This window comes from Methanothermobacter sp. (genome assembly GCF_049720995.1).
Taxonomy (GTDB): Archaea; Methanobacteriota; Methanobacteria; order Methanobacteriales; family Methanothermobacteraceae; genus Methanothermobacter.
Window position 1 is genome coordinate 1 of the sequence record NZ_JBNASF010000016.1, and the last position, 43,139, is coordinate 43,139.

A 43,139-nucleotide genomic window follows, 5' to 3' on the forward strand; every position below is an offset into this window, starting at 1 on the left:
TATAAATTTTATGACCATGAATCAGAATCTCAAGCAGATATCCTAAAGGGAAGAATTATAAATTTTATGACCATGAATCAGAATCTCAAGCAGATATCCCCCAAGAACCTTTGAAAAGAGTGATATGATGGAAGTCACATTTCTGGGTACATCATCAGCTGTGCCCTCAAAGAACAGGAACCACACATCAATAGCACTTAGAATCCCTGGTGAGGTATTCCTGTTTGACTGTGGTGAGGGAACTCAGAGACAGATGGCCCTTGCAGGCATCAGCCCCATGAAGGTTACAAGGATGTTCATAACACATCTACACGGGGACCACATCCTTGGGATACCCGGAATGATACAGTCAATGGGCTTCAGGGGTCGCCAGGAGCCCCTTGAGATATATGGGCCCCCAGGGATCCATGAACTTCACAGCTCCATCATGAAACTGGGTTACTTCACGCTCAACTTTGATATTCATGTGCATGAGGTGAGGGGCGGCACCGTCATTGAGAAGGAGGACTACCGTATTACCTCAGCAGCTGCCTCCCATTCGGTATTCAACCTCGCCTACTGTTTTGAGGAGAAGAAGAGGCCAAGATTCCTGAGGGAGAAGGCCATTGAACTCGGACTCAAACCAGGACCTGCCTTTGGAAAGCTGCACAGGGGCATACCAGTGAGGGTTGGTGATAGGCTCATAAAACCAGAGGAGGTCCTTGGAAGCCCGCGGCGTGGTGTGAAGATATGTTACTCAGGGGACACCCGTCCCTGTGAGTCTGTTATAGATCTTGCACGTGACGCGGACATCTTGATACATGAGTCAACCTTCGAGGCTGGAAGTGAGGATAAAGCGGCTGAAAGTGGGCATTCCACTGCAAGGGAAGCTGCTGAGGTTGCTGCATCCGCCTGCGTCAGGAGACTGATACTCACACATCTTAGCACCAGGTACAAGCGGACCGAGGTTATTCTAAACGCTGCACGGGAGGTTTTCCCTGAAACAGATGTGGCTGAGGACCTCATGACCGTGGAGGTGAAGGCTGATGATTCCGTTTCCAGCGCCTGAAACCATCCTAATCATAATAGTCACAGTGATGGCCGCCGTTCTCCTTGTTAAGTGGGCATCCTATTTCCTCAAGAGGTCCACCAGAAAATGGGACCTGGACCTTACACTCATACAGGTCCTCAGTGACATAATAAAATACAGCATATACATCATAGCCCTTAGCATAGTTCTGAGGGAACTTGGAATAGACGTAACTGCCATAACCGTGAGTCTGGGTATAGCAGGTGTCTCGGTGGGTTTTGCATCGAGGGACATCATATCCAACTTCATCTCAGGGATGTTCATACTGGCTGATAAGAGTTTCAGGGTGGGTGACACCATCGAGGTTGCAGGACAGAAGGGTAAGGTTAAAAGGGTGGGTTTCAGGACAACAACAATAAAAACCCCTGACGCCAAAATAGTAACTGTGCCCAACTCAACATTCTCCAAAACAGCCTACGTCAACTACAGTGCAGGAAAAAGGAGGCGGGTTGAACTCAGGGTCAACCTTAACTACGACGTTGATATTGAAAAATTTGAATCTGAGGTTAAGGAAGTTCTCATGGGGGTGCCGGGTATACTGAAGGACCCTGAGCCCGGGCTCATTATCCTTGAATTCACAGATACCGGTGTAAAGGCAAAGGTGACGGCGTGGATCCCTGATCCGCGTAAGGTGACAGAATACCGTTCCGTAATTGCGCCTCACGTTAAAAAGATTCTTGAAAGTTATTCTAAACCGGGTCAAATGCAGGGTTTTGAATGAGAAGAAACAGCCTCTACGCAGCCATCATATGCCTTTTTTTCGTATCAGTTAGCTCAGGCATTATTATAAAGGCCTTTGAGGATTACCAGGCCCTTGAAAGGTCAAGGGTTCACCTTGAAAACTACAGGAATGCTCCCAGAGAACTTTTTGACCCTGTCACTTCGGATCAGAACACAGTTGCGGGCTCAAGCGGATCAGTAATTGGCAGGCTCATAATACCTGCGATAGGTGTGAGATGCTGGATAAGGGAGGACACCGTGAATGCCTATGAATCGGTCTACCACTACCCTGAAAGTATCATGCCGGGGTCTTCAGGTGATTGTGGGATCCTGGGGCATAGAACCACCTACTCAGGACCATTCAGAAGGATAGGTGCCCTCAGGAGGGGGGATACGGTTATAATAGAGGACCATCTCTCCTCAATGCGCTACGTATATGTGGTGACATCCAATGGCGATGATATAAGATGGGACTATAAGGTCAATCCTGTGCGCTTCGCCCAGGGAGGGGAGGCCAGGCTCATGCTCATAACGTGTTATCCTCCAGGCAAAAAGCAGGCTGCCTGGATAACACACTGCAGACTTGTGAGTAAAGAGAAGATCTGATGGGGGTTTTAGAATACTTGAAGAGATAGTTGGTGAAATCCTGGAAGGTGAAGGTGTTGAGGGGGTAATCGTAACTGACAGCTCAGGCAGCATCCTCTACACCAGGGGGGCCTTCGGCAGAAACCTTGGATCCATGGCCAGTGTAATGGCAGATGCCTCAGGCAAACTCCTCAGAAGGGCCGGGCAGGGAGAATATCAGTCTGCTGTTATGGAGTTTCCTGGCGGCAAGATGGTCCTGCTCAACGATGACCTCCATCTCCTTGTGCTCGCTGATAAAAGGTCAAACCTTGGCAAGGTGATCCTCCTTGCAAGACGGGTTATGAAGAGACTTTCAGAGCCTGAAATACTCCGTGAACTGGAATATCTCAAGTATGAATCATCAGCTGCCGGGATTAAATCAGCCATGAATTCTGAGGCTATTTTAGCTCCTGAATCTGATTCCGGCGTTACTGAGACTCCTGAAGGTAAGGGGATCAATGTTGCCGTTGCAGAACAGAAAGGTGAATATGAAGAGCAGGTACAGGAAACTGTACATGAGACCAGCGCCGATGTGGTGAATGAACAGGCAGAAATACTCAGAAAACCCGACATTGAAAAACCAGAGTCAGTGGAAGAAGAAAAACCCGTGATGGAAGACAAGGTTAAGGGGTCCCTGGAGTCACCGGCCATCCCTGAGGTGAGGCCACCACTATCCCTTCCGGAACTCAGATCCATTGATGTCCCATCTGACCCCGAAGTCCGGAAGGAAGCAGCACTCCTTATCTATGAGCATATCCTCCTTGCAATGTCAATCGGGGCCAGTAAAATTATGGGTGTGGCCCCTGCAGGGGGTATGCTCCGCAAATCCCTTCCACGGGAGGAATGCCCCATCACCCTTGAGGGGGTTGGTGTCCTCAGCAATGCATCAGTTGACTTCAAAAAATTGAGGGAAAACATCTCAGCTGCAGGATACAGCCTTGAGGAGATAAAAAGGGAAATGAAAATAATAATCACGTCAATAACAGAGAATTACGGGCGTGTTATGGGATATGGTGCATTCAGGGGCATGATACGGCCGGAGTTCACAGCCATCTACAGCGCCTACAGGGATGCCATGGATGAACTTGGAATAACAGAGACCATCCACCCGGAGTTAAGGCAGATATGGGATTAATGGACCCCAAAGTTCCAGAATAAAGGATGATTTCGCTCAGAGTGCCCGCTTTATGGAAATATTTATAAAACATTAACTCCTATAGATAGATTGCATTAATTCTTGATTCTATCAATATAATTTCAGTAGGGACGCTTATGTTAAATCAGCTGCAAAGGGATATTCTGAAGTTGAAGAAGGAGAAAAATGCTATCATACTTGCCCATAACTACCAGAAGAAGGAGATACAGGAAATTGCAGACTTTAAAGGGGACTCACTTGAACTCTGCGTGAAGGCAAGCGAGATACATGATAAGGACATCGTTGTTTTCTGCGGAGTGGACTTCATGGCTGAAACAGCCTATATCCTCAACCCTGATAAGAAAATCCTGATACCCGACAGGGGTGCCGAGTGTCCCATGGCACACATGCTAAGTGCAGAGGATGTCAGGAAGGCCAGGGAAAGGTACCCTGACGCTGCAGTTGTTTTATACGTTAACACCCTTGCAGAGGCAAAGGCTGAGGCGGATATCCTCTGCACATCTGCAAATGCCGTTAAGGTTGTTGAAAGTCTGGATGAGGACCTGATTCTCTTCGGACCAGACAGGAACCTTGCATGGTACGTTCAGCAGAACACCGACAAGAGGATAATCCCCATCCCAGAGAACGGCTACTGCTACGTCCATAAGATGTTCACTGTCGCCGATGTGATGGCAAAGAGGGAGGAGTACCCTGACGCTGAGCTCCTCATACACCCTGAATGTGACCCTGAAGTTCAGGAACTGGCGGATCATATCCTGAGCACGGGGGGAATGCTGCGGAGGGTCCTTGAATCAGACAGCGAAAGTTTCATAATCGGGACAGAGGTTGACATGACAACACGTATCAACCTTGAATCAGATAAGGAAACAATTCCCCTCCTAGCAGAGGCCATATGTGAAAACATGAAACTGCACACACTTGAGAAGGTTAAAAATTCACTGATAAATGAGGAATTTGTTGTTACAGTTCCCGATGAAATCGCCAGGAGGGCCAGGAGGGCTGTTGAAAGGATGATCATGGTATCAGCATAGGAATCATACCCTTACAAGATGATACCTGCGCGACCCAAGACCAATCTCCTCGGCATATACAAGCTGGTATGTTGAATCAACCTCACTCCAGACCCCCCGGAACTTATCCTGTCCCTTTTCAAAGTTATTCTCAAGCATAGAATTCCTGAAACCCGCCTGTTCGTTCACAAGATCATAACTTGCAGCATCTATTGCAACAGGATCCTTCGAGGCCAGTATACCTATATCCGGTACGACCGGATAATCACTCCATGCAACACAGTCACAGTCAGGTGTTATGTTCATAAGGAAATTGAAGTATACAACCTTGTCCTCCTTGCCTTTAATAGCACCCAGTGAGTATTCCATCATTCTCTCAATGAATAGCAGCACATCCTCCTCCCAGTTGAGATCATAAACACCATTTGGGCAGCTGTCCATGCAGTTCATACAGGCTATGCACTCCCCATAGTCTATCTTCACACCATCCCCTGCGAGTTCGATGGCCCCGACAGGACACACCCCCACACAGACACCGCAGAGGTCACAATCATGCCTTATTACAGGTTTTGCGCATTCATGCTGCTCCAGTTTTCCCTGTATTGTTGAACACCCCATTGCAAGGTTTTTAAGAGCCCCTCCAAAACCACTTATCCCATGACCCTTAAAATGGGACACCACAACCATACCGGAAGATTCATGGATATCGCCAGCTATCTTCACAACATCGAAATGTTTCTGACTCACCTCCACGAGCCTCTCATTTCCACCATGGAGGCCATCAGCGATTATAAGAGGAGCACCCACAACAGCATAGTCAAAACCATTCAGTACTGCGGTGACAAGGTGATCCACTGAATCATGCCTGGAACCATAATAAAGGGTATTTGTGTCGGTCAAGAATACCTTGCCGGCCCTATCTTTAACCTTATCAACAATATACCTCAGGAGCACGGGGCTCACAAAAGAATCATTTCCCCTTTCTCCAAAATGGACCTTCACTGCAACCACATCATCATCTGAGAAATCATTCTCACATACCCTATCGAAGAGTTTCCTTATTTTACTTCCCTTATTCTCATCAGCGGACCTCGCCCTCAGGTCAGCAAAGTAAACCTCAGATGCCATTAACAATCCCCTCCTCTAAAAGACTATTGTCCTCAGACCGGAAATATATGTCCCGTGGGTGCCTCTCCCCGAGGAACATGTGGGGACGCAAATATACACAAAACATTAAATGGATGTATTATCATATTATTTATACACCAGAAGGTGGGGAATTTGAAAAAATCTAAACCCAAATTTTACAAAGGTCTTTTTTTGGTTGCTATCTGTTTTTTCTGTGCAGGTAATGCATCGGCAACCCAGTGGGAGGTTGGTCCCGGTCAGATCTACACCACCATCCAGTCAGCAATTGATAACCCCAGCACCCTCAGTGGTGACGTGATCAATGTGCACAATGGAACCTATAATGAGGATGTTATCGTGAACAAGAGGCTCACCATCCAGGCCAGCGACGGTGATGAAGTTGAGCTAAAGCCGGCCGGCACAGGATTCACCCTGCTGAATGACAGCAACGGTGATGGTGGCGGCAGCACCATAAGTGGTTTCATAATAAACAGCCCTTCCAATGGTACCGGATTCAATGTAAGTTCCCATGGCTGTACCATTAAAAACAACAGGATCAACGGGGGTAAAACAGGTATTTTTGTTTCGGGATGCAACACCACAATCATGGATAACATTATTTCCGGTCAGAGCGAAAATGGTATACTGGGTAACCTCTCAGGTGGTTTCTTCAACGTTTCCAGGAATCACATGTTGAACATTAATGGTGAAGGAATAATCTGCGGGGTTACTGTTTCCACAAACGGGACACTAAACAGTTTTAACCTCAGCGAAAACACATTGTCCAATATAAGCACTTCGACTGGGGCGGTATTCGGATTTCAGCTGGGAAAGAGCAAGGGTGCCGGTGGAAATCCCGAACTGGCCAGTGTGGTCAATTTAATGGTTACCGGGAACATCATTGATGGTGTAAGTGCTTTCAGTGCCATTATGGGAATGGAAATAATCAGTGAAAGTACCCGTGCCATAATATCAGGTAACAGGATCTCCCATCTGAATGGTTCGGCCAGCAGTTCAGTCTATGCACTTGAAACAGCCATAGTTGGAAATGGGACCGTTGAGATCTCTAAAAATGTAATATCACATATAACGGCAGGGCAACAGGCAGTTGGGATGGTGATCGTTGCCATGGGAGACCTCAACATGGAGGGTAACCTGGTTTCCAGTATCAGCGAGGCCAATGCATCGGTGGCCATGTTAGGTCTGGGTCTTTTGAATAATGCAAGCCTGAGAGATAATATTGCCTCAGATATAACATCCCCCTCTATAGCTGCGGGTATTGTGGGCGTTGCCATTTCACATCTTGAAATGATCAAAAACATGGTGAGTGGGATAAACGGGGCCAGTGATGTTTCCATGGTGGCTGCTGGCTTTAACACCACCCGGTTTAACCGGCAACAACCTGGAAGGTGATGGTGAAGGTATAGGTATTGTTATATGCTCACCCAGCGGCACCATCAACTACAATCGTATCGCCAGCTACAGGTATTACATCCAGAACTTCCTATTTTCCAACTTCGGACCCAGCATCGATGAAATGCTTAAACCCATTGATGACGCCATTAAAAAGCATCCAGAACTGGAACCCATCCTAAAACCCATACGTGATGATCTGGACAGGCTCTTCCATAAGCTTGAAAACAGTAACACCAGCGCCTGCTACAACTGGTATGGCACCAATAGCCCTGAAGCCGCCAGATTCTTCCCTGGTAATGGAACCCTCAACTATTATCCATGGCTGATCATGAACATAATCGCCACCCCATCAATCATAACTCCAGGTGAAACTTCAACCATCACCGCCACTGTCTACCATGATGCTGCAGGTGGTGATCACAGTGCAGATGCCACCCTCTTCTTCAGAGGCCCGAGAGTTACATTCACAACCAGCCTTGGAAACCTTGGTAGCAAATCAATAACAGTCCCATGGGTCAATGGTCTGGCCATTGCAGTTTTAAGGGCTGATGAAGGCCCTGGCACTGCTGTGGTATCTGCCTCAGATTATCAGACCGTCCAGACAACTGTAAATATCAGGAAAGCTCCAGGTCCCTCCAGGAGGACATATGGTGCCAGTTTGGTGGGAATGGAAACAACAGGGGCTCCGCTGGCAGGAATAATAGTTTCCATTCTTCTGCTCCTTGGAGGGTTAACGTCCGCCAGAAAATAGCAGATAACCCCCAATTATTCTTTTTTTCAAGAATGAGTTAACAGCAAATCACAACTCTGGAAGAACCTCGTTTTGTAGATCTTTATGGTAACATCCACTTTTAACAGCAAATCCCCATCTGAAAAGGCTGACCCTCTGATCCGGGTAGGTTTCAGGCAAAAAGCTGATATCCATATTCACTGATGGGAGGACAAATCCCGTTTTATTCTGGTAATGGATGATCCCTAATGCATTAAACCCCCAATAAAGCCCCAATCTTCTAAATTTAAAACCAGCTGATGGAGCGCATATGACAACTGATAAATAAAGAGAAAAGCATAAATATTAAAGGTGATTTTATGGACAGAAAAGAAATAGTGGAGCTCCTTAACATTAATTTCAGGCATGAACTCGAAGCCACCATGATGTACACCTACAATTCCTTTATCATAGAGGACTGTGATATAAGTCGGCTGACCGAGGCCATTGCAGCAGATGAGATGAGGCACATGTGGTGGCTGGCTGACCTCATAACAAAGAGGGGTGGGAAGCCATCCATGGAGCTTGGGGAAGTTGAGTATGCCGGTGAAGATATAAGGGATGGCCTTGAGAAGCAGATCCAGAAGGAAACAGAGGGTATTGAAGAATATGAGAGGCAGATTGAGATAATTGATGATGATGAGGTTACCGGGGTTTTAAGACATATAATTGATGAGGAAAAGAGACACCGTAAGGAGTTCAGGGAGCGGCTGGAGCGCCTCCTGTAAACCCATTGCATAAAATATGGCATGCTTACGGCCGGCAGTTAATTCTTGCAGGCAGATCTTAAAACCTTATCCGAAGCATTAACCAGCGCTACCCACTATACAAAAGAGCGTTTAACATGATTCTACCTTTTTATCCAGGCCAGAATTTTATTTCGTATTTCCTGGAAGGTTTCCTCTGATATATTCTTTGGGGGCCTTGGCCTCATGTAACCGAAGAAAGGGTCATCGAAGACCTCTCCATTCACTATTACCTCATTTCTGTAGCGGGGTATGAAATGCCAGTGGAGGTGTGGTGGAGGGGTATTTTCACGGTAGAAAGAGTTAAGAAGAACGCCCCAGTTGAACATAGTGGCCCCGAATGCATTTCTCACTGCATTTTCAAGTTCAGATATTATAAGTAACATTTCATTCCATTCATCCCTTTTTAGATTTCCAAGAAACTCCTCCTTCCTTTTTAGGGCCACGACACACGTTCCAGGGTTGCTCTGGTTTGGTGCGAGAAACACAACCCACCTCTTTCTCTCATACAGGTGCGCACCGAACCTGTAGTCATCAAATTTCACCCCCAGCTCCTCCAGCAGTTATAAAAGAGATAAGTTCCAGGGCTATGGACTCAGCCACATCCTCAACCGGTTCATCCTCCCATGGTTCGAGGATCCTGAATGAGACCTCAACTGTTACATTCCTGCCATCTGCACGAAATGAGTAGTCCCTAAATCTCTTTTCAAGTTCATGTAGAATCTCTGATAGTCCATGTCCCGGAATACTTAGCTCCAGAACCACCTTCCATTTATCGCCGTATTTTTCGGTTTTTTTAACTTCCACAGAAGGCTCCGAATGCATTCCCCCCTCTCCATCTGAACCAGCGGCTCAGGGTTATCTGGCTGACCTCAGTCCTCAAGGACACTTGAGAGGAATAACGTCATCTCAATCTCCTCCCTTGCAATGAAGTCGTCCATACGCACCTTTGCCTCCTCTGAGCCAAATGGGAAATATTCCGGTGCATAGAAAACCGTTATCAGAAGGTCTCCGTTATCCTCCTCTGTGTCCTCCTCAAGTCTCTCCATGAGTTTCTTTCTCACATCTTCGTCAATGTCTGATACCCTGTAGAATACATAGTTCATGCATTTATCCTCACTGAAGCCAAAATCCTCAACCTTCACCTGCAAATAAACACCTTCCTTTTATTCGCTCCCACCTTCAATGAATGAAGCTATGAGTCCACCATATTTACCTATCTCATCCACTCCCAGATGTCCGCATTCAGAATCAAACAGAATTATCTCAGAGTTAGGTATAAGTTCAGCCATAGGGATCGTGTCAAGCTCCGGTGGGAAGTACTGGTCCTGGTTCACCCCGAATATGAGGGTCCTGGCCCTTATCCTGCTGAGCTTACCCTCCAGGTCATGGTTCATGGCGGCCCTGTTCCTCCACAGAACATCGTGGGGGTCCATTAGTTTCCCCTCTGACCCCATGTCCATCATCGCCGACTCCAGCTCAGGGTTTTCAAGACCACTGTAGTACTCCCTTGAGAGTCCATAGAGGTACATGAGCATTGAAGAGAGTGATAGGGCCCTCTCAGGTTTTCTACCTGCGACAAAGTCAGGGTCTGACTCAATGAGGTGGTTCATGTAACTGAAGAGTGCATAGTTAACTCCCCTTGTTCTCCAGGATGTTACAAGGGGAATGAGAAACTCCATCTCATCGGGGTAGGTCACAGCCCACTGGAGAGCCTGAAATCCGCCCATTGACGTCCCAATGACTCCCCTGACATTTTTTATGCCAAATCTCTCCCTGAGAAACTGTCTCTGGAAGTTCACCATGTCAAGTATCGTGTAGGCAGGAAATTCATCCCCCAGTGATGTTGTGGATGGTGAAGCCGAACCCGGGGAACCCAGGGAGCTCATTGATATCACGAAGAACCCTTCAAGGGCGCCTCCCGGTACTGTGAGGGCTTCTATCCTTTTAACTGAAGAAAAGTCCCCACTCCAGCCATGTATATAGACGACAGCATTATCTATCTCATCTTCATCATTCCGGGAGGGTTCCCCGATTGTCCTGTATTCAACCCTGGCTTTCCTGAGTTTTTCTCCTGATTCAAATCTGAATTCACCAAGATTGAAGTATGATGGTTTGCCTTCCTCCATTTTACTGCTCCTTAATCAACCGATGAAACTATGTGATCTCTTCACCATCCCTGTAGAGTTTTATGCACATGACAGGGCAGTTGGATGCCGCCTTTTGGCTGCATGATGGGTCATCAAATTCCTTAACCTGAATGTCGGATACTTCAACACCCACCAGGGACGAAATACCGTCATCCGCGAATTCAAAAAGTTCCGGGCAGCTTTCAATACAGTTTCCGCATGATATGCACATGGTCCTATCGAGTTCAAGCCTGTACATGTTGTCACCCTGAGAATCAGAACTGTTTTATTGTATGGTGGAATTGATAAAAATAGTTAGTGATTGAATGGAGGGCTTCAGATTGATCAGAAAGGGTGACGCAAGGGAAATGCAGGATAAACTCATAATCATCTACAAGGGCCTTCAGCAGAGGAGGTCCTTTAAAAAATTCTTTGGCCATGACCTTAAAAGAAATGAGTTCCTTGACAGCCTGGCCAGTGAAAGTGGAATAGATGATCTCCTGAGGGAGGCCATAATTGAACTTGAGGAGGTCACATGTGAGGATCATGATTACAGGGAAGATGAGTACAGGGACCTCTTTGATTACCTTGTAAACCGTGAACCCGTTGAATCCATATGCAGGAGGTATGGTATCCGGGGCCCCGATGCGATAAAACTTGATGATGTTACAGAGGTCCTCTCAAGGTTTGACTGAAATCACATGCCGGAGTTTTTCCGAGAGCACAGGCATAACCTAAAAACCCGGCGCGGGGGACCTACCCAACATGTACCTACACTGGAGAGAACCCCAAGCATAACCTAAAAAAACTGCCTGAAAGAATCCCTGAATCCCCTCACCACATCCACCGCTGATCTGATGAGGGGACTCCTTATGTTCTCATAATCCCTCAGATTTTCGAGCCGCTTTATCCTGAAGTATATGGGGGGGTGGGGGTCCCAGGCCGTCCACCCGGATATCCTCTGGGATCCGGACTTCTCAAGTGCGAGTTTCTGGTAACCTATTTTTCTGAGGGCCCTCGCAAGTACCTCCGGTTTTCCTATAATCATTGCAGAGAGCAGGTCCGCCCTTGCCTCAAAGAACTTGGCCACAAAGAATATTATGCCCATTGCAATGATTATGTAGAGGATGGGAGAGACCAGCACAACAGGCAGTAATACCGTGAGTCTCATTACGAACTCGGCGGACACTATGCTGAAGAGTATGATGGGGTCCCGTCCAACAAGGTGTCCCATTTCATGCCCTATAACCGCAAGAATCTCATCGTCGGTTAGCTGGACCAGCAGCCCTGTTGTTACAAGCACCAGCCCTCTTCGGGGACTTGGACCCGTTGCAGCAGCGTTTGCTATCATGGTGTTTGAGAGAACAATCCTTGGTACAGGTATCCCGAATGCCCCTGCAGCGTCCTCAATTATGGAGTAAAGGTTAACTGTCCTTGACCTCTCATAGAGGGGATTGCACCTGAAGCCGTACCTCTCAAGGACCCCCCTTGCATCCTCACATGTGGGTGGCCTCTTCTCTGCAAGGGAAAGCCTGTAAATTTCACTTTTGATTTTAAGGATCGCTTCATCACCCATTTTATCTATGAAGAATTTGAATTCATCTTCAGGAAGCTGAAACTGGATTATATGGACGCTGGGGTTTTCGGGGGTTATAACCCATTCACCCATCCTGGCGTATATGCGGTCTGAGAGGAGTATTATACCAAGCTGCATGAGGAGGATCGCTATAACTGCATAGAATCCAAGGATAATGAATAGGATTATGTTGACACCGAAGAAGAGCACGTAGACAAGGAGCATGCTGCTTCCGAATATGCCCTTTGATGCCATTCCCCTCCCCGTCGGGGGCCTTTCAGGGATTATATCCTCTCCCTCCACCCAGGCGAAGTAAACGGTGTGCTGCCTCATAAGATCCTCAAATGCCTGGATGGATGTGAATATATCCTCATATATTGTCTCTGCCCATTTCCTGAGTTCCGCCGGGTGTTCAAGGATCAGTTTAAGGTTTTCACCGGCGATTATCTCACCGTATATTGTCCCTTTATCCCTCCAGGCCCTGAAAACAAGCCTCAGACCATCTCTTCTTATTTCAGTGAAGTCACCGGGTATGATATAATAGCGCCGGATGAATTCAAGGAGCTCACCATAATATGCAGGTGCAAGCTCGGTTCCTATAACAAATTCCTTTATCATGGACAACCAACTTTCACTTTGCTTGTGGCACTGCCTCGCAGAGTATATATAACTTCAGCATTGATATTAAATCTTACATTCAGATGAACAGACAGTTATGCCCCCCTGAAAGGTTAGAACTGTGAAAAACTGGCCGCTGATAAACATGAAGTGCAGGGTATCTGAAAATCCATCCAGAAGTGAGGCTTACCAGCTGATAGATGAGGGTATAAAGAAAAGGGCGCTCATAGTGATACTTGCCTGCTGCAGTGCATCCTATGAGGGCCGTGCCAGAAGCAGTCTTGGTGCCGGTGAGAGGCTCATCGTCATAAAACCAGATGGAACATTCATGGTCCACCAGGACAGAAAGGTGGACCCTGTTAACTGGCAGCCCCCCAGATCAAGGTGCAGGGTCTACATGAAGCATGGAAGCCTCTTTCTTGAAAGTATCAGGAGGTCCCCTGAGGAGCGCCTTGAGGTTGAGCTCCATGAGACACACCTCATCTCCTTTTACCTTCCAAGGGATATGCACGAGCTCACTGTATCGGGCCATGAAAGCGACATGGGGGACATGATAATAATGCACCCCCACCTCATCGAGCCTGGCTTCAGACCCGTTGCAAGGGAATATGCCACCAGCTCCGGTTTCATTGATATTCTTGGTAAGGATGAGAATGGTTCACTCATGATAATTGAACTTAAAAGCAGAAAGGCTGGTGTGAGCGCTGTTAAGCAGCTCAGGAGATATGTGAATGAATTCAGGGATGACCAGGTGGGTGTGAGGGGTATCCTGGTGGCCCCCTCAATAACCCATGATGCCCTGGAGATGCTGGAGGATGAGGGGCTGGAGTTCAGGGAGATAGAGCCTCCCAGGGAACTTAAATCAAACAGGGGGGTTACACTGGATAACTTCCTCTGAAAATCTCTGCATCCATTAAATCCTGACTCATGGGCTGCTTAAAGCTCCAGTTCATTGTTAAGTGTTTAAATATTCATTGCTTAAAATACTGATCTGATCCAATAACAGGGAGGGCTGCTTTTAAAATGAAAAGGGATTTGTCTCCTTCTCAGGCTCCACAATATTAAATACTTTGAATCCCATATTAATACCATGACTCCTGCGGGGTTGAAATGATCGAAGTGGAAGGAATGATGAGCGAAGAGAGTCCAATACTTATAACATTCGATGGTAAATTCCTTGAACTCTTTTTCAGGTCTGGAATGAAATTCAAGCACGAAAAATATCCCATAAAATGGATCAAAAAACTTGAAATAAAGGATGAAGGGAAATCCCGGACTTTAAATTACACCATGAATTTTCTGGCTCCTGTTGGTTTTTTCCCCTTTGAAAGCGGTGGTGAAAATCTCCAGGAACTTGTGGATGCAGTTAACAGGGCGACCGGCGCATTTTAAAAACTGGACAGTTAATACGTAAACAGCGGGTCACCGGCTGAAAACCGGCTTATGAAAGTTACCTTAAAGAAGCGGGAAGACGGAAGGTTTAAGGATTCCATAATTCTCTTAAAACAGTTATATCCCTCAAAGGCCTTCTATAACCTCTGCCAGCTGCCTCAAGGTCCTTACCTCCATCACCGCTGCACCGGCATCCCTGTAAATTGAAACACAGCTGTCAACAACGTCCCACTTCTTCTGAGGTTCAGGATTCAGTATGAGGACCTTCCTTGCTTTTTCAGACATTTCAGCCACCAGTTCAGCGCTTTCAGGGACACCATCCCTCCTTGGTCCTGCCCAGTCCCTGCAGTCTGAGAGGATAACTATACAGGACTTTCCCGTGAAATTAACATTTTCAAGGAAGTCACTGAAGGCTGTGTACATGTTTGATGTCCCATGGAGCATGAGGTTTCGTATCCTGGACTCCCTGAGGTTCCTGAAGGCATCATAGAGGTCATCCTCATCAAGGAGGTGGGTCGTTTCAATGACCCTGCTGTCAAAGTCAAAGAAACGGGACCTGTAGAACGTCCTCTGGGCTGCGTAGACTATGCAAAAGAACCAGTTACTTATCCAGTCACATGAGCCGCTAACATCACTTAGGAATATGTGCTGACTCTTTCTCTCCCTGGGCTCTGACCTCATGAGCTCAATTATTGTGCCCCCATGTTTCATGTTCTTTCTTATGCTTCGCCTTATATCGGGGCGCATCTTCTTTGAATGGCGGAGTCTCCTGGATCTTCTATTGGCAATTTTCATTCCCAGTCTCCGGCAGAGCTCAAATATCTCAGGGTCAAATGAGTTAAGGGTGGACATATCCCTGTCAAGGACCTGGCTTTCATCGGTTCCAGAGTCAAACATTTCCAGGATTTCAGGTTGAATTTCAGCTAAATCCTCAATATTGATGCCCTCGGTGACTTCGCCGGAAATATGTTCCTCTGAAGACCTTATCGTCTCACCCTTCTCTGGCCCTGATGAATCATCGCCCTTTTCATTCAGAACCCCGAAAACTTCATTATAGGCTTCCATGAAAGCTTCAGAGTGTCTCATGTCCTTAACATAAACCGAAAATAGGGCCTCCATGAGCTCAGGTCTGTTTTTGAATATTCTATAGGCTGAAAATGCGTCTTTAGTGCTCCTTATACTGACGGGAATTCCTTTATCCCTTAAAATGTTTGAAAGAAGAATTATTTTCTCCATAAAACACGTGCTCCAGTTTCACTGGCGGTTAACTCTCATCAAGGGATTCCAAGAGTCCCCTGACCTTTCCCTCGTCTGCCCTGTTTTTTATAACCACACCCATGGTTTTTTCAGCTGTTTCCCTGTCAATGTGTTCCTTTCCAAGGGCCATGAGGGTTCGAAGCCAGTCCACTGTTGCCCTTATTGAGGGTTTCTTTATAACACCCAGTTCCCTTATCCGGTTTATGAACATGACTGTCTCCTGAACCAGAGCCGCAGGTGCGGAGGGGACGTGCGCCCTTACAATCTCCATTTCACGTTCAGGGTCAGGGTAATCGATATGGATGTAGAGGCACCTGTCCCTTGTCTCATCCAGGAGGTTTCGCTGGGAGTTGGATGTGAGGAAGACCATTATATCATTTCTGAGGTCAAAGGTCCCGAGGTCATTGACTGTTATCTGTTTTTCTCCAAGTGCCTGAAGCAGGAAACTCTCAACCTCCTCATCGGCCTTATCTATTTCATCTATGAGGAGGATTGACGGTTTCTCATTGATGAATGCTGATAGAAGGGGCCTCTTTATGAAGTAATCCTCGCTGAAGACGTCCTCTGCTGATCCGCTGATCCTGGATCTTTCAAGGCTCAGAAGCTGCTTCTGGTAGTTCCATTCCCCGACTATCTGTTCGAATGTTATACCCTCATAGCACTGTATCCTGAAGAATTCCCTTCCAAGGGCCTCGGCTGTCTTTCTGGCCAGCATTGTCTTTCCTGTGCCCGGAGGACCCTCCACAAGGATGGGTTTCCCAAGTTCCAGTGCCAGGAAGAGTGTTATGAGGATCTCCCTGCCCGGTACGTAGCCCACCCCTCTCAGTGATGAGTCAATCTCAGCAAGTTTTTCTGATGGTTTCATTGTACCACGGATAACCTATGGTTCTTTGCACCCATAAAAATTTTGGTGGAGAGTCAGTGGAGCTCTGAGGGCTTTAAATGAATTCTACAGGCATCTGATCCCCTTATTATATCCACCTGACATTCCACGTCGATCTTTTCCTCGCTGAGTATCCTGTGGATGTCGTCAACTGTTTCCACAGGCTCATCGTCCATGGCCACTATCACATCGCCCCTCATCATTCCAGCATCCCTTGCAGGGCCATCCTGCAGTGATGCGATCATCACACCCCTCTCTGACTTTAAGCCGAGTTTTTCCCTCAGCTCATCCCTGATGAGTATGTTCTGACATGAAACCCCCAGGTGGGCCCTCCTTATTTTACCGTCCTTTATGAGTTTATCAGCAACCTCGCGGACTGTGTTTGATGGTATGGCGAAACAGAGCCCCTGTGCAGGCCTTATGAGTGCCGTGTTTATTCCAAGTATCCTTCCGCGGAAGTCCACCAGTGGTCCGCCAGAGTTGCCAGGGTTGAGTGCCGCGTCTGTCTGTATTACCCCATCAACGAGTCTGCCTGTCATTGTCCTGAGGGATCTTCCTGTGGCACTCACCACCCCTGCAGTGACAGTGAACTGGAAGCCAAAGGGGTTACCTATTGCAAGGGCGAGCTGACCAACCCTCACCCTGCTGGAGTCTGCAAATTCAGGTACCTGGAGCTCTGTTTCCGGATAAATTTTTATGACTGCAATGTCAGTGTGGGGATCATCACCCACAACCTCTGCTGTGTGGTGCTCCCCTGTGTGGAGGTTCACGTCTATCATCTCTGCCCCGTGGATGACGTGGCTGTTGGTTATTATATGTCCCCCCTCTGTATAGATGACCCCTGAGCCTCCACCTGCTGCTCCACTTCCTAATTTTGACCGTGTTGTCACCCGGACAACCGAGGGGCTCACCGCCTCGGAGGCATCCATGACGGCCCTGGAATATACATCCATTATTTCTGACTCTTCTAACTCCTTTTCCTCAAATTGGTGACTTATATCTTTATTTTTGGCTTTAAACATTTTTAAATTTCCTCAAATTTTTTAAAACCATATTCAAACACTTTTAAGTGTTTTTCAGGACCCTGAGAAATTTAGTTAACTTAAGTTATTAAAATAGTAGTATATAAAGTTTTTGCATCTGCAGATGATTTTATAAGTGACCGGTGAGAGAATTATATGGTTACTCAATGGTGATACCCATGGATCTTCTATCGATGATTTTCATTGGAATTGGCCTGGGGATGGACACATTCAGCATATCCGTGAGCCGGGGACTTGTGAGCCATGAATCAGGAATCAATCACGCCCTCATAACAGCCTTCTCCTTCGGGGCATTTCAGGCGTTCATGCCCATCCTTGGATGGATATCAGGTGTTGAAATTCAGAGCATCGTATCAACCTTTGCACCGTGGGTTGCATTTACACTCCTCCTTCTGATCGGGCTGAAAATGATATACGAGAGCACCATGCTTGAGGAGGAGGAATTCAAATTCAGTTACCGAGAACTCCTTCTGCTATCGGTTGCAACCAGCATAGATGCCTTTGCTGTGGGTGTCAGCTTTGCGCTCCTTAACATATCCATATGGCTGCCCATAATAATCATAGGGGTCATCACATTCTTCCTCTCCCTTGGAGGGAGCTACCTTGGAGAGAAAATAGGCCACATATTTGAAAACCGTATAGAGGCTGTGGGTGGTGTAATCCTCATTCTCATTGGTTTAAGGATCCTCATGGAGAATAAGGTCCTCTGAGAACCATGCTAACTGCTAGATGGGGGTGCCAGGTCTGAGGGTTGGAATCTGTCAGATGAAGGTGAATGAGAGAAAGGAAGACAACATCAAAAAGGCCTCTGGAATGATAAGGGAAGCATGCAGCGAGGGTGCTGAACTTGTGGTCCTCCCCGAGATGTTCACATGCCCCTACGATTCTGAACTCTTCCCTGAATATGCGGAGGACGAGAAGGGGGAGACCATAACCGCGATGAAAGCCCTTGCAGAAGAACTCGGGGTCCATGTGGTTGCAGGTTCAATTCCCGAGCGAACCCCTGAGGGCATATACAACACCTCATTCATCATTGATGATGGCGGTGACATAACCGCGAGGCACAGGAAGGTTCACCTCTTTGATATAGACCTGGAGGGCGAGATAACCTTCAGGGAATCCGACACTCTGATTGCGGGTAGCTCTGTAACCCTGGCTGAAACTGGTTCTGCTGTGATCGGGGTTGGTATATGCTATGACATGCGCTTCCCTGAACTCTCAAGGATGATGGCCCTTGGGGGGGCGGAGATTCTCATATTTCCCGGGGCATTCAACATGACAACCGGTCCGGCCCACTGGAGGCTCCTTGTGCGGTCTAGGGCCCTTGACAACCAGTGCTACTGTGTTGCAGTATCCCCTGCAAGAAACCCCGGGGCATCCTATGTTGCATACGGCCACTCACTTGTAGCCGACCCATGGGGTTCGGTTATGGTTGATGCAGGCAGTTCAGAATGTGTTCTAACAGTCGATCTGGATATGGGATTGGTGGAAAAGGTGAGAAGGGAACTTCCACTTCTAAAAAACCGGAGACCCGATGTTTACGGCTGGATGGAGGGGGCTTATCATGAATAGACCCTCCGGGAAATCCATAATCATACTTCTCGTGGGTATCATCCTTGCATTTTCATCATATTTTGTAACCAGAGTGAACATCGGTGGCTATTCTGCTGTATCGGTTGTTTTCATCATATCCATGGCCCTTCCATCATTTATTTCAATAATAAGGGATCTCAGGGGTCGTGGTGTTATCCTGATACTTGTTCTGGGCGCCTATGCAATTCTGATCGAAACTGCGGCCATAGTAACGGGGTTTCCCTACTCTGAGTTCCACTACACTGGACTCATTGGACTGAAGATCCTTGGACACACCCCATTCACCGTCCCATTTGCATGGCTGCCCCTATTCCTTGGATCGGCGTATCTTGCAAAGGAATCTACTGGTGGGAAACTGAAATTTCTGGGTCTCTCAACCATCCTTGTGGTTCTGACGGATGTTGTGATTGACCCTGCAGCCGTGGCCCTGAACTTCTGGGTGTGGAGTGATCCAGGAATATTCTATGCCGTGCCCCTGCAGAACTTCGCTGGATGGGTGCTCTCAGGTTTCATCGCATCCCTTATTCTGCTTGTGGTTCTGGGTGATTCTGTGAAGGAAATGAAGGCAGGGACCATATCCAGCCTCTACCTGATAATGTGCTTCTGGACAGCGGCCTGCCTATTCCTTGGACTTGAGATCCCATTCATAACAGGTTTAACCCTTCTGGCACTCATACTCATTAAAACAGGGTCAAAACTGTGGTAGGATTCTGAATAGTTAACCAAATCCAGAAAAAACCACAGCAGAGCTTTCAGGATTAAATCCAGTGAAAGATCTTGTGGTTTATGAGCGCAAGGAAGAGGAGGCCTCCAAGGGCTGTGTTGACGTAAGGTAAGTACCAGTAAACCCTCTCTATTCTTATTCTTTCGAAAAGAAGTACAGAAAGAGGAAATGCAGGATAAGCGAATACCAGGAAGCTGAGTGGATTTAGATCTGTAAGATAGACCGTGATGAAAGATAATACAAGCCAGAAGCTCGCTGAAAGTGCAAGTGCCGCCTTTTCACCCATGAAGACAGGTGTTGTGTTGATTCCGGCCCTCCTATCATACTCTGTGTCAGGTACGGCAGAGAATATGTGCATGGCAGCGATGTGACAGTAGCCTGCAAAGAGGATTATGGGTTCAGGGAGGCTTCCTGATGCAAGGCTGTAGGCAAATACACCAGGCATTATGTAGAGGTAATTGGATGAAAAATCCAGGAAGGGTCTCTCCTTGAATCTAAGTGGGGGTGCACTGTAGAAATAGGATAGGAATAAAAATCCAAGGAAAAGAAGGGCCTCCTGTGGTTTCTGTGAAAACATGAGAATGATGCTGATACCTGTAACTGCAAGCAGTGAATTTCTGAGTTTCCTCCTCTCACTCTGCATCAGCATGTGCTCTCTTGAACCCTTTTTGGGGTTTAGTCTGTCTGTATCCTCATCCCAGTAGTCATTGACACCGTAGATGAACACATTCGCCGGGAAAAAGAAGTAGAGGAGGTAGATGTAATAGGCTGGTGAGAGAAAATCTGTAAAACCATCCGCTGCAAGGGTGTATCCGATTACATACGTCCCCCCGGTGTATATCCAGAACCTGAATCTGGATATGCCAACCAGGAAGCCGGTATAATCTCTGAGTAAATTAAAAAGGGATCTGGAGGTCATCTGAGACATTTGAAGGTCCCCTAAAAACTCCCCCGATTAACGGGTTTCCCGGGCCTGATGAGCCTCAGCATGTTCAGGAGGGCTCCTGAGACCACCCTTCCCCTCGAGGGCTTCACCTTCCTTCTGTAAACTATGAGGGGGTCCCTTTCGATTATCCTGGACGTCCAGAGATACATGTCCGCGGCGGTCTTTATGGGTACCAGGTAGCGGTAGGGGATGTACCTGTAACCCTCCTCGGCCCTGCTCTGCCAGTCCCTGTAAATATCAATCTGGGCCCTGAGGAAGGCCCTGAAATTATCCTCCCTTCCCTTGATCTCACCTAAATCCAGTGACTCCAGATCAAATCTTTCAAGTTCAGTCAGCGGGAAGTAGAGCCTCCCGAGTTCAATGTCCTCTGCTATGTCCCTGATGAAGTTGACGTACTGCATGGCCCTCCCAAGGTAGCGGGCATGGGGGTATGAATCCGTGTCAAGGCCCATGATGGATGCCATGAAGAGCCCCACAACCTCAGATGACCCAAGGAGGTACTCCTCAAGATCAGCCATTGTCCTGTAGGATGAGACAGTTATATCCATCTCCATGGACCTGAGAAAGGCCTCTGTCCACTCTGTATTGAAAGACTTTCTGACTGAAAGCTCCGCGAATGAATCAACAACCACATCACCTGTTCTTTCACCTGAAAATGCCGCTCTGTAGCGTTCAACAAAGTCGTAGAATCCCTCAGTATCCTGGGGTATTCTGTCAACGTAGTCATCCGCCTTTCTCAGGAAACTGTAGAGGATGAAAACATCCCTCCTAACCTTCGGTGGGAAGAAGAGGGTGCTGTAGAAGTATGTTTTGCTTCCCCTTTTGAATATTGAATAGATTTTTTCATCAATCAAGATCCTATCACCAGTATAACCTTTTAAAGTTGCTTTGCATGGAGGATTCCAGGCTATTAATCCATTTCTTCCCTTATCTCCCTGGAGACAATCTGGGAGGATATTAGTGTCATTGGCACCCCTATACCGGGATGGGTGTACTGTCCTGTGTAGTAAAGATTTTTAACCTTCTTACTTTTATGTGCAGGTCTCCAGAGGGCGGTCTGCCTGAGAGTATGGGATAGGCCAAGTGCTGTCCCCCTGTATGCATTGTAGCGTTCCCTGAAGTCATTTATGGCAAATATGCGCTTCACCACAACATGGTCCCGTATCTTCATGCCTGTCTTCCTCTCAAGGTCATCCATGACCCTCCTGTAGAGGCCCTCCCTCAGCTCCTGGTTATCCTCCATACCCGGTGCCAGCGGGACCAGTATGAAGAGGGTGTCTGATCCCTCAGGAGCAGCTGTTGTATCTGTCCTTGAGGGAACGTTCACATAGTATGATGGCCTATCAGGCCAGGAAGCCATTTTAGGGTCAAAGACCTGCTGGAATTTATCTGCCCAGTCCTTCTCAAGGAAGAGGTTATGGTGGTCAAGGGCGTCTATGGTACGGTCAACGCCCACGTAGGCAACAAAGGCTGATGGTGCCAGTACCCTTGAATTCCAGTAATTCTCATCATATGTCCTGTGGTCGGCATCTAGGAGTTCAAGTTCACTGTGGGGGTAATCTGCATTCACAAGCACAGCATCGGCATCGTGGATGTTCCTATCGGTTACAACAGATGTGGCCATCTTATCCGTAACCTCTATCCTCTTAACCTCTTCATTGAAATGGAATTCAGCCCCGTTATCAAGTGCAAGTTTATATATGGACTCTGCAACCCTCCTTATGCCCCCCTCAGGGTAGAAAACACCCAGTGTCATGTCAATGTGGGACATGATATGGTACATGGATGGTGTATCCTGTGGTGCGCTTCCAAGGAATCCTATGGAGTACTGGAGTATCTTTCTTGCCTCATCACTCTCAAAGCGTTTGTTAACAAAGTGCTCAAGGGATTCGAGTATGTTGAGCCTCATCCCCTGGAGCAGGAGTTTCCCATTCAGGAAGTCAAGGATCGAACGGTAGTCCCTGTAGAGCATCTCCCTTACAACTGAATCGTACAGTTCACCTGCCGAATGGAGGTATTCCCTGAGCTTCTCGCCCCCATTTTCTTCGAAGCTGTCAAAGAGTTCATAGTTCCTTTCAATATCGGAAGAGACACTTACAACCTTATCATCATCAAAGAATACCCTGTAGGCGGGGTCAAGTTGTTTCAGGGAGTAGAAATCCTCAGGTTTCCTTTTGAACTCTGCAAAGAAATTCTCAAATATGTCAGGCATGAGGTACCATGATGGGCCCATATCAAACGTGAAACCCCCCTCACTGTAGACGCTTGCACGGCCACCTGGACCCTCATTTTTCTCAATGACAGTTACATCCATCCCATCCCTTGCAAGAAGCGCTGCTGCGGATATACCTCCAAATCCAGCCCCCACAATCAATATCCTCATTAAACCACCGGTGAAAATATTATATATAGATATATAATGTCACTCAAAAAATATAAAAGTTTCATGGGGACTGTAATGAGCAATACTGCTGAATTAAAGTGACCAGTGAACACCGCACACCAAACCCATAAACAACACAGCTGAATTAAAGTGACCAGTGAACACTGCACAGCCCTTGGGACTATGACTGGATCTTTTTAAGTGACTTATTGGCAGCTTTCTTGAAGTCCTTATCCCCCTTTCTTCTGGCCTTCTTGATTGGTTCTATGGCCCTCGGATCCTTGAGGTCGCCAAGGGACCTTACAGCTGCCAGTTTAACACCCCAGTCCTCATCCTCAAGCGCACCTATGAGTGGTTCCACCGCCCTCTTATCCCCCAGTTCTCCAAGGGACCTTGCAGCGAATTTCCTCACTCCCCAGTCCTCATCCTCAAGCGCCTCAATGAAGTGGTCCACAACTCCAGGATCGCCTATCTTCCTCAGGGCAAATGTGGCGTATCTTCTGATATCTCCCTCTGAATTGTCCATTATTTCAATTAGCCTTTCAAGAGATACTTCTCCAAATTCTGCAAGTTTTTCTGCAGCTTTAAATCTAACAGGATGACTTTTATCCTCCAGAAGTCCTGCAAGTATTTCAACGGATTCCTCTGATGGTTCAAGTTCATCCACGGCCTTCATCTTTTCCTCTGAGTCCATGAGGTCAATCCTATCCTTCAAAGTTTTATCAGCCATTGAGAATCACCTGATAAATTCACCTGATTGATTCTGTAATGATAAACCACTGATGATAATCTTTTATTCTGCAGCCGATATAAATGTTAATGGACCAATTCCTACTGGTAGGATGATATGTGGATGCATAAACTGGACACCATGAAAAAAAACTCCAGATGGTATTTACTGTCCGAGGTTATCAAGCTGGGGAGACTTCCCTTTCTTGGCGCTGGCCTGATCCTCTATGCCACAGGGGCAGTTCTTGCAGGCATAGGGAGGGGTTACCTTCCCCCTGACCAGTTCATAATCGGATATGCAATCGTGATGCCAGCCCATCTTTCTGTATCCTACAGCAATGACTACTATGATTTTGAACTGGACAATCCTGAGGCTGCAACACCATACGCTGGGGGAAGCGGGGTTCTCCAGAGGCACCCTGAACTCAGAGGCTTTGCCTGGAAGTTCTCTGTCATTCTCATATCAGTATCCATAACACTTGCCGTTATCTACACTTTCATCTACCGTAATCCTGCAGTTCTTCTGCTTGCCGTTACCGGTAATCTGCTTGGATGGTTTTACAGTGCCCCGCCAGCCAGACTCTCATACAGGGGACTTGGTGAGGCTGCAACGGCTCTTACGGGTTTCATATTCCCCGCCATGGGTTACTCTGTAATCAAGGGTGCGATTGATACCCCTGTAATCCTCTTCTCCATCCCCATAATGCTGCTGCAGCTTGTTTTCATCATAAACGTTGAGATACCTGACCTCCGGGAGGACCTGCTGGGGGGCAAGATGACCTTTCCTGTCAGGATGGGTGTTCCTGCATCCAGGGCAGTTATGGCTTTAAGTTCAGCCGCGGCAACAGTTGGACTGGGACTTCTTGAAATCTCCCCCAATTTTGACCCCAGGATAAGTTTCCCCACAATTGCCCTACTTTCACTCACAGTTACAGTTCCCTGCATCTATTATTACCTCCATGGCTCAGGTGAAGTTAATGTGAAGGGATCTGAGGTTGTAATGAACTCACTCATAGCCTTCGGGGTCCTTGACCTCCTCTACCTCATCAGTGTCCTGGTGATGCAATGAGCACAGTTAAACTGATTGATGGACTGGAAATATGTGACCTGTCACTTATCATGGATGATTCAATGATAATAGCCGACCTCCACCTGGGTTATGAACAGTATCTCACCAGTGAGGGAATCATGGTCCCGGGATTCCAGTTCAGAAAGATAGTTGAGAGGATAGAATCCATAAGGGACGCATCAGGTGCCTCGGGTATCATCATAAATGGTGACCTCAAGCATGAATTCGGGAGGGTGAGCCGTCAGGAGAACCGCGAAATCATGAGGATGATGGAGTACCTCCAGGAAAACTTCAGGGAGATAACACTGATCAAGGGAAATCATGACCCCATAATACCCCACATGTCCAGGATATCAGGTATTGCAATCCATGAAACCATGAAGGTGGACGATTTCCTCCTGACACACGGCCATGTAATACCCGGAAGACTTGACACTGAAAACATAATCATAGGACATGAACACCCATGCGTAGGTCTCAGAAGCGGTGAAAGGGTTGAAAAGATCAAATGCTTTCTCCTGGGGCCATTCAGGGATATGAATCTCGTTGTCATGCCATCCTTCAATTTCATAACCGAGGGTTCTGACATCCTCCATGAGGCTGTACTGTCACCCTTCCTCAGGGAGGCTGAGCTTGAGGAATTCCATGTCTATGGTGTTGAGGACTTTGAGGTTTTCGATTTTGGGACGGTGGGTGCCCTCATGGAGTTCACCTCATCCACGGGATTCAATGGTGGGTGGTGAGGCCCATGATAGTCAGGCAGAAGAATAAATACTCAAGCAGCAGGATACATTCTGTCCTCCATCCCTGGGTCAGCAAATGGTTCAGAAGGACCTTTGATGACTTCACCGAAGCCCAGAAATATGCAATAATGGATATACACATGGGAAGGAACGTCCTTGTATCGTCACCAACAGGTTCAGGTAAGACACTCACCGCATTTCTTTCAATAATCAGTGAACTCACCACACTTGCAGATAGGGGTGAACTGGAGGACAGTGTCTACTGCATATACATTTCACCCCTTAAGGCCCTTGATAATGACATAGAAAGGAACCTTGAGGAACCCCTCCAGGGTATAAGGGAAATTGCAGAAGAGGAGGGAAGGGAACTTGAGATAAGGAAGGCTGTGCGGACCGGTGACACCAGCAGCTACGAGCGCTCAAAGATGCTCAAAAAGCCCCCTCACATCCTTATAACAACACCTGAGACGCTCTCAATACTCCTTGTAGCCCCAAAGTTCCGTGAAAAGCTTTCAAGTGTGCGCTATGTTATCGTGGATGAAATACACTCCCTTGCAGATAATAAGAGGGGTGTTCACCTTTCACTGAGCCTTGAGAGACTGCATCATCTTGTCGGTGACTTCACAAGGATCGGTCTCTCAGCAACGGTGCATCCGCTTGAGCGTGTTGCAAGATTCCTTGTGGGTTACAGTTATGGTAATGAGAGGGACTGCATAATAGTGGACGTCAACTACCTGAAGGAACTTGACATTGAACTCATCTGCCCGGTTGATGACATCGTGGCCGCTGACCCTGAGGAGATCGGGAACGCCCTCTATGACATCCTACATGACCTCATAATGGAACACAGAACCACCCTTATCTTCACCAACACACGAAGCGGGACCGAAAGTGTGGTCTACAACCTCAAAAGTCGCTTCCCTGAGATTTACACCGATGAAAACATCATGGCACATCACTCATCACTTTCAAGGGAGATAAGGCTTGAAACAGAGGAGAAACTCAAGAGGGGTGAGCTGAAGGCGGTTGTATCATCAACGTCCCTTGAGCTTGGGATAGACATTGGATACATTGATCTTGTGGTTCTTCTGAGTTCACCCAAATCTGTTTCAAGGGCGCTTCAGAGGATAGGAAGAAGCGGCCATCAGCTTCATGAGAAATCAAAGGGACGGATAGTTGTCGTTGACAGGGACGACCTTGTTGAGTGTTCACTGATACTCAAGAATGCCGTTGAGGGTAAAATAGACTCCATAAGGATACCCGAGAACTGCCTGGATGTCCTGGCCCAGCACATATACGGGATGGCCATTGAAAATCCATGGGACATTGACCATGCCCTGGAGGTTATAAGGAACAGCTACTGCTACAGGGGCCTCAGGAGGGAGGATTACCTCTCTGTACTCAGCTACCTTGCAGGGGAGTATGCTGAGCTCGAGGAGAGGTACGTCTACGCCAAGATCTGGCTTGACCACGAGAAGAACATGTTCGGAAGGAGGGGTAAACTTGCGAGGATGCTCTACTCCACCAACATTGGGACAATACCCGATAGGAGCGCTGCGGTTGTTAAGTGCAACGGGAAGGTTGTGGGGAGGATAGAGGAGGACTTCATGGAGAAACTCAGGAAGGGTGACACCTTTGTTCTTGGTGGGAAGATCTACAGATTCAACTATGCAAGGGGTATGACCGTCAATGTCAGCCCAGCCTCAGGGCCCCCTAATATTCCCTCATGGTTCTCCGAACAGCTGCCCCTCTCCTTTGACCTTGCAGTTGACATACAGCGCTTCAGGGACATTATGGATGGTAAGTTCCAGTACGGGCGTTCAAAGGCGGAGATAACAGAGTTCATAATGGGATATCTCCACGTGGATGAGAGGGCCGCAGCTTCAATCTATGAGTATTTCCGTGAACAGTACCTCTACGCGGCAATACCCAGCATCAGGAGGATGCTTGTTGAGTACTACACAGGCTTCGGGGGCAGAAAATTCATCGTCTTCCACAGCCTCTTTGGAAGGAGAGTTAACGACGCCCTTTCAAGGGCTGTTGCCTATGTCATTGCAAGGCGTTACCGGCGGGATGTTATGATATCTGTCTCTGATAATGGATTCTATCTGAGTTCAGAGGGAAAAATGGGTGGGCTCGAGTCATTCATGGAACTTGAACCTGAAAACCTAAGGGAGATACTTAAAAAAGCCCTTGACCGGACAGAAACCCTTGCAAGCAGATTCAGGCACTGTGCTGGCCGTGCCCTCATGATACTCCGCAGGTACAGGGGGGAGGAAAAATCTGTTGGCAGGCAGCAGGTGAGGGGTAAGATACTCCTTAAATTTGTGAGTGAACTGGATGACAGGTTCCCCATACTCCAGGAGGCCCGCAGGGAGGTTATGGAGGATTACATGGATATAGAAAATGCAATCAGGGTTCTTGAATGGATCCGTGATGGTGAAATGGAGATCAGGCAGGTTGACACGAGTATACCCTCTCCATTTGCCTTTAACCTGGTTGCCCAGGGCTACCTGGATGTGCTCAAGTATGAGGACCGGATAGAATTCATCAGGAGAATGCATCAGGCAATACTTGATGAGATCAGGTGATCATTTAAGTTAAGAGGAAAGACCAGAAGCTGAGTGTCAGCTTTTATTCAGAACACGCACCATGTTACCCTGAACCCATACACCCACACGTCCCCTTCTACCAGGCTTTTATTCAGAACACGCACCATGTTACCCGCATGTTCATGTATCTGCTCTATCAGACTCCAGCGGCCTTCTTCATAACAGGCCTCGTGTTCCCCTCATCCTCAACCCCACAGCTCTTCTTCAGGACAAGCATCATGTTACCGCCCCTCCTGAACTCATAGTCCACCGTGACTGTGGATGCATCAAATTCACATCTTTTATCTTTCAGTATGCTCTCCGCATACTCTGAGAGTTTTCCGTTCTCCCTGACAATTGGGTATATCCTCACCTCTGAGCTTACGCGTATCATCTCGGAAATGGCCCTCTCATGAAATTCCCTGTCAAGGCGGTGATCATATATGAAGAGGAGATGTGATGAGAGAAGGAGATCAAATTCATCATCACAAAATGGTAAATCCCTCAGGTCCCCCTTCACGTAAAGTTCAGGGTGCTCTCTGTAGCTTTCCTCAAAGCACCTGCAGGCATCCAGACGTTTTTCAAGCATCTCCTCAGGTGAAGAGTAGAACCTCCATACGAAATGATTCCTGATCCTTTTAAGGGCATCTGTGAGGGCCATGAGGTGCTCCCTGCACATATTTCCAAGGGTATCTGCCTCCTCACCATACATGATGTCACAGGCCCTCACATCAAGGCCCTGCTCAGCCATGAATGGTGTGAATGAGCTGGCACCCCCCGGGCAGTCAAGTATTCGCAGCCCCTTAATTTCATTTATCCTGAGATCAAACATTTTCATGTATTCATGGCATGTGCGGGCGGTGAAGAGTGGGCCCTCTATAACTGGCATGATGTCACCTGTCTATAGTTGTGTTATATGTGATACTTTAGTCTGCACCCATGTAAAGAGGACATGCAGAGACCTCCATTACGATAGGTCGTATGTGACGCTTTAGCCTGCAAACCCACCCACTCGACCGAAATCTTTATATACTGGAATTCTAACATATAGGTTTGTGTGTCTCATACACACATCACCCCCTTAAATTATTGCTTTCAACTTCCGGGATATTTTGTTCTGTTGAAAGCAAAAAAAATCAGCTTCCAGAGATAAAAAATGAAAAAGCACCTCCCCGTTTTTTCACTCCTAACAACCCCCCTTTAAATCTCTGGAAGCTACCCCCCATACTGAAGCAAGCAGATGATTCTGATTTTTTAAGAGTTCCTATAGATATTCATGACCTAATGACCATTAAGCCCATATAACCGCTGAGTATCACAGGGAACATTATTTATGCGCTCATTCACATATCAGTAACCATGAAGGCACTTGTGGTATATTATTCAAGAACCGGGCGTACCAGGGAGGTAGCATCTCAGATTGCCAGGGAACTCAAATGTGACATTGAGGAGATAAGGGACACCCAGAAGCGAACAGGTATCATAGGGTTCTTAAAATCAGGTTACCAGGCTGCAAGGGGCAGGGACACTGTACTTGAACCCTATGAAAGGGACCCATCAGACTATGATCTTGTGATAGTGGGTACACCTGTATGGGCAGGTAATCCATCGGTACCAGTGGGAACCTACCTACGGGAAAATGCATCAAAGATAAAAAATGCTGCCTTCTTCTGTACATATGGTGGAAGCGGTGCAGAGGGAACATTCAGGCGGATGAGCGAGATCATAGGGAAGGAACCAATCCAGACAGTCGCCATAACCGAGAAAGAGATAAAGGAGAATGTCTGTGACTGCAAGATAGAACCCTTTGTAAGGGACGTTGAAGCAGCATTCCGAACTGAGGAATAGGCAGGATGTCCAGGCATCCTTTTTCAATAAATGCCGGCCAAATGCAGATAAAAAGCCTTCTGACCTCTCAATCCCCAGGTGAATCGATATCCTCATGATAGGGTTTTATATCAATGACAGGTGAACCATCCAGTGCATCAAGGCCCCTCACCCTGAGGAAAGTCCCTGACTCCAGCAGTTCAACCAGGCACAGCCCTATCGGATTGGGTCTTGCAGGGGCCCTTGTTGAAAAAACACCCCTTTTCTTATTTTTACCCCTCGGAACAACCTTAAGAACATCCCTTTCAGCCAGGTGCTGCCAGTAGAGAACAAAGAGGTGCCTGAAAAGTTCAACTCCCTCCAAGGCATCACGGTACTCAGGGAAGATATGGATCTCGCTCTCCTCCATGGAGAGTCTTCCCTGGTGCGGTGCCTCCCCCCTCCTGATGAAAGGGGATCTCACAAATCCAACAGGCCTTATTTTTATCTCCACAGATACCCTCCAAAAAAATTTCTGAAAATTAAACCTGAAATTCCGCTATAACGGTACATGGTGCGCTGTCAACACCCAAAATAGTCCATGGGACCACAAAAACCCTATCAATAAAGTCCGGGGCATTCATCAGTTTCATATCCTCAAGGATGAGAATTGGCTCCCCATACTCAGGCTCCTCAGTGAAGGCCATTATGTGGGCCATCTCACCCTCGGATGGGTGTTCTGGATTTGATATTGATATGCAGTCCACCCCTATGGCCCTGATGCCCCTGAAGTTCCTTCTTATGTTATCAATAAGTTGGGGGGTGATCCATGGGTTATCCCTGAGGTAGGTGTCCTCGCCCCTCACCGACTCGAAACCCGTCCTTATAAGGAGGAGGTCGCAGTCCCGAATCTCAATATCTCCACTTCCTATGGGGTCCCCTGGCCCCACATCAACATCCACAGTGCAGACGTCATTGAAGACAAGTTCATCAGTACCGTATTCACATATTCTCCTTCCGCCTTCAATGAAATGGGCGGGGGCATCAACATGGGTCCCGGCATGGTTGGCTGTGACGATGGTGTGGGTCTCATACCCATCCACAGCTATCCTGTTCCTGATTGATATCCTCACATCGTCAAGTGCCGGGTGAACCGGCGACCCATCTTCCAGTGGATGTGAAAGAAGTTCATACATGATATAACTCCCCTACTAGAGACATTTACTCCTGCAGCTTTCTATAAAATCAGCCACCCCCCTATCGGTGAGGTGGTAGCGTGCCATCTTACCATCCCTTTCATAGTCAACGATGCCCGTACTTCTCAGGATTCTGAGCTGATGCGAAACCGCTGACTGGGTCATCTCAAGGAGGGATGCCAGTTCACAGACACACAGGGAATCCACACTGAGTGCTTCGATTATTCTGAGCCTTGTGGGCTCGGATAATATTTTGAACAGGTCACAGAGTCTTTTTATTTCAGCATCATCAGGCATCGACTCCCTCACCCTGAGCACCCGGGCCTCATTGGCATCATCGATTTCACAGACATCCATCTTCATAGAATATATTATAGATGAAACTCCAGATAATAATAACGTCACCATGATGGTGAAGCAAGATTAAAGAGCGGGTAAAAAGCCATGGCAGTGGACTGGATAAGAATAAGGGATATCCTTGGGGCTGAACACACCTACACCACAGGGCCCCGTGGAAATGCAATTGACATACGGGTAAGTGAACGGAAGATAACCGTCACCTACCTCAGGAATGGCAACCCGGCCCAGAGGATTTTTCTGAAGTCAAACATTGTTTACTATGAGTACAGCTCTGAGCACCTCAGGAAAAAGTATAAGAGGCAGGTCTAAGATGAACACGATCATATTCGATATTGATAAAACACTGCTTGTGGGATCCCACTGTCACTTCTACTCCTTCAGGCAGGCTTTCATGGAACTTTTCAGTGTTGATGTTGAGATAGACATCGGTAGCATCCAGGGGATGACTGATAAGGAGATAATATTCCAGACAGCATGGAATTACGGCCTTGAGATCAGTGATATGGATTTCAAGAGGATAGTGGATAGGATATCATACAACTACCGCCTGAACCTTGAGAGGGATAATATAAGAACCCTGGATGGTGCGGAACTTATCCTTAAAAGGCTCAGTGAAGTCGGAACACCCCTCGGAGTTGTGACAGGGAATATTGAGCCCGTTGCATGGTTGAAGCTCAGGGAGGCCTCTTTTGATGGATACTTCAGCTTCGGAGGCTTTGGTGACGAGGGGTGCAGCAGGTCCTCGATACTGAGGCTCGCCCTTGAAAGGGCATCCTCCATTTACGGACAGATACGCCGGGAGAATGTTATAACCGTAGGGGACACCCCACGGGATATTGAAGCAGGAAAAGAACTTGGGGTGAGGACTGTGGGGGTTGCCACAGGGGACTTCACCGTCGATGAACTTGAGGCTGCAGGTGCCGACCACGTCCTTGAGGGTCTTGATGAAGTTGATGCCTTTCTTGAGATAACAGGCTACGGTGCTGCATTGAGCATTATGGGTGATTGAATGAAGGTTCTTGTAACCGGAGCCTCGGGTATGCTTGGAAGTGACCTTCTTGATGTCCTGAAAGAAAAACATGAGGTTTTAACCTCAGGAGACCTTGACATCCGGGACCTTGAGGGGGTAATGGAACTTGCCTGTGAAACACGCCCTGATACCATCATACATGCAGCTGCATTCACAGACGTTGACTGTGCCGAGTCAGAGCGAAAAACAGCCTATCAGGTGAATGTACTTGGAACAAGGAACGTTGCTGCTGCCGCATCACAGACAGACGCCAGTATGGTTTACATATCCACCGATTACGTCTTCAATGGCGAAAAGGGTGATGAATACTTTGAATTTGATGAACCGGATCCCCTGAACTTCTACGGTAAAACAAAGTACCTGGGCGAGGTTGCTGTGCGGGATCTGGCGGATAAATTCTACATAGTGAGGACCTCCTGGCTCTTTGGCAGGAACGGCAGGAACTTTGTAAGGACCATGGTTGAACTGGCAGAGAGGGGTCATGAGATAAGTGTTGTGGATGACCAGTATGGATCTCCAACATACACCCGTGACCTTGCAGTTGCAATCGGGAAGCTTATTGAAAGGCCCGCTTATGGTGTTTACCACCTAACAAATTCAGGCCACTGCTCCTGGTATGAATTTGCCAGGGAGATATTCCATGCACTGGAGATGGATGTTAAACTGAAACCTGTAAGGAGCCATGAATTCCCCAGACCCGCTCGCAGACCATCATTCTCTGTCCTCAAAAATTACAACTGGATCATGGAGGGCTTCAGACCCCTCAGAAGCTACAGGGAAGCCCTTAAGGATTACCTTGAAGAAATGAGATAAGGAGGTGGACTATGAAGGGTATAGTGCTGGCAGGGGGTTCAGGAACCCGCCTCTACCCCATAACAAGGGCTGTTTCAAAGCAGCTCCTGCCCATATATGATAAGCCCATGATATACTACCCGCTATCTGTGCTGATGCTCGCAGGTATAAGGGATATACTGTTGATATCAACACCAAGGGACCTTCCACTCTACAGGGACCTTCTGGGGGATGGTTCACAGTTCGGTGTCAGGTTCTCCTATGAGGTGCAGGAGGAACCCCGTGGTATTGCCGATGCATTCATTGTAGGAAAGGATTTCATTGGAGACTCCAGGGTAGCCCTTGTACTGGGTGATAACGTATTCTACGGGCACAGGTTCAGCGAAATACTTCAGAGGGCTGCTTCCATCAGGGAGGGTGCTGTTATATTCGGTTACTATGTGAAGGACCCCAGACCCTTCGGCGTTGTTGAATTCGACAGTGATGGCAGGGTTATATCAATAGAGGAAAAACCTGAAAGGCCCAGATCCAACTACGTGGTTCCTGGCCTCTACTTCTATGACAACCAGGTGGTTGAAATTGCCGAGAGAATAGAGCCATCAGAGAGGGGTGAACTTGAGATAACATCTGTCAATGAGGAGTACCTGAAGATGAAGAAGCTACGGGTGGAGCTCATGGGCCGTGGTATGGCATGGCTTGACACAGGAACCCATGATGGCCTTCTTGAGGCAAGCAGTTTCATTGAAACAATACAGAAGAGGCAGGGATTCTACATCGCATGCCTTGAGGAGATAGCCTATAACAATGGGTGGATCACACGGGACGATCTCCTTGAAATGGCAGGGAAACTTGAGAAGACAGAATATGGCAGATACCTAAAAGACCTGGCGGAGGAAAACTTCCATGGGTGACTTCAAATTCCAGGAAACCGGACTAGATGGTGCAGTCATCATAGAACCTGAGGTCTACCAGGATGAACGCGGATACTTCATGGAGACCTTCAACCAGACATTGTTCAGGGACAATGGCCTTGATATCAGTTTTGTCCAGGACAACGAATCCATGTCCAGGAGGGGCGTTCTCAGGGGTCTTCACTTCCAGATGAAAAAGCCCCAGGGAAAACTCATAAGGGTTGTGAAGGGTGAAATCTTTGATGTTGCGGTGGACCTCCGCAGAGACTCAGAGACCTACGGTAAATGGGTGGGTTTTCACCTTTCAGAGGAGAACAGAAGGGAATTCTTCATTCCTGAGGGATTTGCACATGGATTTCTGGCCCTCACAGATGAATGCATAGTCAACTACAAGTGCACCGAGATCTATTACCCTGAATATGACTCCGGCCTACCATGGGATGACCCTGACATCGGGATAGAGTGGCCCCTGGATCTGGTGGATGAACTCATAATTTCAGATAAGGACAGGAACTGGAGGCCCCTGAGGGAGAGGCCAGTTTACCTCTGAGGAGATTCGAATGGAAAGGATTCTTGTAACCGGTGGTGCCGGCTTCATAGGTAGCAACTTCATAAGATACATGCTTGAGAACCACAGCTATGAGATAATCAACCTTGACGCCCTTACCTACTGCGGGAACCTTGAAAACCTGCGTGATGTTGAGGACGACCCACGCTACAGCTTTGTGAAGGGAAGCATAACCGACAAAAAACTCGTGGATTGTATCATAAGGGACGTGGACGCTGTTATCAACTTTGCAGCCGAGTCGCATGTGGACCGCAGCATAGATGATCCAGAGATATTCATGAGAACCAACGTCCTGGGCACCCAGACGCTGCTTGAGGCTTCGAGGAGACACGGAGTTGAGAGGTTCATACAGATCTCAACGGATGAGGTCTATGGCTCCGCAGAGGAGGGTTATTTCACAGAGGATACTCCCCTTGCACCTAACAGCCCATACTCCGCCAGCAAGGCCTCTGCAGATCTCATAGTCAGGGCATACAACCGTACCTATGGTTTGCCGGTCAACATAACACGCTGCTCCAATAACTACGGCCCCTACCAGTTCCCTGAGAAGCTCATACCCCTCATGATAACCAATGCCCTTGAGGATAAACCCCTACCGGTATACGGTGACGGTATGAATGTTAGGGACTGGATACATGTGTATGATCACTGCAGGGCAGTTGACCTCGTTCTTCACATGGGACATTCCGGTGAGGTCTACAATATAGGCAGTAACAATGAAAAGAGGAATATCGAAATCGTTGAGCTCATAGTGGGGGAACTGGGAAAGGATGAGTCACTCATAAGGTTCGTTGAGGATCGCCCCGGCCATGACAGGAGATACGCTATCGATGCGGGCAAGATAATGAGGGAACTTGGATGGAAACCCCTTTACTCATTTGAGGATGGTATCAGGGACACCATAAGGTGGTACATTGACAACAGGGAATGGTGGGAAAATATAAAGAGCGGGGAGTACCTCAGCTACTATGAGAGGATATACAGGAGGAGACTGCAGGATCAGTGACCATTTTCATGATGAATGAGCTTTCTTATCTCTTCAAGGTTAAGCTCTATGAAACTTCTGCTTGATGACTCTGAAAGAATTTTCAGCTGCTTTTTACCTGTTTTCATGTAGGCGCCCTCCAGTATATCCTGAATATCAGAGATATCCATCTCAAGGACGGCCCTCACCTTCTCCCTCTCAGAGGGAGAGAGCTGTGAGTATCCATCGACTATCTGGGATCTGAATCTGGATACCAGATCTGTTCCTGCACGCGCCCAGCGCCTGAGGAGGAACGATGGAACCATGGTGAATATTTCCAGTGATTCAATAACATCTTCCTCGGTTATTCCCATGTTCATATCTGTGGCGATAGTTTTATATAACACTAACCCAAGAATGTTAGTAAGTAGGTACTTGCATGAGTGATGTCAATGGTCCCAACAGAGAGGAGGATAATCGACGCTGCCAGGAAACTATTCATAAAAAAGGGATACCGCGGTACAACTACCCGTGAAATCGCATCCATGGCAGGGGTGAATGAAGTAACCCTCTTCAGGAAATTTGGATCCAAAAAAAATCTCCTGAAAATGATAATGGAGGAGAGCAGAAAGAGTGTATCTGAAGTACTGGAAATCCTTGAAGGCGACGGGGATCCCAGGGAGGTGCTCCAGGAGGTCACAGAACGGCTGATGGAAGTCATGGTCGCAGAGAGGATTGACCTCCTCTTTGTAATGATGGTTGAGCGGGAACTTGAAGAACACGGTTTTGAAGAATGGGAATTTCCAGATTCCATAGCAAAGAGAATATACTCCTCAATTGAGGATTACATCAAGCGCAAGATCCTCGATGGTGCCATAAGAGAAGTGAATCCAGGAATCGTTGCAGAGATGATGGTCAGCTACATATCCCATGGAAGCCTCAGTTCACACTTCCGTGGACATGAGTCACCGGCAGCCGAAGAGTTCATTGATATCCTCTGGAATGGAATAGCTGGAGGTGAGCGGGGGGTGCTGCCATTATAGAAAACATCCAATGGGGGTGGTATTATTAATGATGGTTCCAGGGACCTCAAGGATCTCATAGCCACATTCAGGAGGGTTGCTGAAAACCCGGCTTCAAGGATCCTTTTAAAGCATATGATGGAGGAGTGCAGAAAGGATGGAATTCCAAGGATAGAGAGCGCCCTAAGACATTTCCTCCATGGAAAGGAATGCTGCTTCGGGTGCAGGTTGCTTTCAGGTATCCTGGGGCTCATAGTAAGCAGAGGTGCAGATGCCTTCGGTGTGGATGAGGATGATATAAGGAAACAGATGAGTGACCCCTACTGGTTCCGGGGCCTAGTCAGCGTCCTCATGGGAATCGGATTCTTCGGTGTTAACAGACCATTCATCCCGGGGGCTCCCTTCCAGGTGGTCTGGAACATTACACGAAGATGCAACCTGAAATGCAAGCACTGCTATGAATACGCTGGTCATGGATCAGGTGAAATGGGACCCGATGAAGGTCTCAGGGTTATAGAAACCCTTGGAGATGCTGGTGTAACATCCCTGGCCTTTTCAGGTGGAGAACCAAGTATTCACCCGGCGATAATCGATTACATATCCAGGTCCCATGAGAATGGGATGTACACTGCAATGGCAACCAACGGTTACATCTTCAGTGACAGGGAGGTCTGCAGGGAATTCATCGACGCAGGCCTCCAGTTTGTCCAGATAAGCATTGATTCCATAAGGCCAGAGGTCCATGACAGCTTCAGGGGCGTTGATGGCTCCTGGCAGAGGGCCTGTGAGGCTGTTAAAAATTTCTCAGAGCATGATATATTTGTGGAGGTTGCGACCACAGTAACCTCCGAGAACTGTATGCACATATCCAGTATGGCCGAGTTCTTCCAGGATCTCGGTGCAGACTGGTTCATGCTCTACAATTTCATCCCCGCCGGTAGAGGTGCTGAGAACCCTGAACTGGACATAAACCCCCGGAAAAGGTACCGGATACTCTGTAACGCCTACTACAGTAACCTCAGAGGAGAAATCCAGGTGCTCTCAACGGCTCCACAGTTCGCGGCTATTGCGACGGGCCTCAGTGATGACAGGAGGATGATACCCACCCACTTCTATAACCCTGAATACACCGAGGAAACAGTCCACCTTGCTGAATTCATCGGCGGATGTGGAGCTGGAAGGTTCTACCTGAGCATCGAACCGGATGGTGACATCTATCCCTGCGTGTTCTTCCCACACAGGGAGGAGCTGCGCCTGGGCAACATACTTGAAGATGACTTTCAGGAGCTCTGGAAGACAAACAAGATCTTAAAGACCCTCAGGGACAGGGACAAGCTCTTCGGTCACTGCGGATCATGCGAAAACAGATACATCTGTGGCGGCTGCCGGGCACGTGCCCTATCCTATCTTGGGGATGTCTGTTCACCGGATCCTGGCTGTGTGAACAACATGAGGGAATGGAATAAAATTACCGTGGAAAAACAGACTGGTGGTGTATAAGTGGACGTTGTTCTTATAAACCCTGAGGACCGGACAGCTGTTAAGAATAAGCTTGGCTTTGTTTTACCGCCCCTCAACCTGATGTACCTGGGGGCCGCCCTTGAAAGGGCCTCCTTCAGTGTCAAGATAATCGATGACGATCTGAAGCGGATGGGTGCAGAGAGGGTTGCCCAACTTGTTGAAAGAATCAACCCCCTCATCGTCGGGATAACCGCGACCACAGCAACCATAAAGACCTCCCTTGAGTACATAAAGGCCATAAAGAGGCTTCTTCCAGATGTCCTTACAGTTATAGGTGGCCCCCATCCCACATTTCTCCCTGAAGATACATTGAGGGATTGCAGTGCCCTTGATGTTGTTGTGATGGGTGAGGGTGAAGCCACCATAGTTGACCTTGCAGAGAATTATGAAAGGCGGGGAGCAGCCTCACTGGATGATATTGCAGGTATCACATACCGTGAAGGTGAAAGGATCAGGGTGAACATGGGTAGGGCCCTCATAGAGGACCTTGATGAGATTCCATTCCCTGCAAGGCACCTTGTACCCTTCAGGGACTATGAAACATCCAGTCAGGACGCCGGAGGGATGATAACAAGCCGGGGCTGTGTATATCCATGCAGGTACTGCTCATCATCCCTTATAATGGGTAAGAAGTTCAGGTTCAGGAGCCCTGAGAACGTTGTTGATGAGGTTGAAGAGCTGGTGGAGGTTTACGGTCTCCATGACATAGCCTTCCTTGATGACACCTTCATGCTCCACCGGCCAAGGGCCCGGAAGATCTCTGAGGAGATCCGCAGGAGGAACCTTGATGTGAGCTTTGTTACATCCTCAAGGGTGGACATGGTCCAGGAGTCCCTTCTCAGGGATCTCAGGGACGCGGGGATGAGTACAATATACTATGGAGTCGAATCAGGGTGTCAGCGTGTCCTTGATATGATGAAAAAGGGTATAACTGTGAAGCAGGCCGAGGATGCTGTGAGGGTCACCAAGAATGTTGGGGTGGACGTAATAACCTCCTTCATCCTGGGATATCCTGGTGAAAGGCCCTCAGAGATGGACAGGACCATAGACTTTTCAATAAAGCTTGACCCTGACTACAGCCAGTACTCAATACTGACCCCCTTCCCTGGAACCCCCATCTATAAGGAGCTTAAGGCCAGAGATCTCATTGAGGATGACTGGGAGAATTATACCGTTATAAAGCCTGTTATCAAATATGAGAAGCTTGGGTTGAGCCGTGAACTTATCCAGAAAAAACTTGTGAAGGCCTACCTCAGGTTCTATTCAAGGCCGCGTTATCTGCTGAAGCACAGTTACATGATAAGGGTGTTCTTTGAAACCCTCTACAGAACCTACATTGAACCCAGAATACCCTTCAGGAAGGACCGGTGGGTGGAAAAAAATGAATAGTGGGGTTATGGTGTTACCGGTATTCTGAATACCCCTACATCGATGCCCCCCAGACCCACACGATCTGTGATTTCAAGTTTTCCTGATCCCTGAAGTTGGAGGTAGGTTGTTGAATTCTTTATAACCTTGAAACCGGCCGGTTCAAATCCGATGCCTCCATAATCCACTGAACCCGTGATTCTGAGGATGTTCTCGGGTGAAACTGCCAGGGATATCCCCCCTATTGTGACTTCGGTGCTTATATTGCCAGTGGCCCTCACATTCTGGTCCATGTCTGCTATGTAGAAACCGCCTGTGTTAACATAGAAAGATGCGTTCCTGAAGGTCGAATTTCCAATTAACACCGTCCCTCCCCCCGCATACTGGATTGTTGAGTTGAAGTTTTCTATCCTTGAATCATTGGAAAGTACAATCCTGAATCCACCGGTTCTGGTCTTAAGTGTGATGTTATATATATACCTGTTTGATAGGAGTATCCTTGCACTGCCGGTGTCCAATGTAATGTTCAGGTTAAGGTTTTCACCATTCACAGTATGGTTAACAACGGGGCGTTGAGTACCTGAGCTCCTCTCGGTCTCAACAGTATAGATCCTGTCTGATGTGTTTGTAAATTCAAGTTCAACACCACTGGCGTTTGATTCGAGATTCACGTTCACGGATCTGACGCCTGATGCCTCAGCAGGGTTAAGTGTGAAGTTTTCAGCCACATCCTCCTCTCCACGAGGCAGTAGCGATGCTGCAGATGCAGTTATGAATGCCACCACAAGTATAACGAGCAGAACTGCGCCTGCAATGTCCATCCTGTCCATCATAGCACCCCCATGATCATTAAAAGAACCGTTATCAGCGTGGCGGGAATTGCAAATACCGATAGAAACGCCCTTCCATAGCCTATACCATGCTCCGCCTCAACCGCGGCCACACCGGTTATCAGCACCCATATGTACATAACCACAAGGAGTGCTGTGGATGTGAAGATGGTCCCCCAGAGTATCAGGGTCATGAAGGCAAATATTCCAACCACGAAGGGGGCTGCTGCAAAGCCCATCATCTTCAGAGTCCCTGCAAATGTTCCTCTTCCGCTGAAAACCTTCGATGCGATGACATGGGATATCAGTGCCCATATCACAAGTTTTATGAATGAAACAATCAGCAGTGCCACTGCAAACAGCACTGGAATTGCAATACTTGCTCCTGTTGCAGCCGAGACAACACCCCCCATCATGTAGCCCAGAAAGGCTGATAGGAAGACATAGAGGTATAGGCCCTGCCCTTCAAGACCCCTCTCCCTGACATTCCTGAAGGCCTCCTCGGGTGATGCAAGTACAAGTATCATGTCCCTTGAAAAGTTCATTATTCTGTTCAAAGCATTAACCTCCCATATTTGAATTTCATCATCTAATCACTTAAACTTACAGAATTTACATTCGATCCAGTAGCAGCCTCCATCACCCCCCTTAGCTTTCATTAAAATAAAAACTGACTATTCAGCCTCCCTTTCAATGAATTTCATGAGGTCCCTGATGCTTGACATGAACTGGGCCGGGAATACTATTGTTGAGTTTTTTTCTGTGGCTATCTCGGCGAGGACCTGGAGATTTCGCAGCTGGAGGGCTATCGGATGTTTCTGAATCACATCGGCAGCCTCCCCCAGTTTTGCTGCTGAGAGGTATTCTCCCTCTGCAGTAATTATTTTGGCACGTTTCTCCCTTTCAGCCTCTGCCTGTTTGGCCATGGCACGCTGCATGCCCTCTGGAAGTTTTATATCCTTTATTTCCACTGTTGTTACGTTTATACCCCATGGTTCGCTGTGTTCATCTATTATTTCCTTTATCTTCTCATTTATCCGGGACGTCTCTGAAAGAACCTCATCAAGGGCAAACTGGCCTATAACGTTCCTGACTGTGGTCTGGGATATCTGATTAACTGCACCATAATAGTCCTCAATTGCAACAACGGCCTTGAGGGGATCTGCCACCTTGAAGTAGGCGACTGCAGCCACATCTATTGAAACATTGTCCTGTGTTATTATCTTCTGGGAGGGTATGGGCATGGTAACTATTCGAAGGGAAACCTTCACCATGCGATCAATAAAGGGTATTATAATGCGAAGGCCGGGTTCCTTAACACCTATAACTCTTCCCAGTCTGAAAACAACGCCCCTCTCGTACTGTTTAACTATCCTCACGCTCAGAGAAAAAATAACGATTATCACAAGAGCCAGTAACCCCGCTATTAAAGGATCCATAAACACCTCCCCCAAGTCCTTACGGTTTATTTATTGGCCCCGATGTATATCTAGATTTTGGTATTATCCTTCGTAATAGGTCTGTATAACGCATATGCATGGAAAGAATGAATGCAAAGTATTTATCGACACCGACACAAGTATGTAATGGGATCCCCATGGACTACGAAAAGCTCCTGAAAGCCAAGGAACTAACCCTACTGGTCCTGATAATCCTTGACATAGTCCTGCTTACCTACATCTCATTCTATCCATCAAATCCCGGGACAGTGAATGCCATCAACCAGTTTGACCTTTTCCTCTGCATCATACTCTTCATTGAATTCTCCATAAACCTAAAAAGGGCCGATGACAGGAGGAGGTTCCTAAGGGAGAACTGGATGGATATAGTGGCCTTTCTCCCGGTGGATTTCTTCAGGGCCTTCAGATTCGTAAGGATAATAAGGGTTGTGAAGATCCTTGCCCTCTTCAGGAAGTACCTCAAGAAGTTCTTCACATTCCTTGTGGACACACACCTTGACCAGGCACTTGGGATACTCCTCTTTGCAATAGTGGGGGGCACTCTCTTCTTTTATATGATGGAATCTGGAGTCAACAGATCCCTTCACGGTCCGCTGGACTCACTCTGGTACAGCATCACAACCACAATCGTGGGGGAGGTTGTGATCCCCCCAACAACACTCTACGGTAAGGCCATAACCAGCATGCTCATGCTTGTGGGTGTCACCTTTGTGGGTTTCCTCACAGCCTCACTGGCCTCCTGGTTCGTTAAAAACCCTGAAGAAGAAAAGGAGGTCCATGAAAGGATCGAAAACATCGAGAGAAGTATAGAGGATCTTAAAAGGGAGGTCAGGGAAATCAGGGACCTGCTGCGGGAAAAATGATGTACCCCTATTGCTAAAGGGAGGTCAGGGAAATCAGGGACTTGCTACGGGAAAAATGATGTACCCCTATTGCTAAAGGGAGGTCAGGGAAATCAGGGACTTGCTACGGGAAAAATGATGTACCCCTATTGCTA

At 47.6% G+C, this 43,139-nt stretch carries 50 protein-coding genes; 28 read left to right on the top strand and 22 right to left on the bottom strand.

What is annotated here, in order from left to right:
- Window positions 1–127: 127 nt before the first annotated feature.
- The 5 genes from rnz to nadA all read left to right on the top strand — a co-directional run bounded on the left by rnz (window position 128) and on the right by nadA (window position 4,600).
- Window positions 128–1,048, top strand: a complete 921-nt coding sequence (gene rnz, locus ACPLJI_RS06010) for a ribonuclease Z (protein ID WP_424730720.1) — start codon at window positions 128–130, stop codon at window positions 1,046–1,048.
- Window positions 1,026–1,790 (top strand): mechanosensitive ion channel family protein, encoded by a 765-nt coding sequence (locus ACPLJI_RS06015; RefSeq protein ID WP_424730719.1) that lies wholly within the window; start codon window positions 1,026–1,028, stop codon window positions 1,788–1,790. Before rnz ends, ACPLJI_RS06015 begins: the two co-directional genes overlap by 23 nt.
- A complete protein-coding gene (locus ACPLJI_RS06020; protein ID WP_424730718.1) occupies window positions 1,787–2,395 on the top strand; it encodes a class E sortase in 609 nt (202 codons plus the stop codon). Before ACPLJI_RS06015 ends, ACPLJI_RS06020 begins: the two co-directional genes overlap by 4 nt.
- 133 nt (window positions 2,396–2,528) lie before the next feature.
- Window positions 2,529–3,548 carry a roadblock/LC7 domain-containing protein gene (locus ACPLJI_RS06025; RefSeq protein ID WP_424730717.1) on the top strand — a complete coding sequence of 340 codons (1,020 nt, stop codon included), beginning with the start codon at window positions 2,529–2,531 and terminating at the stop codon, window positions 3,546–3,548.
- A 137-nt stretch (window positions 3,549–3,685) separates the two neighbouring features.
- Window positions 3,686–4,600, top strand: a complete 915-nt coding sequence (gene nadA / locus ACPLJI_RS06030; protein WP_424730716.1) for a quinolinate synthase — start codon at window positions 3,686–3,688, stop codon at window positions 4,598–4,600.
- Window positions 4,601–4,603: 3 nt separating this feature from the next.
- Here the strand turns inward: nadA and ACPLJI_RS06035 are convergent, their stop codons facing one another.
- On the bottom strand, window positions 4,604–5,707 hold the full coding sequence (locus tag ACPLJI_RS06035) for a DUF362 domain-containing protein (RefSeq protein WP_424730715.1): 1,104 nt from the start codon (window positions 5,705–5,707) through the stop codon (window positions 4,604–4,606).
- Window positions 5,708–5,899: 192 nt separating this feature from the next.
- Between ACPLJI_RS06035 and ACPLJI_RS06040 the strand changes: the two genes are divergently transcribed.
- From ACPLJI_RS06040 to ACPLJI_RS06050, 3 genes are all read left to right on the top strand, one after another.
- Window positions 5,900–7,120 carry a hypothetical protein gene (locus ACPLJI_RS06040; protein ID WP_424730714.1) on the top strand — a complete coding sequence of 407 codons (1,221 nt, stop codon included), beginning with the start codon at window positions 5,900–5,902 and terminating at the stop codon, window positions 7,118–7,120.
- Window positions 7,056–7,874 carry a hypothetical protein gene (locus ACPLJI_RS06045; RefSeq protein ID WP_424730713.1) on the top strand — a complete coding sequence of 273 codons (819 nt, stop codon included), beginning with the start codon at window positions 7,056–7,058 and terminating at the stop codon, window positions 7,872–7,874. The genes ACPLJI_RS06040 and ACPLJI_RS06045 overlap by 65 nt, the downstream gene beginning before the upstream one ends.
- Before the next feature lie 338 nt (window positions 7,875–8,212).
- Window positions 8,213–8,620 carry a ferritin-like domain-containing protein gene (locus ACPLJI_RS06050; RefSeq protein WP_424730712.1) on the top strand — a complete coding sequence of 136 codons (408 nt, stop codon included), beginning with the start codon at window positions 8,213–8,215 and terminating at the stop codon, window positions 8,618–8,620.
- Between the two features lie 122 nt (window positions 8,621–8,742).
- Here the strand turns inward: ACPLJI_RS06050 and ACPLJI_RS06055 are convergent, their stop codons facing one another.
- From ACPLJI_RS06055 to ACPLJI_RS06075, 5 genes are read right to left on the bottom strand one after another with little or no spacing between them, the layout of a single operon-like run.
- Window positions 8,743–9,183 (bottom strand): HIT family protein, encoded by a 441-nt coding sequence (locus ACPLJI_RS06055; protein ID WP_424730711.1) that lies wholly within the window; start codon window positions 9,181–9,183, stop codon window positions 8,743–8,745.
- Window positions 9,173–9,463 carry a hypothetical protein gene (locus ACPLJI_RS06060; RefSeq protein ID WP_424730710.1) on the bottom strand — a complete coding sequence of 97 codons (291 nt, stop codon included), beginning with the start codon at window positions 9,461–9,463 and terminating at the stop codon, window positions 9,173–9,175. Before ACPLJI_RS06060 ends, ACPLJI_RS06055 begins: the two co-directional genes overlap by 11 nt.
- Window positions 9,464–9,510: 47 nt before the next feature.
- On the bottom strand, window positions 9,511–9,783 hold the full coding sequence (locus tag ACPLJI_RS06065) for a DUF5750 family protein (RefSeq protein ID WP_424730722.1): 273 nt from the start codon (window positions 9,781–9,783) through the stop codon (window positions 9,511–9,513).
- Between the two features lie 21 nt (window positions 9,784–9,804).
- Complete coding sequence (locus tag ACPLJI_RS06070; protein ID WP_424730709.1) at window positions 9,805–10,767, bottom strand: alpha/beta fold hydrolase; 963 nt, start codon at window positions 10,765–10,767, stop codon at window positions 9,805–9,807.
- Between the two features lie 28 nt (window positions 10,768–10,795).
- Window positions 10,796–11,026, bottom strand: a complete 231-nt coding sequence (locus ACPLJI_RS06075) for a ferredoxin (protein ID WP_424730708.1) — start codon at window positions 11,024–11,026, stop codon at window positions 10,796–10,798.
- Between the two features lie 82 nt (window positions 11,027–11,108).
- Here ACPLJI_RS06075 and ACPLJI_RS06080 point away from each other — a divergent pair, with 82 nt between their 5' ends.
- Window positions 11,109–11,462 (top strand): hypothetical protein, encoded by a 354-nt coding sequence (locus tag ACPLJI_RS06080; protein ID WP_424730707.1) that lies wholly within the window; start codon window positions 11,109–11,111, stop codon window positions 11,460–11,462.
- A 104-nt stretch (window positions 11,463–11,566) separates the two neighbouring features.
- Here ACPLJI_RS06080 and ACPLJI_RS06085 read toward each other — a convergent pair whose 3' ends face one another.
- A complete protein-coding gene (locus tag ACPLJI_RS06085) occupies window positions 11,567–12,961 on the bottom strand; it encodes a M48 family metallopeptidase (RefSeq protein ID WP_424730706.1) in 1,395 nt (464 codons plus the stop codon).
- A gap of 145 nt (window positions 12,962–13,106) precedes the next feature.
- Here ACPLJI_RS06085 and nucS point away from each other — a divergent pair, with 145 nt between their 5' ends.
- Together nucS and ACPLJI_RS06095 are read left to right on the top strand one after the other, a co-directional pair.
- On the top strand, window positions 13,107–13,859 hold the full coding sequence (gene nucS, locus ACPLJI_RS06090) for an endonuclease NucS (RefSeq protein WP_424730705.1): 753 nt from the start codon (window positions 13,107–13,109) through the stop codon (window positions 13,857–13,859).
- 212 nt (window positions 13,860–14,071) lie between these two features.
- A complete protein-coding gene (locus ACPLJI_RS06095) occupies window positions 14,072–14,353 on the top strand; it encodes a hypothetical protein (protein ID WP_424730704.1) in 282 nt (93 codons plus the stop codon).
- Window positions 14,354–14,479: 126 nt separating this feature from the next.
- Here the strand turns inward: ACPLJI_RS06095 and ACPLJI_RS06100 are convergent, their stop codons facing one another.
- From ACPLJI_RS06100 to ACPLJI_RS06110, 3 genes are read right to left on the bottom strand one after another with little or no spacing between them, the layout of a single operon-like run.
- A complete protein-coding gene (locus tag ACPLJI_RS06100; protein WP_424730703.1) occupies window positions 14,480–15,589 on the bottom strand; it encodes a vWA domain-containing protein in 1,110 nt (369 codons plus the stop codon).
- Window positions 15,590–15,617: 28 nt separating this feature from the next.
- The gene (locus ACPLJI_RS06105; RefSeq protein ID WP_424730702.1) at window positions 15,618–16,475 is read right to left on the bottom strand and encodes an AAA family ATPase; all 858 of its coding nucleotides are present in this window, start codon (window positions 16,473–16,475) and stop codon (window positions 15,618–15,620) included.
- A 53-nt stretch (window positions 16,476–16,528) separates the two neighbouring features.
- Window positions 16,529–17,446: a S1C family serine protease gene (locus ACPLJI_RS06110; RefSeq protein ID WP_424730701.1), complete on the bottom strand. Its 918-nt coding sequence runs from the start codon at window positions 17,444–17,446 to the stop codon at window positions 16,529–16,531.
- Window positions 17,447–17,694: 248 nt separating this feature from the next.
- Between ACPLJI_RS06110 and ACPLJI_RS06115 the strand changes: the two genes are divergently transcribed.
- From ACPLJI_RS06115 to cruF, 3 genes are read left to right on the top strand one after another with little or no spacing between them, the layout of a single operon-like run.
- Entirely contained in the window at window positions 17,695–18,246 is a 552-nt protein-coding gene (locus tag ACPLJI_RS06115) for a manganese efflux pump MntP family protein (protein ID WP_424730700.1), read from the top strand.
- A gap of 34 nt (window positions 18,247–18,280) precedes the next feature.
- A complete protein-coding gene (locus ACPLJI_RS06120; RefSeq protein WP_424730721.1) occupies window positions 18,281–19,108 on the top strand; it encodes a carbon-nitrogen hydrolase family protein in 828 nt (275 codons plus the stop codon).
- The gene (cruF, locus tag ACPLJI_RS06125; RefSeq protein WP_424730699.1) at window positions 19,101–19,835 is read left to right on the top strand and encodes a bisanhydrobacterioruberin hydratase CruF; all 735 of its coding nucleotides are present in this window, start codon (window positions 19,101–19,103) and stop codon (window positions 19,833–19,835) included. Before ACPLJI_RS06120 ends, cruF begins: the two co-directional genes overlap by 8 nt.
- A gap of 52 nt (window positions 19,836–19,887) precedes the next feature.
- On the opposite strand, the gene ACPLJI_RS06130 is transcribed toward cruF, so the two are convergent.
- The 4 genes from ACPLJI_RS06130 to ACPLJI_RS06145 all read right to left on the bottom strand — a co-directional run bounded on the left by ACPLJI_RS06130 (window position 19,888) and on the right by ACPLJI_RS06145 (window position 23,912).
- On the bottom strand, window positions 19,888–20,772 hold the full coding sequence (locus ACPLJI_RS06130; protein ID WP_424730698.1) for a prenyltransferase: 885 nt from the start codon (window positions 20,770–20,772) through the stop codon (window positions 19,888–19,890).
- 20 nt (window positions 20,773–20,792) lie between these two features.
- Window positions 20,793–21,653 (bottom strand): phytoene/squalene synthase family protein, encoded by an 861-nt coding sequence (locus ACPLJI_RS06135; protein ID WP_424730697.1) that lies wholly within the window; start codon window positions 21,651–21,653, stop codon window positions 20,793–20,795.
- Window positions 21,654–21,709: 56 nt separating this feature from the next.
- On the bottom strand, window positions 21,710–23,182 hold the full coding sequence (locus ACPLJI_RS06140) for a phytoene desaturase family protein (protein ID WP_424730696.1): 1,473 nt from the start codon (window positions 23,180–23,182) through the stop codon (window positions 21,710–21,712).
- A gap of 181 nt (window positions 23,183–23,363) precedes the next feature.
- Window positions 23,364–23,912 (bottom strand): HEAT repeat domain-containing protein, encoded by a 549-nt coding sequence (locus ACPLJI_RS06145; protein WP_424730695.1) that lies wholly within the window; start codon window positions 23,910–23,912, stop codon window positions 23,364–23,366.
- A gap of 123 nt (window positions 23,913–24,035) precedes the next feature.
- Between ACPLJI_RS06145 and ACPLJI_RS06150 the strand changes: the two genes are divergently transcribed.
- Genes ACPLJI_RS06150 through ACPLJI_RS06160 form a run of 3 tightly spaced genes read left to right on the top strand, consistent with a single transcriptional unit; the run spans window position 24,036 to window position 28,314 of the window.
- The gene (locus ACPLJI_RS06150; RefSeq protein WP_424730694.1) at window positions 24,036–24,980 is read left to right on the top strand and encodes a prenyltransferase; all 945 of its coding nucleotides are present in this window, start codon (window positions 24,036–24,038) and stop codon (window positions 24,978–24,980) included.
- On the top strand, window positions 24,977–25,723 hold the full coding sequence (locus ACPLJI_RS06155) for a metallophosphoesterase (RefSeq protein WP_424730693.1): 747 nt from the start codon (window positions 24,977–24,979) through the stop codon (window positions 25,721–25,723). Before ACPLJI_RS06150 ends, ACPLJI_RS06155 begins: the two co-directional genes overlap by 4 nt.
- Window positions 25,724–25,728: 5 nt before the next feature.
- Window positions 25,729–28,314: an ATP-dependent helicase gene (locus tag ACPLJI_RS06160; RefSeq protein ID WP_424730692.1), complete on the top strand. Its 2,586-nt coding sequence runs from the start codon at window positions 25,729–25,731 to the stop codon at window positions 28,312–28,314.
- Between the two features lie 157 nt (window positions 28,315–28,471).
- On the opposite strand, the gene ACPLJI_RS06165 is transcribed toward ACPLJI_RS06160, so the two are convergent.
- A complete protein-coding gene (locus ACPLJI_RS06165; protein WP_424730293.1) occupies window positions 28,472–29,203 on the bottom strand; it encodes a class I SAM-dependent methyltransferase in 732 nt (243 codons plus the stop codon).
- A 470-nt stretch (window positions 29,204–29,673) separates the two neighbouring features.
- On the opposite strand from ACPLJI_RS06165, the gene ACPLJI_RS06170 reads away from it, so the two are divergent.
- Window positions 29,674–30,162 (top strand): flavodoxin family protein, encoded by a 489-nt coding sequence (locus ACPLJI_RS06170; protein WP_424730292.1) that lies wholly within the window; start codon window positions 29,674–29,676, stop codon window positions 30,160–30,162.
- Between the two features lie 67 nt (window positions 30,163–30,229).
- Here ACPLJI_RS06170 and tsaA read toward each other — a convergent pair whose 3' ends face one another.
- From tsaA to ACPLJI_RS06185, 3 genes are read right to left on the bottom strand one after another with little or no spacing between them, the layout of a single operon-like run.
- Window positions 30,230–30,634, bottom strand: coding sequence for a tRNA (N6-threonylcarbamoyladenosine(37)-N6)-methyltransferase TrmO (gene tsaA / locus ACPLJI_RS06175; protein WP_424730291.1), 405 nt, complete (start codon window positions 30,632–30,634; stop codon window positions 30,230–30,232).
- 28 nt (window positions 30,635–30,662) lie between these two features.
- Window positions 30,663–31,316, bottom strand: coding sequence for a cyclase family protein (locus tag ACPLJI_RS06180; protein ID WP_424730290.1), 654 nt, complete (start codon window positions 31,314–31,316; stop codon window positions 30,663–30,665).
- A 15-nt stretch (window positions 31,317–31,331) separates the two neighbouring features.
- The gene (locus ACPLJI_RS06185; RefSeq protein WP_424730289.1) at window positions 31,332–31,679 is read right to left on the bottom strand and encodes an ArsR/SmtB family transcription factor; all 348 of its coding nucleotides are present in this window, start codon (window positions 31,677–31,679) and stop codon (window positions 31,332–31,334) included.
- Between the two features lie 81 nt (window positions 31,680–31,760).
- On the opposite strand from ACPLJI_RS06185, the gene ACPLJI_RS06190 reads away from it, so the two are divergent.
- From ACPLJI_RS06190 to rfbB, 6 genes are read left to right on the top strand one after another with little or no spacing between them, the layout of a single operon-like run.
- The gene (locus ACPLJI_RS06190; protein WP_424730288.1) at window positions 31,761–31,985 is read left to right on the top strand and encodes a hypothetical protein; all 225 of its coding nucleotides are present in this window, start codon (window positions 31,761–31,763) and stop codon (window positions 31,983–31,985) included.
- 1 nt (window position 31,986) lies between these two features.
- Complete coding sequence (locus ACPLJI_RS06195; protein WP_424730287.1) at window positions 31,987–32,685, top strand: HAD family hydrolase; 699 nt, start codon at window positions 31,987–31,989, stop codon at window positions 32,683–32,685.
- A complete protein-coding gene (gene rfbD / locus ACPLJI_RS06200; protein ID WP_424730286.1) occupies window positions 32,686–33,519 on the top strand; it encodes a dTDP-4-dehydrorhamnose reductase in 834 nt (277 codons plus the stop codon).
- Between the two features lie 11 nt (window positions 33,520–33,530).
- Window positions 33,531–34,409, top strand: coding sequence for a glucose-1-phosphate thymidylyltransferase RfbA (rfbA, locus tag ACPLJI_RS06205; protein WP_424730285.1), 879 nt, complete (start codon window positions 33,531–33,533; stop codon window positions 34,407–34,409).
- On the top strand, window positions 34,402–34,959 hold the full coding sequence (gene rfbC / locus ACPLJI_RS06210) for a dTDP-4-dehydrorhamnose 3,5-epimerase (RefSeq protein ID WP_424730284.1): 558 nt from the start codon (window positions 34,402–34,404) through the stop codon (window positions 34,957–34,959). Before rfbA ends, rfbC begins: the two co-directional genes overlap by 8 nt.
- Before the next feature lie 10 nt (window positions 34,960–34,969).
- Window positions 34,970–35,983 (top strand): dTDP-glucose 4,6-dehydratase, encoded by a 1,014-nt coding sequence (rfbB, locus tag ACPLJI_RS06215; RefSeq protein ID WP_424730283.1) that lies wholly within the window; start codon window positions 34,970–34,972, stop codon window positions 35,981–35,983.
- Here the strand turns inward: rfbB and ACPLJI_RS06220 are convergent.
- Entirely contained in the window at window positions 35,977–36,315 is a 339-nt protein-coding gene (locus ACPLJI_RS06220; RefSeq protein WP_424730282.1) for a hypothetical protein, read from the bottom strand. The two genes, rfbB and ACPLJI_RS06220, sit on opposite strands and share 7 nt — an antisense overlap.
- A gap of 78 nt (window positions 36,316–36,393) precedes the next feature.
- Between ACPLJI_RS06220 and ACPLJI_RS06225 the strand changes: the two genes are divergently transcribed.
- From ACPLJI_RS06225 to ACPLJI_RS06235, 3 genes are all read left to right on the top strand, one after another.
- Window positions 36,394–36,984 carry a TetR/AcrR family transcriptional regulator gene (locus tag ACPLJI_RS06225; RefSeq protein ID WP_424741171.1) on the top strand — a complete coding sequence of 197 codons (591 nt, stop codon included), beginning with the start codon at window positions 36,394–36,396 and terminating at the stop codon, window positions 36,982–36,984.
- A gap of 117 nt (window positions 36,985–37,101) precedes the next feature.
- Entirely contained in the window at window positions 37,102–38,463 is a 1,362-nt protein-coding gene (locus ACPLJI_RS06230) for a radical SAM protein (RefSeq protein WP_424741172.1), read from the top strand.
- Window positions 38,464–39,873 carry a B12-binding domain-containing radical SAM protein gene (locus ACPLJI_RS06235; protein ID WP_424730279.1) on the top strand — a complete coding sequence of 470 codons (1,410 nt, stop codon included), beginning with the start codon at window positions 38,464–38,466 and terminating at the stop codon, window positions 39,871–39,873.
- Window positions 39,874–39,878: 5 nt separating this feature from the next.
- Here the strand turns inward: ACPLJI_RS06235 and ACPLJI_RS06240 are convergent, their stop codons facing one another.
- From ACPLJI_RS06240 to ACPLJI_RS06250, 3 genes are all read right to left on the bottom strand, one after another.
- The gene (locus ACPLJI_RS06240; RefSeq protein WP_424730278.1) at window positions 39,879–40,682 is read right to left on the bottom strand and encodes a hypothetical protein; all 804 of its coding nucleotides are present in this window, start codon (window positions 40,680–40,682) and stop codon (window positions 39,879–39,881) included.
- Complete coding sequence (locus tag ACPLJI_RS06245; protein WP_424730277.1) at window positions 40,682–41,239, bottom strand: YIP1 family protein; 558 nt, start codon at window positions 41,237–41,239, stop codon at window positions 40,682–40,684. Before ACPLJI_RS06245 ends, ACPLJI_RS06240 begins: the two co-directional genes overlap by 1 nt.
- 117 nt (window positions 41,240–41,356) lie before the next feature.
- A complete protein-coding gene (locus ACPLJI_RS06250) occupies window positions 41,357–42,121 on the bottom strand; it encodes a slipin family protein (protein WP_424730276.1) in 765 nt (254 codons plus the stop codon).
- A 158-nt stretch (window positions 42,122–42,279) separates the two neighbouring features.
- On the opposite strand from ACPLJI_RS06250, the gene ACPLJI_RS06255 reads away from it, so the two are divergent.
- Window positions 42,280–43,005, top strand: coding sequence for an ion transporter (locus tag ACPLJI_RS06255; RefSeq protein ID WP_424730275.1), 726 nt, complete (start codon window positions 42,280–42,282; stop codon window positions 43,003–43,005).
- Window positions 43,006–43,139: the final 134 nt, after the last annotated feature.

What these genes read in the sequence shown, in the direction of transcription:
- rnz (WP_424730720.1), top strand. Translation starts at nt 128, where the DNA reads ATGGAAGTCACATTTCTGGGTACATCATCAGCTGTGCCCTCAAAGAAC.
- ACPLJI_RS06015 (WP_424730719.1), top strand. Translation starts at nt 1,026, where the DNA reads ATGATTCCGTTTCCAGCGCCTGAAACCATCCTAATCATAATAGTCACA.
- ACPLJI_RS06020 (WP_424730718.1), top strand. Translation starts at nt 1,787, where the DNA reads ATGAGAAGAAACAGCCTCTACGCAGCCATCATATGCCTTTTTTTCGTA.
- ACPLJI_RS06025 (WP_424730717.1), top strand. Translation starts at nt 2,529, where the DNA reads ATGGCCAGTGTAATGGCAGATGCCTCAGGCAAACTCCTCAGAAGGGCC.
- nadA (WP_424730716.1), top strand. Translation starts at nt 3,686, where the DNA reads ATGTTAAATCAGCTGCAAAGGGATATTCTGAAGTTGAAGAAGGAGAAA.
- ACPLJI_RS06035 (WP_424730715.1), bottom strand. Translation starts at nt 5,707, where the DNA reads ATGGCATCTGAGGTTTACTTTGCTGACCTGAGGGCGAGGTCCGCTGAT.
- ACPLJI_RS06045 (WP_424730713.1), top strand. Translation starts at nt 7,056, where the DNA reads ATGTTTCCATGGTGGCTGCTGGCTTTAACACCACCCGGTTTAACCGGC.
- ACPLJI_RS06050 (WP_424730712.1), top strand. Translation starts at nt 8,213, where the DNA reads ATGGACAGAAAAGAAATAGTGGAGCTCCTTAACATTAATTTCAGGCAT.
- ACPLJI_RS06060 (WP_424730710.1), bottom strand. Translation starts at nt 9,463, where the DNA reads ATGCATTCGGAGCCTTCTGTGGAAGTTAAAAAAACCGAAAAATACGGC.
- ACPLJI_RS06070 (WP_424730709.1), bottom strand. Translation starts at nt 10,767, where the DNA reads ATGGAGGAAGGCAAACCATCATACTTCAATCTTGGTGAATTCAGATTT.
- ACPLJI_RS06075 (WP_424730708.1), bottom strand. Translation starts at nt 11,026, where the DNA reads ATGTACAGGCTTGAACTCGATAGGACCATGTGCATATCATGCGGAAAC.
- ACPLJI_RS06085 (WP_424730706.1), bottom strand. Translation starts at nt 12,961, where the DNA reads ATGATAAAGGAATTTGTTATAGGAACCGAGCTTGCACCTGCATATTAT.
- nucS (WP_424730705.1), top strand. Translation starts at nt 13,107, where the DNA reads ATGAAGTGCAGGGTATCTGAAAATCCATCCAGAAGTGAGGCTTACCAG.
- ACPLJI_RS06095 (WP_424730704.1), top strand. Translation starts at nt 14,072, where the DNA reads ATGATCGAAGTGGAAGGAATGATGAGCGAAGAGAGTCCAATACTTATA.
- ACPLJI_RS06100 (WP_424730703.1), bottom strand. Translation starts at nt 15,589, where the DNA reads ATGGAGAAAATAATTCTTCTTTCAAACATTTTAAGGGATAAAGGAATT.
- ACPLJI_RS06105 (WP_424730702.1), bottom strand. Translation starts at nt 16,475, where the DNA reads ATGAAACCATCAGAAAAACTTGCTGAGATTGACTCATCACTGAGAGGG.
- ACPLJI_RS06110 (WP_424730701.1), bottom strand. Translation starts at nt 17,446, where the DNA reads ATGGATGTATATTCCAGGGCCGTCATGGATGCCTCCGAGGCGGTGAGC.
- ACPLJI_RS06115 (WP_424730700.1), top strand. Translation starts at nt 17,695, where the DNA reads ATGGATCTTCTATCGATGATTTTCATTGGAATTGGCCTGGGGATGGAC.
- cruF (WP_424730699.1), top strand. Translation starts at nt 19,101, where the DNA reads ATGAATAGACCCTCCGGGAAATCCATAATCATACTTCTCGTGGGTATC.
- ACPLJI_RS06130 (WP_424730698.1), bottom strand. Translation starts at nt 20,772, where the DNA reads ATGACCTCCAGATCCCTTTTTAATTTACTCAGAGATTATACCGGCTTC.
- ACPLJI_RS06140 (WP_424730696.1), bottom strand. Translation starts at nt 23,182, where the DNA reads ATGAGGATATTGATTGTGGGGGCTGGATTTGGAGGTATATCCGCAGCA.
- ACPLJI_RS06145 (WP_424730695.1), bottom strand. Translation starts at nt 23,912, where the DNA reads ATGGCTGATAAAACTTTGAAGGATAGGATTGACCTCATGGACTCAGAG.
- ACPLJI_RS06150 (WP_424730694.1), top strand. Translation starts at nt 24,036, where the DNA reads ATGCATAAACTGGACACCATGAAAAAAAACTCCAGATGGTATTTACTG.
- ACPLJI_RS06155 (WP_424730693.1), top strand. Translation starts at nt 24,977, where the DNA reads ATGAGCACAGTTAAACTGATTGATGGACTGGAAATATGTGACCTGTCA.
- ACPLJI_RS06160 (WP_424730692.1), top strand. Translation starts at nt 25,729, where the DNA reads ATGATAGTCAGGCAGAAGAATAAATACTCAAGCAGCAGGATACATTCT.
- ACPLJI_RS06165 (WP_424730293.1), bottom strand. Translation starts at nt 29,203, where the DNA reads ATGCCAGTTATAGAGGGCCCACTCTTCACCGCCCGCACATGCCATGAA.
- ACPLJI_RS06170 (WP_424730292.1), top strand. Translation starts at nt 29,674, where the DNA reads ATGAAGGCACTTGTGGTATATTATTCAAGAACCGGGCGTACCAGGGAG.
- ACPLJI_RS06180 (WP_424730290.1), bottom strand. Translation starts at nt 31,316, where the DNA reads ATGTATGAACTTCTTTCACATCCACTGGAAGATGGGTCGCCGGTTCAC.
- ACPLJI_RS06185 (WP_424730289.1), bottom strand. Translation starts at nt 31,679, where the DNA reads ATGAAGATGGATGTCTGTGAAATCGATGATGCCAATGAGGCCCGGGTG.
- ACPLJI_RS06190 (WP_424730288.1), top strand. Translation starts at nt 31,761, where the DNA reads ATGGCAGTGGACTGGATAAGAATAAGGGATATCCTTGGGGCTGAACAC.
- ACPLJI_RS06195 (WP_424730287.1), top strand. Translation starts at nt 31,987, where the DNA reads ATGAACACGATCATATTCGATATTGATAAAACACTGCTTGTGGGATCC.
- rfbD (WP_424730286.1), top strand. Translation starts at nt 32,686, where the DNA reads ATGAAGGTTCTTGTAACCGGAGCCTCGGGTATGCTTGGAAGTGACCTT.
- rfbA (WP_424730285.1), top strand. Translation starts at nt 33,531, where the DNA reads ATGAAGGGTATAGTGCTGGCAGGGGGTTCAGGAACCCGCCTCTACCCC.
- rfbC (WP_424730284.1), top strand. Translation starts at nt 34,402, where the DNA reads ATGGGTGACTTCAAATTCCAGGAAACCGGACTAGATGGTGCAGTCATC.
- rfbB (WP_424730283.1), top strand. Translation starts at nt 34,970, where the DNA reads ATGGAAAGGATTCTTGTAACCGGTGGTGCCGGCTTCATAGGTAGCAAC.
- ACPLJI_RS06220 (WP_424730282.1), bottom strand. Translation starts at nt 36,315, where the DNA reads ATGGGAATAACCGAGGAAGATGTTATTGAATCACTGGAAATATTCACC.
- ACPLJI_RS06225 (WP_424741171.1), top strand. Translation starts at nt 36,394, where the DNA reads ATGGTCCCAACAGAGAGGAGGATAATCGACGCTGCCAGGAAACTATTC.
- ACPLJI_RS06230 (WP_424741172.1), top strand. Translation starts at nt 37,102, where the DNA reads ATGGAGGAGTGCAGAAAGGATGGAATTCCAAGGATAGAGAGCGCCCTA.
- ACPLJI_RS06240 (WP_424730278.1), bottom strand. Translation starts at nt 40,682, where the DNA reads ATGGACAGGATGGACATTGCAGGCGCAGTTCTGCTCGTTATACTTGTG.
- ACPLJI_RS06250 (WP_424730276.1), bottom strand. Translation starts at nt 42,121, where the DNA reads ATGGATCCTTTAATAGCGGGGTTACTGGCTCTTGTGATAATCGTTATT.
- ACPLJI_RS06255 (WP_424730275.1), top strand. Translation starts at nt 42,280, where the DNA reads ATGGACTACGAAAAGCTCCTGAAAGCCAAGGAACTAACCCTACTGGTC.